Raw genomic sequence first — 44,497 nt, 5'->3', positions numbered from 1 at the left:
GCCTTCGCCCAGTACAGCGTCGTGTCCGCGGCCTGCATCAGCCCGGTGGCGGTGGCGCCGGCATGGCCGGCGACCGACCGCGGCCGACATCGCCCCGCGGATCCCGGGGGAGGTTCTCCGCAGCACCGTGGACCGCCGCGTGACCCGATGCGGTCCGGCCGGTCGGCCTACCCCTTCGGTCCGGCCTCGCCCGCCCTGCCCGCCGCCACCGCCACGGCCGCGCCCAGGGCCAGCAGGGCGATGCCGATGTAGATCTCGTAGCCGTCGACGTAGACGTGCCGCATGAACCCCATCACCGGGATCCAGGTGCCGGAGAACTCGTGGACGAGGCCCTGCACGCCGCCGGCGACGAGCACGAAGCTGAGGAAACCGAGGAAACCCTTCATGGCCCCAGTCTGGGAGCGCGGCCCGGACGGGGGCGTCGGGCGTCGGTATCGGACACGGGCCGCGGAGTCGTCCGAAAGTACCGGTCCGGGGACGGGCGCCGCCCTGACCGGCCGGGCCGCCCGTACATTCGATGCCATGCGTACCCGCCGCGACCTGTCCGTGGACATCGCCTGCTTCCTGTTCGCCGTGGTCTTCTCCGTGGTCACGGCCGACGCCGCCTACCGGGGCGACGTGTCCGCCGGCGTGCCGGTGGCCGAACAGGTGGCGGGGGCGGCCGGCTGCGCCGCGGTCTTCCTGCGGCGGCGGTGGCCGGTGCCGCTGGCGGTGCTGCTGATGCTCGCCGGTACCCAGTTCCACTTCCTCACCGGGGCGATCCTGGTGGCCCTGTTCACCGTCGCCGTGCACCGTCCGCGCCGGGTCACGGCCTGGCTCGGTGGTCTCACGCTGGCGCAGTTCGCGGTGTTCCTGCTGCGGGACCTGGACCGCGGCGAGGAGGTCGTCGGGTCGGCCCTCACCTATTTCACCCTGGTGGCCTGCGCGCTCGGCTGGGGGCTCTACATCCGCTCGCGGCGGGCGCTGATCGCGTCCCTCGCGGAGGGGGCCGTGCGCGCCGCGGACGACGCCCGCCGGGAGGTGCGGGAGGAGATGGCCCGGGAGATGCACGACGTCCTCGCCCACCGGCTGTCCCTGCTGAGCGTCCAGGCCGGGGCGCTGGAGTACAACCCGGGGGCCTCGCCGGAGGACCTGCGCCGCGCCGCCGGGGTGATCCGCGACAGCGCGCACCAGGCGCTGGAGGACCTGCGCGAGGTGATCGGCGTGCTGCGCGGCTCGGGCGGCGCGCGGGCGGAGGAGGCGCCGGGCCCGCGGCCCGGTCTCGCCGAGGTCGACCGGCTGCTGGACGAGTCCCGGGCCGCCGGTATGCGCGTCACCTACCGTCTCGACGCCGCAGCCGTCGAGACGCTGCCCGCCACCGTGGGCCGCACCGCCTCCCGGGTGGTGCAGGAGGCGGTGACCAACGCGCGCAAGCACGCCGGGGGCGTCGAGGTGACCGTGACCGTCACGGGCCGCCCGGGCGCCGGACTCGTCGTCGAGGTGGGCAACCCGGTGCGGACCAGGAGCCCGGCCGCGGTCGGCGCCCGCGTCGCCCCGCCCGTCCCCGGCGCCGGGCAGGGGCTGATCGGCATGGCGGAACGGGTCGCACTGGCCGGAGGCCGGCTGGAGCACGGCGTGCGCGACGGCCGCTTCACGGTGCGGGCGGACCTCCCGTGGCCCGGGGCGGACGGGCGTGCCGGCGCGGAGGGAGCAGCGGCATGAGCGACACCGTCCGCGTCCTCCTGGTCGACGACGACCCGCTGGTGCGGTCCGCGCTCCGGCTGATGCTGGGCGGCGCCCCCGACCTGGAGGTCGTCGCGGAGGCCGCCGACGGGGCGGAGGCGTCGGCCCGGGCGGCGCGGCACCGTCCCGACGTCGTCCTGATGGACATCCGGATGCCGGGGGTGGACGGCCTGACCGCCACCGCGGCACTGCGCGGCGGCCCCCGGCCGCCCGAGATCCTCGTGCTCACCACCTTCCAGGCGGACGAGCTGGTCCTGCGCGCCCTGCGCGCGGGCGCCGCCGGGTACCTGCTGAAGGACACCCCGCCGCAGGACATCGTCGCCGCGGTCCGGAAGGTGGCCGCGGGTGAGCCGGTGCTGTCGCCGGCCGTGACCCGGCGGCTGATCGCCCAGGTCACCGGCGGGGCGGCCGACCGCGACACCCGCGCGGTCCGGGCCCGGCGGCGCCTCGCCCTGCTGGCCGACCGCGAGCGCGAGGTCGCCCTGGCGGTCGGCCGGGGCCGCAGCAACGGGGAGATCGCCGCGGAGCTGCACCTGGCGCTGCCGACCGTGAAGACGCACGTCTCGCGCATCCTCGCGAAGCTGGAGCTCAACAACCGCGTGCAGATCGCCCTGCTCGTCCACGACGCGGGCGGCGACGGGCAGTGACGTCCGCACGGAGTCACGCGGTCACGCGGTCACGGAGGCGGGGCGGTGCGAGGATGACGCCATGAAGGAGGAAGCCATCCCCGTGCTCCGGGTCGAGGACGCCGCGGCGGCGGTCACGTGGTACGAGCGGCTGGGCTTCGCCCGGCAGTGGGAGCACCGCTTCGAGCCCGGACTGCCCGCGTTCGTCGAGGTCGCCCGCGGCGAGGTCCGGCTGTTCCTCTCGGAGCACCACGGCGACGCGCCCCCCGACACGCTGGTCCACCTCCGCGTCCGGGACGTCGACGCCGTCGCCTCCGCGTTCGGGGTGGAGGTCACCGACCTGCCCTGGGCCCGGGAGATCGAACTCCGCGACCCGGACGGCAACCGCCTGAGGATCGGCACGCCGACGGAGTGACGCCGCGACGCGGACGGGCCCGCGGCGGAGGGCCGCCCCCGGCTCCCGCCGCAGGCGGGGTGGTTCCGGAGGGGCGCGGCGGTGATGTTGTGGCATGTACAGTGCCCTCCTGCGCCGGCCGGGGCGGGGTGATCCGCGCCCGTCCGGCCCGCACGGGGGACTTCGGGGGGTCTGGTGGGGGAACGAGCCGTGCCGCCGGGTGTGTTGCGGTTCATCGGGCTGCGGGCCCGCGGGTACCGCGCGCTGCTGGGGGCCGCGTCGGCGACGGTGCTGCTGACCACGGTGGTGCTGGCCGCGCTCACCGCCTACGCGGGCGCCGTGGGCGACGCCGCGCTCCGGCGGTCGCTGGCGGAGGAACGCACCGCCGCCGAGGCCGCCCTGGTCGTCAAGGCCGACGTGACGGCCGCCGACCGGACGGCGGCCGACCAGGCCGTGCGGGCCCAGGGGCGTGTCGTCTTCGACGGGCTGCCGGTGCGGGTGAGCACGCTGACGCGGTCCGGCCCCTACGCGCTGCCGGCCACCCTGCGGCCGTCCGCCGAACGGGGCGGGAACCCCGACCTGGCGCACTTCGCCGCCCTGGACCCCGCCCAGGTGCGGACGGTCGCCGGACGGCCGCCGCGGGCGGCGGGGACGACCGGGCCGGTGGAGGCGGCCCTGCCGCGCGGCGCCGCCCGGCGGCTCGGGCTCGGGCCCGGCGACCGGCTGACCCTCACCGACCGGATCGGCGGCCCCTCCGTACCCGTGCTGATCACCGGCGTGTACCGGCCCGCCGATCTCCGCTCGCCCTACTGGAAGCTGGACGAACTCGGCGGTCGCGGCGAGCGGACCGAGGGCTTCACCACCTTCGGCCCGCTGCTCACCGCCGCGGACGTGCCGGCGTCGGGCCGGGTGAGCTCCGGCGGGTCGGGCTGGCTGCTGACCGCCGACTACTCCGCGCTGACGACGGACCGGATCGGCCCGCTGCGCGAGGCCGCCCGCACCGGGAGCGAGGGGCTGCGGGAGATGGAGGCGCTCGGCGGCCTGACCGAGGGGACCACCGGGCTGCCCCAGGTGCTCGACCGCGCCGAGCGGTCGCTGCTCGTCACCCGGTCCAGCGTGCTGGTCGTCGCCGCCCAGCTCGCCCTGCTCGCCGCCTGCGCCCTGCTGCTCGTCGCCCGGTCGCTCAGCTCCGAACGCCTCGCGGAGACCCGGCTGCTGCGGGCGCGCGGAGCCACCCGCGGACGGCTCGCGGGCGTGGCCGCGCTGGAGGCGCTGCTGATCTCGCTGCCCGCGCTGGTGGTGGCGCCGTTGCTGGCCGGGCCGCTGGCACGGCTGCTGGCCGGACAGGGCGCCCTGGGCCGGACCGGGGTGCGGGTCGAGGTCCCGGCCGCCGGACGGCCGGAGGTGTGGGCGGTGGCCGCCGCGGTGGCCGTGCTGTGCGCGCTGGCGGTGGCGCTCCCGGCGCTGCGGTCCTCCTCCGTGGGCGTCGCCGCGGCGCGGACGGGCTCGCTGCCCGGCCCGCTGCGCGCCGGGGCGGACCTGGCCCTGCTCGCCGTGGCCGCCGTGGCCTTCCGGCTGCTCGACACCGGACGCACCGGCACCGGCACCGGCACCGGCGCCGCCGACCGCGACGGCGGACCCGGCGTCGACCCGCTGCTCGTCGTGACGCCCGCCCTGGTGCTGCTCGCCGGTACGGTGCTGGCCCTGCGGCTGCTGCCCGTGCTGGCGCGGGCGGCCGAGCGGCTGCTGCTCCGCGGCCGCGGGCTGACCGTGGCCATGGTCGGGTGGCAGTTCAGCCGCCGGCCGACGCGCGGCGCGGGACCGGTGCTGCTCCTGGTCGTCTCCGTCGCGCTGGGCGTGACGGCGATCGGGCAGGGCGCCTCCTGGCAGCGCTCCCAGGACGACCAGGCCGACTTCCGCGCCGGCGCCGAGGTGCGGGTCCTGGGCTCCGGCGACGGGGGCGTGGGCCGCACGGACGTCTACGCGGCCCTGCCGCACGTCGACGCGGTCGTCCCCGCCGTCCGCGGCACCGTGCTGCTCGCCGGGAACCGCACCGCGACCCTGCTGGCCCTCAACACGCGGGAGGCGGACGGCGTGATGCTCGCCCGGCACGACCTGACGGACGGTCCGCCGCTCGCCGGTCTCGCGCCGCCCGGCGAACTCACGGGCGCCCGGGTGCCGGCCGGCACCCGCCGGCTCACGCTCACCGCCACCCTGCACAGTTCCGCGCCCGCACCGGCCGCGGACGTCACCCTCACCGTGCGGGACCGCCACGGCACCTCCTACGCCCTGCCGTCCGGCCGCCTCCCCGCGGACGGCCGCCCGCACCGGCTGACGCCCGAACTGGGCGGAGCACCGGGCCCGTTGACGCTGACCGGGCTCGAGCTGAGCACCCCGCAGCCGACCGGCCGGAGCCACCGGCACCGGCTGGTCCTCGGCGCGCTCACGGCGACCGCGGCCGACGGCGACGAGCGGCGACTGGCCCTGCCCACGACGTGGACGACCGCGATCGACAGCGAGCAGGCCCCCGTCTCCTTCGACGGCGGCGCCCCGCCGACCCGCCCCCGGCTCACCTCGACGGCCCCCGTCACCCTGGCCTTCGGCACCGGCCACCTGCCGGGCGGCGAGGCGTGGCCCGACGTCCCGGTCGACTTCCGGTTCGACGTGGCGCAGCCCCCGCCGCCCGAGGTCACCGCCGTGGCCACCCCCCGGTTCCTCGCCGCGTCCGGCGCGCGGGAGGGGCAGCGGGTGGACGTGCGGTTCGACGGCCGCTCGCTGCCCGTCCGCATCGTGCGCACCGCGAGCGCCCTGCCCACCACGGAGGCCACCGCGCGGGACGGCGGGGCTCTGCTGGTCGACCTGCGGGCCGTGGAGCGGGTGCTGCGGGAGCGCGACGGAACCGGACTGTCGCCCGACGAGTGGTGGCTGGGCACGGACGCGCCGCGCACCGTGGCCGCGGCCGTGCGGGCGCTGCCCGGCGTCGGCGCGGAACAGGTGCTGGTGCGGGACGAGATGGCGGCGGAGCAGCGCGACGACCCGTTCGGCGCGGCCCCCGAGGCGGCACTGGGCGCGGCGGCAGCGGTGACGGCCCTGTTCGTCCCGCTCGGCTTCGCGGTGAGCGCGGCCGCGGCGATGCGGGCCCGCGACGGCGAGTTCGCCGTCCTGCGCGCCCTGGGGACGCCGCGCCGCCGGCTGGCCCGGCTGATCGCCGTGGAACAGGGCGTCCTGGTCACCCTGGCGCTGCTGGTCGGCACCTGCCTGGGCGTGCTGCTCACCCACGTGCTGGTGCCCCTGGTGGTCCTGACCGGGCAGGCCGCCCGGCCGCTGCCCCCGGTCCTGGTCGAACTCCCGCTCCCACGGGTGGCCGTCCTGCTGGCGGCCCTCGCCGCGGGCCCCATCCTGGTGACCGCCGCGCTGATGCTCCGGCGGGCGAAGTCCGTGGCCGCTCTCCGTGAAGAGGTGACGCCGTGACCGCGTGGCGACGAGGTGACGCCGTGACCGCTCGGCCCGGGCCGGCCGACGCGCGGGACGGGCTGCCCGGGCCGGCCGACGCGCGGGACGGGCCGGCGACCCGGCTGAGGGCCTTCGCCGGCACGTCCGTCGCCCTCGCCCTGCTGGTGGCCGTGACGGCCACCCTGGCCGCCGCGTTCCCCCGGGCCGTCGACCGGTACACCGACGCGGGGCTGCGCCGCGCGGTGGCGCAGGCCCTTCCCGACGCGACGACCGTGCAGGTCCAGGCGGCCCTGCCCCGGTACCCGTCCGTCGAGGAGGCGGAGGACGTCCTGCGCCCCGGTCCGCTGGCCGCGGCGCGGGCCGAGGTCCTCGCCGCCGCGCAGGCGCCGCTGACGCCCGACCGGGCCCGGTCCGCGTACGGCGTGCGCACCGCCGAGACAGTGCCGGTGACCGACCCCTGGCTCCCCCGACCCACCGGGACGCTCCCCGAGGTGGTGCTCGCCGCCCAGCAGGACCTCGCCTCCCACACCCGCGTCACCGAGGGACGGCTGCCGCGCACCACCGGCGGGACCGCCACCTCGCGGACCACCCGCATCGAGGCCGCCGTCACCGCGGACACCGCCCGCACCCTACGCATCCGGGTGGGCTCGGTGATCCACGTCCCCACCTCGGCCCGCGGCCCGCTCGCCGTCCGGATCACCGGCATCGTCGTCCCGCGCGACCCCCGCGGCGCCTACTGGTCGGTGGCGCCGGTGCTGCGCACCCCCGCGCTGCACCAGGTGCCGGGCAGCTCCCCGCCGGACCGCTACTGGGTCGGCGGCCTGCTGATCGCCCCCGACGCCGGACCCGCCCTGCTCGGCGTCGCCGGCCTCACCCGGTACTGGAACGTGTCCCCCGACGCCGCCGCCCTGCGCGGCCACGACCTCGACCGGCTGGCCTCCGCGGTCGCCGCCCTGGAGTCGGGACCGGGCGGCCGCCGCCTGCGGGCGACCGTCGACGAGAACGTGGACATCCAGACGCGGCTCGACGAGGTCCTGGCCGGCCAGACCCGGCTCCGGTCGGGCATCGACCCGCTGGTCCTGCTCGCCGCGGTCGGCACCGGCGCCCTCGCCGTGATCGTGCTGGCCATGGCCGCCGGCGTCGCGGCCGACCGGCGGCGCGGCGAGGCGGCCCTGCTGCGGGCCCGCGGCGCCTCACCGACCGGTCTCGCCCTGCGCCTCCTGGCGGAGACGGCCGCGGTGGCGGTCCCCGCCGGCGCCCTCGGGCTGACCGCCGCGCTGCTCCTGCTGCCCGGCGCCCGCACCGCGCCCGCCGTCGCCGCCGCCCTCGCCGTCACCCTGTTCGCGTGCCTCGCCCTCCCGGCGCGCGTCATGGCCGCGCACCGCACGGTACGGACGGACACGGGCCGGGAGGACCTCGTCTCCGCCCGGCCGTCGCGGCGCCGCACCGTCGCCGAACTGGCCGTGCTGGTGATCGCCGCGGGCACGGTCGTGGCACTGCGCCGGCAGGGCTCCGGCGGCGCCGGCCCGGTCGCCGCCGCCCCGGTCCTCACCGGTGTGGTCGCCGCCCTGCTGCTGGTGCGCCTCCAGCCCCTGCCGCTGCGGGCGCTGGGCCGGGCCACCGCACGGGCGCGCGGCGCGGTGGTCCCCCTGTCGGTGGCCCACGCGGCCCGCGCCTCGGGCTTCGCCGTGCTGCCGCTGCTCGCGCTGCTCACCGCCCTCACCACCGCCGCGTTCGGCGGCTCGGTCCTCGCCGGGGTCACGGCCGCCCGCGACCGGGCCGCGCTGCTCGCCGTCGGGGCGGACGGCCGCGTCGAGTCGACCACGGGGGCGCTCCCCGGGACCCTGCCCGACCGGGTGCGCCGGCTGCCCGGCGTCCGCGCCGTCACCGAGGCGGGCGTCGCGTACGAGGCGAAGGCCCGGCTGACCGGCGAGCCGGTGCCGCTGGCCGGTGTCGACCCCGGCGCCTACGCCCGGCTGGCGGAGCACACCGGACTCGGGCCGTTCGACGCCGCGCGCCTCGGACGGAACGACACCTCGGGCGGCGACGCCGGCCGGACGCTGCCCGCGCTGGCCTCGCCGCACACGGCCGAGGTGTACGGCACCGGCCCCTGGGACGTCCTGCTGCCCGACGGCAGCACCGTCACCGTGCGGGTCGTCGACGTCGTGGAGCACACCCCGGCCGTCGTCGGCGACGACTTCCTGGTCGTGGACCGCTCCGGCCTGCCCCGCGAGGCCGCCCGCGCCACCACCCTGCTGCTCACCGGCGACACGCTGGACGGCCGCGCCCTGCGCGCGGCCGCGGGGGGGCCGGGCGGCGACCCGGGCGACCCGGGCGGGTCCGGTGACGGGGCGGGCGGCGGCCCTGGTGGGGCAGGTGACCCCACGACCGGGGACCCCACGACCGGGGACCCCACGGCGGGGACCGCCGCGGCGGCGGACGACGCGGTGGGCGTCCGGCTGCGCGGGGAGGAGCGTGGACGGCACGTCGACTCGCCCCTGCAGTCCGGCGCCGAACGCCTCTACACCGTGGCCGTCGCCGCGGGCGCGGGCTACGCCGCCGTCGCCCTGCTGCTCACCGTCCTGCGCACCGCACCCGAACGCACCGCCCTGCTGGCCCGGTTGCGCACCATGGGCATGACCCGGTCCCAGGGACGCCGGCTGCTGATCCTCACGGCCCTCCCGCAGGCATGCCTGGCCGCGGTCGGCGGAACGCTCACCGGCTGGGCCGCCGTCCACCTGCTGGCACCGGGAGTCGACCTCACGGCGGTCGCCCTGACCTCCCCGCCCACCACCGGCGAGGCGGTCCTGCGCGTCGACCCGCTCTCCCTGGCGGTTCCCGCGCTGACCGTTCTGCTGCTGGCCGTCGGCGTGCCCGCGGTCCACGCCTGGTGGGCCGGCCGGCGCGGCTCGGTACGCGAACTGAGGCTGGGGGACGCCTAGACCGTGAGCAGCGTGCGCAGCGTGAGCAGCACCCGGGAGCGAGCACTCGCCCTTCGGTACCGGCCCGTGTCCCTCCGCGAGTCCAGGAGCAGCCGATGACCAGCAGCCCGACCTTCGACGAGCTCGCCGACCGCGCCCGCGCCGCGCGGGACGCCACCGCCTACGGTCACGACGCCCTGATCACCTGCGACCGCCTGGTGCGGGTGTTCTCCGTCGACGGGGTGGAGGTCCAGGCCCTGCAGGGCCTCGACCTCCTCGTGCGGCAGGGGGAGTTGATGGCTCTGGTCGGCGCCTCCGGCAGCGGCAAGTCGACCCTGATGAACATCCTCGCCGGACTGGACAGACCCACCGCCGGAGCGGCCCGCGTCGCCGGCCACGACCTGCTCACCCTGTCCTCCCGGGAACGCCTCGCCTACCGCCGCAGGACCGTCGGCTTCGTCTGGCAGCAGACCTCCCGCAACCTGCTGCCGTACCTCACCGCCGCGCAGAACGTCGCCCTGCCCCTGCGACTGGCGCGAGCCGGTGGCCGGCGCCGGGCGCAGGCCGAGCGCGCCACGGAACTGCTCGGCCTGCTCGGCGTCGCGGAGTGCCGGGACCGGCGCCCGCACGAGATGTCGGGCGGTCAGCAGCAGCGCGTCGCCCTCGCGGTCGCCCTGGTCAACGACCCCGCCGTCCTCCTCGCCGACGAGCCCACCGGCGAACTCGACTCCGAGACCGCCGAACAGGTCTTCGCCGCGTTCCGCACCGTCAACGAGACGCTGGGGACCACCGTCGTGATCGTCACCCACGACCAGTCCGTCGCCGCCGAGGTCCGCCGCACCGTCGCCATCCGTGACGGGCGGACCGCCACGGAGGTGCTGCGCCGCAGCGAGGTGGACTCCGCCACCGGCCGGGAGAGCCTGGTCGCCCGCGAGTACGCCATGCTCGACCGGGCGGGACGCCTCCAGCTCCCGGCCGAGTACGTCCGCGCCCTGGGGATGCGCGACCGCGTCAGCCTGGAACTGGAACCCGACCACATCGCCGTCCGCCCGGACACCGGCCCCGACGACACCGCGCCACGGGCCTGATCCCCGGAGACGTCCCCGCCGCGCCGTCACGCGGCAACGCGACGTCGGATTCCCGCCGGCACCGGCGCACGTCACCCGGCCGGCATGGGCGCATGACCAGGTACACCGTGCCGCCCGTCGCGCCCACCGCCCCCGGGGAACTGCGGGTCGTCGACGACGCGGGCCGCCCCTGCGCCCCGTACACGGCCGCCGCCTCCGCCGGCTTCGACGCGGCCTTCGACGACGCGTTCGCCGATCCGGAGGTGGTGCTGGTGCACGTCCGGGCGCTGGAGTACGGATGCTTCCACTTCGAGGTGCGACGGCCCTCCGCGGGGGAGCCGGCCGCCGTGCCCGCCGTGTGAACCGGACAGGCCCTGGCACTGCGCCTAGGCCTCGAAGACGGCGCCGTCCCTCAGCTCCAGCACCCGGTCGGCCAGGTCCAGCAGGGTCGTGTCGTGGGTGGCGACCAGAGCGGTGATCCGCTCGCTGCGGACGACCGCGCGCAGCAGTTCCATCACCGAGTGCCCGGTCTCCGCGTCGAGCTGGCCGGTGGGCTCGTCGGCGATCAGGACCGAGGGGCTGTTGGCCAGGGCGCGGGCGATGGCGACCCGCTGGCGCTGCCCGCCCGACAGTTCGCCCGGCCGCTGCGCCGCGTGGTCCGCCAGCCCCACCAGGGACAGCAGCAGTTCGACCCGCTCGCGCCGCTCCCGCGGGTCCGCCCGGCGCAGCCGCAGCGGCACGCCCACGTTCTCGGCGGCGGTGAGGACGGGGATGAGGCCGAACGACTGGAAGACGAAGCCGACGCGTTCCCGCCGCAGGGCCAGGAGGGCGTCCTCGTCCTGTTCCGCCAGGACCAGCCCGTCGAGCGTGACCTGCCCGCGGTCCGGCTCGTCCAGCCCGCCGACGATGTTCAGCAGCGTGGTCTTCCCCGACCCCGATCGTCCTTTGAGCGCGACGAGTTCGCCGCGCGGCACCTCGAAGGACACCCCGCGCAGCGCGTGCACGGCGGTCACCCCCCGCCCGTACGACTTGTGCACGTCCGTCACCCGCAGCATGGCCGCGGTCCCCACCTGGCCCATCACGCCCCCGTCGCCTCCGCCGCCCTGGCGGCGCGCAAGTCTCTCACCCGGCCCCGGAGCCGACAAGCGCCGACGGGGACCCGGCGCCCGCGTGACCGCCCTGCACCGAACCGGACCCGGCCCCGCCGAGGCCGCCGGGCGCCGCCGGACCGGGCGTCGCCGGAGCCGTGCCGTGCCGGAGCCGTGCTGCGTCGGAGCCGTGCCACGCCGGCCCCGCGCGTTGTCAGACCCGTGCGGAAGAGTGTTCGCATGACGACTTCTCCCGCCGTCGAGGCGCTGTCGACCCCTGCCCAGTACGAGGCCGCGATCGCCCGGGTGCGCGCCGCCGCCCGCGCGTACTACGGAGGCGACGGCGACACCGCCGCCGAGAGCGTGCTGGACGACGCCACCTACGACCGGGAACTGCTCGCGATAGCCGCCTACGAGGAGGCCCACCCCGGCGAGACGTCGGCGGACTCCCCGACGCACCAGGTGGCGGCGGGCGCCGCCCCGGCGGGCGACGTCGCCCACACGGTGCCGATGCTGTCGCTGGACAACGTGTTCTCCGCCGAGCAGCTCGCCGCGTGGGGCGAGAGCCTGCAGCGGCGCCTGGGCCGGCCGGTGGAGGGCGGCTTCACGGTCGAGCCCAAGCTGGACGGCGCGGCCGTCGCGGCCCGCTACCGGGACGGACGGCTGGTGCAGGTCGTCACCCGCGGCGACGGCCGGTTCGGCGAGGACGTCAGCCATGTGATCGGCACCGTCGAGGGCCTCCCGGAGCTGCTGGAGACCCCGGTCACCGTCGAGGTGCGGGGCGAGGTGCTGTTCACCCAGGCCCAGTTCGAGCGGGCGAACGAGATGCGGGCGGAGCACGGCGCCAAGGTGTTCTCCAACCCGCGCAACGGTGCGGCGGGCACGCTGCGCGCCAAGGACCGGCCGTACCGGCTGGCCATGACGTTCTGGGCGTACGGCGCCGTCCCCCTCGACGGCGGGTCGTTCCTGCCCGAGGGAGCCCCGCACTCCGAGGTGCTGGCCCTGCTGTCGCGGGCGGGGGTGCGGACCACCCGCGACAACCCGGCCGCGCTGCTGCGCGTGCGGACGGTGGAGGAGGCCCGGGCGCGGGTCGAGGAGATCCAGGCGATGCGACCGAGCCTGCCGTTCGGCATCGACGGTGTGGTCGTGAAGGCCGACGACGCCGCCGAGCAGCGGGCCGCCGGCTTCGGCTCCCGCTTCCCGTACTGGGCGATCGCCTACAAGCTGCCGGCGGTCGAGCGGACCACGCGGCTGCTGGACGTCGAGTGGAACGTGGGCCGGACGGGGGTGCTCGCCCCCCGGGCACGGCTGGAGCCGGTCGAGATCGACGGCAGCGTCGTCGAGTACGCCACGCTGCACAACCCGGCCGACATACGCCGCCGCGACCTGCACATCGGGGACACCGTCACCGTGTACAAGGCCGGCGACATCATCCCCCGCGTCCAGGCCGCCGTGGTGGCACTCCGTCCCGCCGACGCGGTGGCGGTGCCGCTCCCCGAGGCGTGCCCGCACTGCGGCGGCGCCGTCGACAGGAGCCAGGAGCGGTGGCGGTGCGTGAAGGGAGCCGCCTGCCGGCTGCCCGCGCTGATCGCCTACGCCGCGCAGCGCGACTGCCTGGACATCGACGGCCTGGGCGCCACCTACGTCAACGCGCTGGTCGCCTCCGGCGCCGTCGCCGACATCGCCGACCTGTACACCCTCGACCTGGAGACGCTGACCGCGGCCTCCGGGAGCGCCAAGCGGGGCGCGAGCCTGCTGGCGCAGATCGAGGCCGCCCGGGCGAGACCGCTCAGCCGGCAGCTGTGCGCGCTGGGCATCCGCAACACCGGGCGCCGCCTGTCGCAGCGGATCGCCGCCCACTTCCGCACCATGGACGCCGTCCGGGCCGCGGACGCGGAGGCGATGCGGGAGGTCGAGGGCATCGGGCCGGAGAAGGCGCCCGGCATCGTCGCCGCCCTCGCCGAACTCGGCCCGGTGATCGACAAGATGGCCGCCGCCGGGGCCGACCTGACGGAACCGGTGGACCCCGGCGCGGGCGAGGGCCCCCTGGTCGGCGAGGACGGCCGGCCGATGAAGGTGGTGGTCACGGGGAAGATGACCGGGCCGCTCGCCGACCTCGGCCGCACCGGGGTGAAGGACCTGATCGAGCGCGCGGGCGGACGGGCCGGCGACACCGTCACCGCGGAGACCGCGTACCTGGTGGCCGCGCCGGCCGCGGGCGGCAAGCTCAGCAGCAAGGCCGCCAAGGCGCAGAAGCTGGGGGTCACGGTGTTCGGCCCGGAGGAGTTCGCAGAACTCGTCGCCGACCACCTGGCCTGACCTCACCGCGCCGCCCGGCCGCGTGCCCGCGCCGCCTCCGCGGCCCGGGCCAGGCCCGCGCCCCGGCCGGGCGGCGTCCACCGGACAGGCCCGGAGCTGCGCCGAGCGGTCCCGCCGCGCGCACCGGGGGTCCCGCGGCCGCGGCGGACCCCCGCTCGGGTCCGGGAGGCGCCGCGGGTGCATGAACCCGCCGTTCCTGCACACTCGTCCCCCATGCCCAGGTCCAACGACGAGGTGGCCGCCCTCCTCCAGGAGTACGCGGATCTGATCGCGATCACCGGCGGGGACGCGTTCAAGGCGCGGGTCTACGAGAAGGCGGCCCGCGCGATCGGCGGGCACCACGCCGACATCGCCACGCTCGACGCCAAGGGTCTCCAGGAGATCCCCGGCGTCGGGAAGTCGATCGCGGAGAAGGTCACCGAGTACTTCGGCACCGGGGCCGTCGCCGCCGTCGAGAAGCTCCGGGCGAAGATCCCGGCCGGGGTGCGGCGGCTGACGGCCATCCCGGGCCTCGGCCCCCGCAAGGCGTACGTCCTGCACCAGGAGCTCGGCATCTCCTCCGTCGAGGAGCTCGTCGACGCGATCCACGAGGAGCGGCTGCGCGACCTGAAGGGCTTCGGGCCGAAGACCGAGGAGAACATCCTCCACGGCGTGGACCTGCTGAAGTCCTCCGGCGACCGGGTCCTGATCCACGAGGCACTGGACCTCGCCGAGGACGTCGTCGCCCGCCTCTCGGAGATCGACGGCTGCCTGCGGTGCGAGTACGCCGGGTCGCTGCGGCGGGGCCGGGAGACCATCGGGGACGTCGACGTCCTGGTCGCGGCCGAGGACTCCGAACCGTTCATGCGGGCCTTCGCCGAGCTTCCGTACGTCTCCGAGGTGACCGCGCGCGGGCCCGCCAAGACCTCGGTGCGCACCACCAGGGGCCTCGCCGTCGACCTGCGGGTCGTCCCGCCCGACGCCTGGGGCGCGGCCATGATCTACTTCACCGGCTCCAAGGCGCACAACATCCGCATCCGGGAGACCGCCGTCCACCGCCGGCTCAAGCTCTCCGAGTACGGGCTGTTCGACGCCGAGAGCGGCGAGCGGATCGTCTCGGAGACCGAGGAGGAGGTCTACGCCCGGCTGGACCTGCCCTGGATCGCGCCGCAGCTGAGGGAGGACCGGGGCGAGATCGAGGCCGGGCGGGACGGCGAACTGCCCGCGCTGATCGAGGAGTCCGACCTCCGCGGCGACCTCCACACCCACACCGACCTCACCGACGGGCTCGCCCCGCTGGAGCAGATGGTGGCCAGCGCCGCCGGGCGCGGCCACGCCTACTACGCGGTCACCGACCATGCGCCCAACCTCTCCATGCAGCAGATGACCGACGAGCGGATCCTGGCCCAGCGCGAGGAGGTCAGGGCCCTCGACGGCGTCTTCGGCCGGCGCGGAAGGACCGCCCGCGGCGGCGGCATGCGGCTGCTGCACGGCGTGGAGCTGAACATCGACCCCGACGGCGAGGTGGACTGGCCGGGGGAGTTCCTGGCCGGTTTCGACCTGTGCGTCGCCTCCGTCCACTCGCACTTCGGGCAGAGCCGCGAGGAACTCACCCGCCGGCTCGTCCGCGCCTGCGAGAACCCGCACGTCAACATCATCGGCCACCCCACCACCCGCATCCTCGGCAAGCGGCCGGGCATCGAGTTCGACGCCGACGAGGTGTTCGCCGCGTGCGCGCGCACCGGCACCGCCATGGAGATCAACGCCCACCCCAACCGCCTGGACCTGCGCGACGAGGACATCCTGCGGGCCCGGCGGCACGGCGTGAGGTTCGCGATCGACAGCGACTCGCACTCCGTGCCCGACCTCGCCCACCTGCGGTTCGGCGTCGCCACCGCCCGGCGGGGGTGGCTCACCCCGGACGACGTGATCAACACCTGGCCGCTGTCCCGGCTGCGGCGCTTCCTGCGCAAGGGCCGCCGCGACTGACGGGCGCGGCCCGCCTGGCCCTCACGCCGCCACCGCGACGCCCACGCCGATCGCGATGAACAGCCAGCCGGTGGTCACCTCCCACCGGTGCCGCACCTTCGGGCGTGTGAGCAGCGTGCGCAGCGGGGCCGCGACGGCGACCAGGGCGAACCAGAAGACGACGCCGATCACGACGTCCAGGACGCCGAGGAACAGGATCTGCCGGACCGGCGAGCCGTCGCCGTCGCCGTCGCCGACGAACTGCGGCAGGACGCTCAGGAAGAACAACGCCGCCTTCGGATTGAGGACGTTGGTGAGGAACCCCTCCGCGAAGCCGGAACGCCCGCCGCGGGGTCCGGGCCGGCCGCGGGCCGGTTCCGGCCCGCCGGACCGGCTCCCCCGGCGGGCGGCGAGCAGCGCCCGGACGCCCAGGTGGACGAGGTAGGCCGCGCCCAGCAGCCGCACCGCGTCGAAGACCGCCGGATGGCGCACCGCCACCAGTGACAGGCCGGCCGCGGCGGCGACCAGGTGCACGCACAGCCCGGTCTGGGCCCCCAGGGCCGCCGCCCGGCCCCGCGCCGGGTGCTCGGTCGCCGACCGGACCACGACCAGGAAGTCCGGGCCGGGCACCAGATAGGCGATCAGCACCACACCGACGAACCCCAGCAGGTCGACCGGCATCCGCTCTCCCTCCCGAGGCGACGGGAGCGCCGGGTACCCCGGCCCGCGGCACCCGCACGGGATTTCCCGCGGCGCCCGCACGGGATTTCCCGCGGATCCCGCACGGGATGTCCGCGGAGCCCGCACGGCATTTCCCGCGGAGCCCGCGATGAGGTAGCAAGGGGCCATGACCAAGGACTACTTCGCCGGCGACCCCCGGACCAACCTGGAGCGGATGCTCGCAGGCGACCTCTACATCGCCGACGACCCGGAGATCGCCCGCCGGCAGCAGCACGCCATGCGCACGGCCGCGCGCTACCAGGCCGCCTACGTGGAGGACGCCGCGCAGGCCCGGCCCCTCCTGGCCGAACTGCTCGGCTCGGTGGGGGAGGAGGTGGAACTCCGGCCGCCGCTGTACGTGGACTACGGCAGCAACATCCACATCGGCGCCCGCACGTTCGTCAACTACAACCTGACCGCGCTGGACGTCGCCCGGATCACCGTCGGCGAGGACTGCCAGATCGGACCCAACGTCCAACTGCTCACCCCCACGCACCCCGTGGAGCCCGAGCCGCGGCGCGACAAGCTGGAGGCGGCGCTGCCGATCACCATCGGGAACAACGTCTGGCTCGGCGGCGGGGTCATCGTCTGCCCCGGAGTGACCATCGGCGACAACTCGGTCGTCGGCGCGGGCTCGGTGGTCACCAAGGACATCCCCGCCGGCGTCGTCGCGGTGGGCAACCCCGCCCGACCGGTCCGGCAGCTGTAGGGCACGGGCCCGGTCGCCGACTCCCCGGAAGCCTGTGCGATCTTTTTCCCACGGTCGAGGCCGCCGCGGGGAGCGGTGGCCGGGGGAGGGAACAGCGTGGTGGGACGGTTCGGCCGCCGGAGACGTCAGGACGCCGAGGGCGCGCACCCCGCCGGCCCCCCGGGCCTGGACGGCCCTGTCGTGGTCGGCGAGGCGCCCGAGCTCGCGCCCGCCCCGCAGCACCGGGCCGCCGCGTGGGAGGCGGCCGGGAAGGCGGCCGGCGCCTGCCTGGTCGTCACCGGCCCGGCCGGCGTCGGCAAGACCCAGTTCGCGGCCGCGCTCGCCCTGGACCTGTGGCAGGACGGCCTCGACCTGCTGATCTGGGCCGACGGCGGGGACCCGACGGAGGTCGTCGAGGTCTACGCGGAGACGGCCCGCCTCCTCGGCCTGCCCGGCGCGCCGCCCGGGAACCCGCGGGCCGCCGCGGAGGTGCTGCCGAAGTGGCTGGCCGTCACCCACCGCCGCTGGCTGCTCGTCCTCGACGGCGTCGGCGACCCGGCGGACGTCACCCCCTGGCTGCCCCGGAGCCACGGCGCGGCGGGCCGGGTCGTGATCACCACCCGCGGCGAGGACACCGCGCCGCCCGCCGACGACCGGCTGCTGCTCCGCCTGGGACCGTTCACCGAGGAGGAGGCGACGGCCTACCTGCGCGAACGCCTCACCGAAGCTGGTCCGGGCGAGCTCCACGAGCCGGCGGCGGCCGCGGAACTCGCGCACGCCCTGGACCGGTCGCCGGCGGCCCTCGCCCTGGCCGCGGCCCACCTGATCGAGGAGCGCCGCGGGCTCCGCGAGTACCTCGCCCTCCTGCGCGGCACCGGCCCCGGCCCCCTGCCCGGGCAGGACGAGGCGGGCCGTGCGACGGCCGCCGCCACCCTGCTGGCCCTGCGCGCCGTCGAGCGGGCGGACCGGACCGGTTTCGCCCTCCCCCTCGCGCGCTTCGCCGCCCACCTCGCGCCCCAGGGCCACCCGTCGGAGCTGTGGGCGACGACGTCCCTCTCCGAGCACCTGCACGCCCGCACGGGCCGCCGCGACGCGCTGGTGCGCAAGCTCCGCCCCGTACTGTCACCCCGGCGGATCGCCGACACGCGGTACCTGCTCCGCGCCTACGGCCTGGTCGGCCTCGACGAGGTGCCCGGGCCGCGCGAGGTGCGGACGCAGGCCGCGGTGAACGCCGTGGTCCGCGCCACCGTCCCGGAGGAGGAGTCGGCGGAGCTGGTGCGCCTGGCCGCCGACGTCCTGGACGAGGCGTGGGACGTCTGGGCCGGGGACGAGGACCGGCACCCCCTGTTCCGGGCGGCGCTGCGCGCCAACGCGCGGACGGTCGCCGCGCACGGCGGCCCGCGCCTGTGGACCCCGGAGGCGCACCCCTGCCTCGAACTGGTCGGTCACAGCCTGCTCGAGGACTGTCTGCCCGCCGAGGCCGTCGAGGAGTCCGAGGGCCACCTGCGGCGGGCGACGGCGTACCTGGGGGAGCGGCACCCCCAGGCCCTCGCGGCGCGCGCCGTGCTGGCCGCCGCGTACGAGAGCGCCGGCCGCGCGGCCGAGGCGCTGGAGACGCTGCGCGGGCTCCCGGAGGAGCAGGCGCGTCTGCACGGCCCCGACGCGCCGGAGGTCTGGGCCGCCCGGTACGCGCTCGGCCGGATCTGCTGCGCGCTCGAGCGGGGCGAGGAGGCCGTCCGGCACCTGACCGAGGCCGCCGGCCGGGCCACCACGCTGTTCGGCGCGGACCACCCGGACACGCTGGCCGCCCGCCACACCCTCGCCCTCGCACACCGGGTGTCCGGCCGGCCCCGGCTGGCGATCCGGCTCTGCCAGGAGGTCGTGACCGACAAGGAACGCCTCCTGGGCGCCGACCACCCGGACACCCTCGCCGCCCGCCACGACCTGGCGCTGCTGCACCACGCGGCGGGCCTCACCGGGCAGGGCGTGCGGCTGATCGAGCAGGTCCTCGCGCACGCGGCCCGTGTCCTCGGACCGGACGACACCGTCACCCTGATCGCCCTCGCCTCCGCCTGCGGCCTGCACCGGGCGGCGGGCGACGTCCGGCGGGCGCTGCGGTACGGGGAGCGGAGCCTCGCCGGGCTGGAACGCGTCGTCGGTCCCGGCCACCCGCTGACCGCCGTCCCCCGCAGCGAACTCGCCTTCGCCCGGCACGCGTCGGGCGAGCGCGAGGAGGCGCTCCGGCTGCGGGAGCAGGTGCTCGCCCAGTACGAGCGCGGCCTCGGGCCGGACCACCCGGACACCCTGACCGCCCGGCACGAACTGGCCTGCTCGCACAGCGGGGAAGGACGGCACGAGGAGGCGCTCCGGCTGCACGAGCGGGTCCTCGCCGACCGCGGGCGGACCCTGGGGCCCGCCCACCCGGACACGCTGCTCTCCCGGTGCGAGGTGGCCGCCGCCCACCACGCCGCCGGCCGCGTCGAGGAGGCCGTGCGGCTCGCCGGCCCCCTCCTCGCCGCCCAGGAACGGCTCCTGGAGGCGGACCACCCGGACACCGCACGGACCCGGCGGCTCCTGGACACCTGGCGCACCGCCGGATGAGCCGACGCCGCGCCCCCGGAGCGCGGCCGGGGCGCCCGTCCCGCGGTCCGCGGGAGCCGCGGGACCGCGGGACGGGGGCCGGTCAGCAGACCGACTGGCTGCTGTTGACCAGCGTGTTGTTGCGGAAGGTGGTGTTGGTGCCGCAGGGGCTCTCACGGATCGCCGAGTTGGTGACCGTGAGGTTCTGGATCCAGATGTCGGAGTTGTTCGGGAACTCCGAGCGGGCCGCCAGGCGGATCTCGCCGCCGCCGCTCACCGTGCCGCTCTGCGCGGCGAGGGTCACGTTGTAGCAGTTCTCGATCAGCACCGCGTTGTTGCCGGTGTTGGTGAGACTCACCCGGTCGATGACCGCGCCGCCGCTCTCCGAGACGCAGAAGACGCCGCGCCCGCCGCCGCGGGCGATCACCTCGCCCACCCGGACGTTGGTGGGGTACGAACTGCCCACCCGGCCGTTGCGGTTGGCCATCCGGAAGGCCGCGTAGCCGGTGCCGGTGCCCGCGTTCTCCGCGTCGACCCGGCCGATCGTGGCGTTGACCGTCTGGTTGAGGAGCAGGCCGGACTCGCCGACGTCGCGGGCGGTGACCGTGCCGACGGTCAGGCCGTCGACGCCGTAGGTCTCGACGGCGTGGCTGGACGCGCCGGACACGTAGACGTCGTCGATGCGGACGTTGCGGGTCCACTGGCTGGTGTCGCCGCGGTTGTCGATGCGGACCCCGAGGCCGGAGGAGAGCCGCATGTCGATCCGGCCGAGGACGACGTTCTGCACGTTGCGCAGGAAGACGCCGTACAGCGGGGCGCCGGTGACGTTGAGGTGCTGGACCTCGATGTCGCGGGTGCCGCGCGAGTACACCGGGGCCTGGTCGCCGGTGCCGCTGCCGGTGACGTTGATGGTGCCGCACACGTCGAGGACGGTGTAACTGGGCAGGGAGATGCGGGAGCCCGCCGACATGGAGCCGGAACCGCGCACCACCACGCGCTCCTTGGCGGTGCGGCCCGGAGTGAGGCTGTTGACGGCCGCCTGCACGGCGGCGCGCAGGTCGGTGCCGGTGTACACCGTCGAGGAGCCGCGCCGCGCGGTCCAGGTGCTGCCGTTCAGGACGGCCTCCGCCTGGTAGGCACCGTCGCCGCACGCCGCCGCCGCGACGGGGGCCTGGGCGGCCGGGGCCGGGGCGGCCGGGGCGGTGGGCGACGCGGCCTGCGGCGGGACTGCCGCGACGGCGCCCAGGGCCAGCGCGGCCGCGGCGAGGGCGCCGGTCCGGCGGCGCCTCGGCGCGCGACCGCCGGACAGCGGCCGGGCTAACGGGAGTTCGGAACGACGTGCCATGGATGACCTCCGCTCGGGGCGAACCGGTCAGGGGGGAGCCGGCTCGGCACTGGTGGGGATCGTGAGTCTGGTGAGGACCGGGCGCGGCGTCAACGACGAGTTGAGCCAGATCGGCGCCGCGCGCGCCGGTCCGGGGCGCCGCGCTCCCCTGCCCGCGTCCTGGCGGCGCTCAGAGCAGCGAACCCAGCGGTCCCAGGTCGAGGTTGAGGTCGTCGCGGGACAGACCGTGCTGGGCGCACAGGTCGTCCATGCGGCTGTCCAGCAGCATCAGGGCGGTGCCGAGCCGGTCCTCCTGCTCGGCGGTGAGGTCGCCCTCCTCGAAGCGGCGGACCGCCTGCTTCTCCATGAGCTGGCGCAGCAGTTCGACGACGGTGAGGACGAGCTGCGCCAGACCGTCGCCGACGCGTTCCGGGTCGAGGTCGAGGGTCGGACGGCGGGGAACGGGCGCGGGTGCTGGGTCCATGGGGTCCTCACAGGGGGCCGCTGTCGGCCCAGGGAGACGGCGTGCGGGCGGAGACCGAGGAGAGCAGCGCGTGCAGGGAGACCCGCACCAGCGGAACGTCGGCGATGGCGATGACCAGGTCGCCGCTGACCACCACACCCGTGCTGAGCACCCGGTCGAGGAGGTCGACCAGGGGCAGGCCGATCGGCGCGTACGGCTCCTCCTCGTCCCACGGCACGGTGCGCGGGAGGCCGTCCTCCCGGGCGTCCGGCAGGATCACCGGGCCCCCTCTCCGGCCGCCGCCGCGAGGGCGGTGGGCACCGGCTCGTCCAGGCGGGCGAAGGAGTACGGCACCCACGGCCCGGACCAGGTGACGTCCACCCCGGCCAGGCGGTCGTCGGCCCGCAGCCGGCGCAGCTCGGCGAGGAACCCGGCGCGGCGGTCGTCGTCGACCAGATAGGCCGCGTTCAGCAGCTGCGGCGCCTTGCGTCCGGTGAGCTGCTCGCTCTGCGGGCGGTGCGACGTGGCGTCGGCGGCGTGCGCCCGCAGCGCCCGGTCGACCGTGCGGGCCACGGCACGGGCCGTCTCGTGCCGGTCGCGTTCCCGGCGCTGCCGGGCGCTGGCGCGGCTGAGGTAGCTCCGGCCGCCGCCGGGACCGCCCTCCCCGGAGGAGGCGGGCGGCCCGGCAGCCGTCTCCGGGGCGGCGGCGTGCACCTTGACCGCCCACTCGGTCCGGCCGGTCAGCCGCGCGAAGACGTCCAGCACGGTCCGCTCCTGGGAGGCCACGGCCGCCACCGCGTTCCCGTCGTTCAGGTAGACCGTGGCCAGCGGCAGCGGCACCACCGGCCCGTAGGGTGCCGCCGCCGCCACGCCCCGGTGGTGGGCCAGGGCGCAGCGCTCCAGTTCCTCGGGCCGGTTGAGCCGGTCGGTCAGGGCCTCCCGGGCGAACGCGGCGGCGGGGACGTCCTGCACCACGAGGTGCACCCGCCCGGCGCGCAGGGTGCGCAGGGGCCCGCCGCCGGGGTGCCCGGCGACGGGGGAGAGCGCCTCCTCGGGCGGGCGGGCGGCGCTCAGGGCGAAGAGGTAGGTGACGGTTCCGGTCTCGCTGCTGCTCATCGGGCGGGGCTCTCCGTGGTGCTCGTGCGCTCCGTGCGGGTGCCGGTGACCCGGTCGTCGAGGCGGTCCTCCAGGGCCGCGAGACGTTCGCGGAGCATCTCGTTCTCCTGGGTGAGGGCGTCCCGGGCGGCGCGGGAGGACATCGCGGGATCGGTCTCCCACCAGTCGATGCCCGCCTTCTTCGCGGTCTCCACGGAGGCGATGAACAGGCGCAGACGGATGGTGAGGAGTTCGATGTCCAGCAGGTCGATCTTGATGTCGCCCGCGATGACGATGCCCTTGTCGAGGATGCGTTCCAGCAGGTCGGCGAGGGTGCTGTTGTTGGGGCCGGGGATGTGGACCGTGCCGTCCGCCGGGTCGGCCCACGCGGTCACGTCCGTCACGACGCTCCTTGCCTCCGGCGCCGGCGGCGGGGAGGCGCCTCGTCCTCGGGCTCGTCCTCCTCCTCGTCCTCCTCGTCCTCCTCGTCCTCCTCGTCCTCCCCGAGGTCGTCGTCGACGTCGTCCTCGTCCGCGTACTCGTCGTCGTAGCCGTTCCCGCCGCCCTCGCCGTAGGGCTCGTCGTCCTCGTCCTCGTCCTCTTCCCTGTCCTCGTCCTCGGCGGCCTGCTCGTCCTCCAGCGCCTCCTCGTGGCTGCGGACGACCTCGCCGTCGCGGATCTCGCCGCGCCACCCCTCCAGCTCCTCGTCGCCGTGCAGCGTGACGTGCCGGGCGAAGTGCTTCAGGTCCAGGCGCAGACGGCGTCCCTGGGCACGCCACAGGTTGCCGGTCTTCTCGAAGAAGCCCGCCGGGTAGTACTCGACGACCACCACGATCCGGGTGAGCCGCGGGGCGAGCTCGTGGAAGGTGACCGCGCCGCGGGTGCTGCCCTTGGCGCCCTCGGAGGTCCACACGATCCGGTCGTCCGGGATCTGCTCCTGGACGGTGGCCTTCCAACTGCGGCTGGAGGGGCCGACCTTGAGGTTCCAGTCGGAGGTGATCTCGTCCTTCTGGCTCACCCCGCGGACGCCCTTGGTGAAGCCGCTGAACTCCTCGAACTGCGTCCACTGGTCGTAGGCGGTGCGCAGCGGGACGGCCACGTCGAGGACCTCGACGATGTTGGTGGCCTTGACGCCGCCCCCGCCGCCCTTCCCCCCGCCTCCGCCGCCGCCCCCGCCGGTCAGCTTGTCCTTGACGGAGTCCTTCACGCCCTTGACCTTCTCGGACACCATGGCCTTCGCCGGGGAGTCGCCCTGGGCGACCCGCCCCGCGATCCGGCCGAGGCCGCCCGCCTTGCCGCCCATGCCCTCCGCGGAGTCCAGAAGGCGGTCGGTGACGCCACCGAGCCGGTCACCGGCCTTGGCCACCAGGCTGCTGCCGATGGCCCCCACCAGATCGCCCAGCGCGTCCTTCAGTTCGTCGAAGGGCAGCCCTTCGTCCTGCCGGCCGCGGCCGCCGCGTTCCTGCTGTCCGTTCGCCATGTCGCTCACTTCCCTCGCCGGGCGCCGGAGCCCGAGGTGGTCGCCGACCTCTTCTTCACCGCGGCGTTGGCCGTCGCGGGACCGGTCGCCGCCGCACGGCGGACCGTGGCCCGGCGGGCGGTGCCCCGGCCCGACGCCGAGGACCGCAGCCCCGCCGAGCCCGCCGAGGTCCGCCTCGGCGAGCCGGAGCCCGCCGCCGGGCGGTCGTCGACCTCGTCCTCCGGCGCGTCCTCGTCGCCGTCGGAGGTGTCGGCGGCGTCGGTGTCGTCGCCGTCGTCGTACGCGTCGGCCGGTTCCTCGTCGTCGTAGTCGTCGTCGTAGCCGTCGCCGTCCTCGTTCCCGCGGCGGGAGGCCGCGTCGGACAGGCGCTCGCTCTGGTCGCGCAGGGAGTCGCTGAGGTCGAGGAGCTTGCGGCGGGCGGCCGCGGTGACGGCCGTGCGCCCGGCGTTCAGCAGTTCGTGCCGCACCTGGTCGGTGAGGTCCTGGAACTGCGGAGTCTCCTTGAGCCTGCCGAGTCCCTCGGCCGCGAGCCGGCCGGGGGACAGGCTGAAGCGCCGCCCGGCGATGTAGGTGCCGACGGCCAGCGCCAGCTTGGCCTTCTTGGTGCGGCCCAGGAGATAGCCACCGGCGACGGCGGCGGCCATCGCCGCCTTGCAGTTCTGGTTCATCGAAGTCCCTCGGGAGTACGGGTGACGGCGGGAGCGGTGGGTGGGCGGCCGCCCACCCGGCGGACCGGGTCTTCCAGCAGCCTCAGGAGGCGGTCCTCCTCCTTCTCGAAGGTCGCCTCGTCGATCGCGCCCTCGTCCAGGGCACGGTGCAGCGCGGCCAGCCGCGCCTGCGCCCGACGCGGGTCACGGGCCTGCCGCTCGGCCTCACGGGCCACCTGGTCGGCGATCCACAAGGTGCCCCGGACCGGGGCGAACGGCAGCAGCAGGATCTCGGTGAACAGCCCCACGGGCGCTACCTCCCCGCCGGGCCGGGAGCGGCGGTCGTGGGCGCGTCCACGAAGCTGTAGCAGGGGAGCGGCCCCGTCACGCTGAGCCGGATCCGGGCCCCGTGCCGCCGGGCCTGCTCCTCGACGGCCCGGCGGAAGTCCTGTTCCGCGTCCTCGGGCACCAGGAAGGAGCCGCTCAGCACGACGGTGTCGTCGACGTCGCCCCGGGCCGTCCGGCGGGCCAGCGGCGTGAGCCCGGCCAGCACCTCGCGCGCCGCGCGGCGGCCCTCCCGGGTGACCGCGCGGGCCAGCGCCTCGCCCAGCCGGACGTTGGCGTCGTAGTCGGGGCGGCGGCGGGTACGCCGGGCCAGGTCCCGCAGCTTCTCGTCCCGCAGGACCAGGTCCTCGAAGCAGCCGGGGACCGTCTCGCCCTTGACGTTCATCTCGACGCAGCCGCGGATCCGCTCCAACTGCGCCTCGAAGTGGTGGCGTTGCTCGCGCAGGTAGGACGCCAGGGTGTCCTCGTCCTGGGCGAGCACGGCGAACCGCATGGGCAGGACGGGTCCCTGCCGGGCCAGTTCGCCCAGCACGGTCTGGTGCGCCAGCAGGTGCCGGCGGCGGGCACGGATCTCGGCGGGCGCCGCCGAGACCGCGGCGGCCAGCCCGGAGGAGGCCAACAGCCGGACCCGGGCGCCGTCCACGCCCTCGGCGCGGGGCGCCCGGACACCGGCCTCGGTGACGCCGTACACGTAGAGCGAACCGGTGGCGACCGGCCGGCCGGCCGGGGCCGCGCGCGAGCCGGAGGGGGAGGGGGAGCGGGAGGCGGAGGACAGGGCGGAGGGGGCGGTGGTCACGGCGATCACGCCTCCGCGCGGCGACGGGCACGCGGCCGGTCGCGGTCACGCTCACGCCCCCGCTCACGGTCGCGTCCCCGGCCGGGGTCGCGACCGTGAGCACGGTCACGCGCGCGGTCCCGGTCGCGGGCGGTCCCGGCCGGCCGCCGCCGGTCCGGCTCGCTCCTGCGGCTCCGCCGCGGCCGGGGCCGCTCCTCGTACTCCTCGTCGAGCTCGTCCCCGGCGTACCCCTCCGCGCCCCCGAGCTCCTCCTCGCCTTCCGCGGCAGCCACCTCCTCACGGCCGGCGCCGTCGTGCCCGAGGACACCGCGCACCCGGTCGCCGAGGGAACGGCCTGCCTTGCGCGCGCCGGCCTTCACGGCCGTCCTGCCCACCGAGCCGCCGCCGAAGAGCTCCGGCACGGTCTTGCTGCGCGAGGTCCGCTCCAGGTCGAGCCGGTTGCAGGCCTCGGCGAACCGCAGATAGGTGTCGACGCTCGCCACGACGATCCGGGCGTCGATCTTGATGATCTCGATGCCCACCAGCGAGACACGGACGAAGACGTCGATGACCATGCCCCGGTCGAGAATCAGGTCGAGGACGTCGTACAGGGTGCCCGCCCGCGGCACACAGGCGAGCTCGTCGGCGTACGGGGACGGAGTCACGACGGTCATCAGCGTTCCTTCCGGATGGGGTGCGTGCGCCTACTGGTCGGCGCCCCCGCGCCGGTAGCGAGCGGTGCGGCAGTACTGGAGCATCCGGCCCTCGGCGTCCAGTTCCACCTCGTAGGTCGCGAGCAGGCTGGTGGTGTCGGGGATGCGGGCCAGTTCCAGCACGTCGAGGACGACGGTCCAGCCGCCCTCCTCGGTCCTGCCGACCGCCGACACGCCTTCCTGGGGGTGCCGGACGAGCTCCGCCAGCTCCTGCGAGGCGCACCGCGCCGCGTCGGCCGCGGTGCGGACCTCGCGTCCTCGCGGTGCGCGCCGGGTGGCCGTGGCCGTGGCGCGTCGCCGTTCACCGTTGTCTGCCATGGGTCCACCTTTGCCGCATAACCCGTAACGCCGCTTGCGCAGTTGGGCCGACCGGGTCACCGCCTCCACCGGGCGGTTCGGAAGCGACCGGGCGGGAAACCGTGCCCGGACGGTGCGACGCCCTGGAAGCCTCGTCGGCGCCACGGCGCCACGGCGCCACGGCGCCACCCGACGCCCCTTCGACGGAACGGAAAAGACGTATGGCCACGGAAGACGGCCCGCGGGCGCTCACCGCGACGCCCAACAGCCTCCGGCTGCCCGGCATCCTGCTGGGCGCGGGCCTCGGAGGTTTCGTCGACGGCATCCTGCTCCACCAGATCCTGCGCTGGCACCACCTCCTCTCCAGCACCGACCAGGACCGGATCGGGGTGAAGTTCTACGACCCGCGCACCGTCCCCGGGCTGCAGATGAACACCGTCTGGGACGGCTTCTTCCACGCGCTGTGCTGGATCCTCGTCCTCGCGGGCCTGGGCGTCCTGTACGGGCGGGTGACGCACGAGCGGCGGGCGGTATGGACCTCACGGGTGCTCTGGGGATGGGTGCTGTTCGGCTGGGGCGTGTTCAACATCGTCGAGGGACTTCTGAACCATCAGATCCTCGGCATCCACCACGTACGCGCCGGTGACCACCAGGGCTGGTGGGACGCCGCGTTCCTGGCGCTCGGCGTGCTGCTCCTGGTCGCCGGCCACCTGGTGCGGCGCGGCGGACGCTCCGTCGACCCCTCCGCCCCGCGCGGCGCGGAGCGGATCGCCCGGGGCGGCCGCGGCTGATGGAGCACGGCCCTCACCATCACCACGACGGCGGGTCCCCCGGCCTCCCCGGCGTCCCCGGTCTCCCGGACCTGGCCGGGCCCGCCCTGACCCTCCTGGTCCTGGCGGCCCCGGCGTGCGGCTACCTGCTCGCCGCGCGGCGGGCCGGCCGGCGCAACCCGGCACGGCGGTGGAACGCCTGGCGCTCGGCCTCCTTCCTGACCGGGCTGGCGCTGCTCGCCCTGGCCCTGCTCCCGCCGCTCGGCCCGGCCGGGCACACGGACTTCCGGGCGCACATGGCCCAGCACATGCTGATCGGCATGTACGCCCCGCTCGCCCTGGTGCTGGGCGCGCCGGTCACCCTGCTGCTGCGCACCCTGCCCGCCCACCGGGCCCGCCGGGTGACGGCGCTGCTGCACAGCGGGCCCGTGCGGGCCGTGTCGCATCCCACCGTGGCGCTGCTGCTGAGCACCGGCACGCTGGCGCTGCTGTACTTCACGCCGCTGTACGGGGCCGCCACCGCCCACCCGGCCGGGCACTGGCTGCTGCACCTGCACTTCCTCGCCTCGGGCTGCCTCTTCGCCCACGCCGTCGCGGGCCCCGACCCCGCGCCGTCCCGCCCCGGCGTGCCCGTCCGGCTGGTCCACCTCGGCGTCGCGATCGCCGCGCACGCCCTGGTCTCGCAGGCCCTCTACGGCGGCTTCTCCCCGTACGTCCACGCCCCGGCCGCCGAGCTCCGGCAGGGCGCCGAGCTCATGTACTACGGCGGGGACCTCGCCGAGCTCCTGCTGGCGGGTGCCCTGGTGGCGACCTGGCGGCCCGAGCGCCGCACCGCCGCGGCGGCACCGGTACGCGGGCTGCGGCGGCGGGTACCCGGAACGGGATGACGGCCGCCCCCCAGCAGACCCGAGGGAGATGAGCGGACATGGTCTCCGAGGAAGCCGTCGAGATCCCCTCGCAGGGCGTCGCCCTGCACGGCGACCTGGCCGTCCCTCCCGGGGCGCGCGGCGTGGTGCTGTTCGCACACGGCAGCGGAAGCTCCCGCCACAGCCCCCGCAACCGGGCGGTCGCCGCGGGGCTGCGCGACGCGGGGTTCGGCACGCTGCTGATGGACCTGCTGACCCCCGTCGAGGAACGCGAGGACGACGCCACGGCCCGGCTGCGGTTCGACGTCGGACTGCTGGCCGGGCGGCTCGCGGACGCCGTCGACCGGCTGGCGGACCGCCCGGACACCGCGGACCTGCCGCTGGGCCTCTTCGGGGCGAGCACCGGCGCCGCCGCGGCCCTGGTGGCCGCCGCGGGGCGGCCTGCGCGGGTGGCCGCGGTGGTCTCCCGCGGCGGGCGGCCGGACCTGGCGGGCGACGCCCTGCCCCGGGTCGCCGCGCCCGTCCTGCTGATCGTCGGCGGCGCCGACGAACTCGTCCTCGGCCTCAACCAGGAGGCCGCGCGGCTGCTTCCGGGAGTCCCGAGCGTCCACGTCGTCCCGGGCGCCACGCACCTCTTCCCGGAGCCGGGCGCGCTGGAGGAGGTCACCGCCGCCGCCGGGGACTGGTTCCGCGAGCACCTGACCGGCGGGGGCCGCCCCGCCGGGTGAGGAGCCGCCGTTTCGGGCGCCGGGCGGCAGGAACCCGGAGGTTACGGGAGCCGGCCGACGCCAGCCACCGGCCACCCGCCACCGGGCCACCCGCCACCCGCCACGGGCCATCGAGGGAGAGGCACACCAGGTCATGCGATTCCACAACCGCCGGGAAGCCGGACAGGAACTCGGCCTCCGCTTCATGGAGTGGGCCTCCGACGGAGAGCTCTTCGAGCCCGTGGTGCTGGCGCTGCCCCGCGGCGGCGTGCCGGTCGGCGCGGAGGTCGCCCGGGCCCTGGGCGTGCCGCTGGACGTGCTGGTGGTGCGCAAGATCGGCATCCCGGGCCACCGGGAGACGGGCATCGGCGCCGTCGTGGGGGACGACCCGCCCCTGTTCGACCGGAGGTCGCTGACGGTGCTCGGGCTGACCGAGGAGCGCCTCGCCGAGGACGTGGCCCGCGAGCGGGAGGAACTGCGGCGGCGCTCCCTGCGCTACCGCGGCGACCGTCCCGCGCCGGACGTCGGCCGACGCGCCGTGATCCTGGTCGACGACGGCCTGGCCACCGGCGCCACGGCCCGCGCCGCCCTGCGCCACCTGCGCCGCCAGGACCCCTCCCGGCTGATCCTCGCCGTGCCGGTCGGCGCGCCCGAGGCCGTCTCCGCGCTGCGGGAAGTTGCCGACGACGTGGTCTGCCTGCGGCAGCCGCGGGACTTCCAGGCGGTCGGCCTCTGGTACGACGACTTCGAGCAGGTGACCGACGAGGAGGTCGTCGCCACCCTGGCCACCCACCGCCGCTGACCCACCGCCACCGCCGCCGACCCACGGCCACTGCCGCCGACCCACCGCCACCGCCGCCGACCCACGGCCACCGCCACCGCCACCGGCGACGGAGAGGAGATGACGTCATGGACAGGAAGAACACCGGTCGCCGTGACGAGGAGCCGGTCACCCGCAGGAACTCGGGGACCATCGGACGCCGCAGTCCCCGCACCGGCACCGAACCGGTCACCGCCCGCAGCGCCCTGGGGCTGCGGCTGCTGCTGTCCGCGGTCTTCCTGCCGGTCTTCGTCGCCCTGACCGTCTTCTTCGCCCTCTGGGCGGCGGACGCCGGACCGGGGGAGAGCCCCTCGCGCGGCACGCTCGTCGGCACCACCGTCGTCTGCGCGGTGGTCGCCCTGCTCGCCGCGCTCGACCTGCTGGTGGTGCTGCGGCGGCGCCGTCGTGAACGGGGCGGCGGCCGAGGAGGCCGGCGGGGCGGCTGACGTCACCGGCGAGGATCGGCCCGGTCGGCGGATCAGCCGAGCCGGGCGGCCAGGAGGGCGATGTCGTCGGTCTTCTCCCGGCCGAACCGCTCCAGCAGCAGGTCGCACAGGTCGTCGATCGGGCCCGGCGCGTCGGTGAGGGCGACCGCCAGTTCGTCCAGGCTGTCGCCCAGGTCGGTGCCCGGTACCTCGATCAGCCCGTCGGTGACCAGCAGCAGGGTGGAGCCCTCGGGCACCTCGTGGGTCACCCCGGGTGGATGCCGCACGTTGAGCCCGAGCAGCGGGCCGTGCTCGGTCAGGTAGCGGGTGGAGCCGTCCGGGTGCCGCAGCAGGGGCGGGATGTGCCCGGCGTTGGCGACCTGGACGCACCGGGCGCCGGGCTCCACCAGCACCAGGCAGACGGTGACCGTCGTCGACGGCCGCAGCCGGGTCAGCAGGGCGTCCAGGCGGTCCAGCAGGGTTCTGGGGTCGTGGCCCTCGATGGCGTAGGCGCGCAGCGCGTGCCGCACCTCGCCCATGACCATCGCCGCCTCCAGGGAGTGCCCCGCCACGTCACCGATGGCGAGCAGCAGCCCGGCGGGCGTCTCGATGACCTCGTAGAAGTCGCCGCCGATCTCCGAGTCGTCGGCGGCCGGCGCGTAGCGCACCGCGAGGTCCACGCCGGGCACCTCGGGGAGGCGGTCCGGCAGGAAGGTGCGCTGGAGGGTGAGCACCAGGGCGTGCTCCTCGCTGCGGGAGCGCAGCGCCTCCAGCGCCAGCGCGCAGGCCTGGGCGAGCTGGGAGAGCAGCTCCCGGTCGTCCACCCCGGCGACCGCCTCGCCGCTCACCGCCAGCGCCACCGGCGGCCGCCCCTTCTTGGTGCGGGCCAGGACCAGGGCCACCTCGCCGGCGAACACGTCGGCCTCGGCGCCGTCCTCCCGGCAGACCAGCGCCCGCCACTCCGCCCCCGGCAGGACCGCCGTGGCGGTTCCGGTGCCCTCCCCGAGCATCCGGCCCGCCAGCAGGTCGAGCAGCCGCGGCTCGGCCTCCGACATCTTCACCGGCGCGACGTCCCCCGCGACCGGGTCGGCGCCCGGGGCCGGCGCCCGGTCGACGGCGGCGACGTGCAGGGTCCGGTTGTCCGGGCTCAGGGCGACCGCCACCGCCGGCGACAGCATCAGCGCGGCCGCGCCCGCGGCGGCCGCCTCGGTGAACGCGCGGCCGTCCCGCGCCCCGTACACCGCCAGCGTGCTGCTGTTGAGGGCCGACACCCGGGCGGCGAGCCGCTCCGCGCGGCGGCGGGCGCGGGCGTAGCGCAGCGCGGCGGTGACCGTGGCCAGCAGCTCGTCCGGAGCGATCGGGTCGGTGAGGTAGGCGTCCGCGCCCCGGTGCAGGCCCTGGGTGCGGTCGCTGACCTCGATGGCCGTGGCCGAGATGTGGATCACCGGCAGCGAGGCGGTCCGAGGGTCGGCCTTGATCTGCTCGCAGACCTCGAAGCCGCTCATGTCGGGCAGCCGGACGTCGACCACGGCCAGCTCCGGCAGCTGCCCGTCCGGGGCCCCGGCGAGCAGGGCCAGGCCCTCCCCGCCGTCGGCGGCCTCCACCACCGTGTGGCCGGCCCGGCGCAGCCAGCTGCCGATGATGTACCGCTTGGTGTCGTCGTCGTCGAGCACCAGCACCGTGGCGACGGCGCTGTCGTTCTGGAAACAAGGGCTCACGGCCGTGGGTCCTTCCTGGTGACCCCCGCTGTCCCGCCCGTCCTCCGTGCCCCCTCCGTCTCCTGTGCCCCCTCCGTCCCCCGCCCGGCGGGCGTCACGTGCTCCGCGAACACCGCCGCCAGCCGGGCCGGCGTCAGCGACGACTTGCCGAGCACCGCCCGGGCGTGCCGGAGCCGGCCGCGGTCCAGGCACTCCCCGGGCGCCGAGGTCACCACGATGACCGGGATGCCGCGGAGCTCGGGGTCGGCGGCGAACCCGTCCAGCACGGCGTAGCCGTCCACGTCGGGCATGTGCAGGTCCAGGAGGACGGCGTCCGGCCGCTCCGCGCGGACCACGTCGCCCGCCCGGCAGCCCAGGCCGACCTCCACCACCCGCCCGGCGAGCCGGTCCAGCAGCGGGCGGACGCTCGCGCGGAACGCCGCGTCGTCGTCCACCGTCACCAGGACCGTGATCAGCGGCTCCGCCGGGCCGTCGTCTCCGGCGGCCGGACGCGCGGGCAGCCGCACGACGACCTCGGTGCCGGTCCCCGCGACACTGGTCAGGGTGAGCGAGCCGCCCAGCAGCTCGGTCAGCCGGCGCGCGTACGGCAGGCCCAGCCCGGTGCCCGAACGGCCCCGCTGGTGCGGGCCGCGCACCTGGTAGAACTCCTCGAAGATCTGCTGCTGCTCCTCCTGCGGGATCCCCACACCGGTGTCGGTCACGGTGAACACGACCTCGTCCGCCTCGGCGGCGACGTCCAGCCGCACCGTGCCCGACTCGGTGAACTTCAGGGCGTTGGAGAGCAGGTTCCGCAGGATCCGGGTGAGCATCACGTCGTCGCTCACGATGTGCAGCTCCGGCTCGGCGACGACCAGTTCGGCGTCGCCGTGCCGGGCGTAGCCGCGCAGGGTGCCCCGCAACTGCCCGAGCAGCGCCCGCAGGTCCACCGGCCCCCAGGTCGGCTCCAGCCGGCCCGACTCGGCCTTGGCGACGTCCAGCAGCTCGTCCACCAGCGCCAGCAGCGTCGCCCCGGAGGCGGAGATCAGCTGCACCTGCCGGTGCTGCTCCTCGTTCAGCCGCTCCACGTCGAACTCCAGCAGCAGCCGCGCCAGTCCCACCACGGCGTTGACCGGGGTGCGCAGCTCATGGCTGACGTTGGCCCAGAACCTGGTCTTGGCCTCGCTGGCCTCCCGCAACTGGTCGGACTTCTCCTCCAGTTCGGCGTACAGGGCGACCACTCCCCGGTTGGTCTCCTCCAGTTCCTCGGAGAGCTCCGAGTAGAGGGCCATCACCCCGCGGTTGGTCTCCTCCAGCTCGGCGTTCAGGCGGCTCAGTTCCTCACGCTGGGCCCGGGACTCCTCCAGTGCCGCTATCAGGTCGGCGGTCTGGGCCCGCGCGTCGTCCAGCGCGGTCGTCCCCCTGTGGGCCCCGAGCGCCTCCCGGGCCCGCTCGACGAGCTCGGGCGGGAGCACGTCCGCGCCCAGCGGCTGTTCGATCACCACGCCCCGCCCCTCGGCCGTGCGGTCCAGCGACACCAGCCGGGAGGCCGCGGTCAGCGCCTCCCCGCCGGGGCCCGGGCCGTCCTTCCAGATCAGGGTGAACCGCAGCGTCGGACGCGCCGCGTGCACCAGGACGCAGCGGACGGTGAGCTCGCGGGTGGCGAGCAGGTCGCGGCCCAGCTCGCTCAGGGCGGTCGCCAGGCGGATCTGGTCCTGCGGCTCCACGCCCAGCGCCTCGGCCACCGTCTTCCCGCTCCGGCGCAGCACGAAGACGTCCTGCTCGGTGGTGAGGGACAGTGACATCAGCGGGTCCGTCGCCGAGGGCCCGGCCGCGTTCACCACGGCCCCTTGGCGACGACCACGCCCGCGTCGTCCCGTCGCACGCCCGCCTCCCGCAGCAACTGCGCGGCCGCCACGAGCGGGGTGTGGTCGAGGAACCCCGGCATGGCGGAGGCCTGCCAGCGTTCGGTGAGGCCGTCCGAGTGCATGACGACCGCGCCGCCCGGCGGCAGGTCCTGGCGGACGGTCCGCAGGGTCGGCATCTGGTGTCCCACGATGCCGGGGGCCGACGGCAGGGAACGCCGGGTGCCGCTCCCGGGGTCGACGACGAAGGTGCTGATGTTGCCGACGCCGCAGAAGTACACGCTGCGGGTGCTCGGCTCGATCCGCACCACCGCGACGGCGCCGCCGCGTCCGCCGCGCAGCGCCCTGTGGAGGTCGGCGAGCATCGCCTCGGGATGTTCCGCCCGGGAGGAGCGGAACGCGCTCACCGCGGCCTGCGCCGCCCGGCCGGCGAGGGGCCCGTGGCCCAGGCCGTCGCAGCACATCACCAGCAGCGCGCCCTCGCCGTCGCGCCCGTCGCCGACGGGACGGGCGGCCGGGCCGCCGGGCGGCAGGCGGACGTCGTCGTGCGCGGGCCGCAGCCCGGTGAGCTGCGCCCAGCCGAGCACGGGGGCGGGGGCGGGCCGTTCGGGACGCGTGCCGCGCCCGCCGGGGGCGGTGCCCTCCCCGGGCACGGTGTCCGGCGCCGGGCCGCTGCCGGACGCGGGCGCGCCGACCCGGCGGGCGGCCCAGGCGTCGCCGCAGACCTCCTCGCCCGTGATCGCCCGCGTCAGGCCCTCCACCAGCGGGCTCACGGCGGCCAGGGCGCGGCGGTCGGCGGCCGTGGTCCAGAAGCGGGCCGTCAGGACGGTGCCCCGGCCCGGCAGGGAGTGCAGGCGGAAGGTGTCGGCGAGGCGGGAGATCGCGCCCAGGCCGATGCCGAGCGTGCCCGCGGTCGAGGTGCCGTCGGTGAGGGACCGCGACACGTCCGCCATGCCGGGGCCGGCGTCGGTCGTCACGAACTCCACCCCGGCGTGCTGCGGGGTCCGCACCACCCGCAGCAGGAGCGCGCCGTCGACCGCGTGCCGGCGCAGATTGGTGGCGGCCTCGCTCACCGCGAGGGCCACCTCGGCGCACCGCTGCTCGTCGAAGCCGATCCGCCGCGCCACCGAGACGGCGGCGATCCTGGCCGCCGCGGGGAAGGACTCCTGGTCACGGAGCCAGACCACGTCCTCCGCGTCCAGGACGGCCGGGATCAGCGCGCCCATTTGGTCACCGCGACCCGGGTGCCGCCACCGACCTCGGTGTCCAGGGTGAACTCGTCGACCAGGCGGCGGGCGCCGCTGAGGCCCAGTCCGAGGCCGCCGCCGGAGGTCCAGCCGTCGGTGAGCGCCTGGTCGATGTCGGCGATGCCGGGGCCGGAGTCGTCGAAGACCGCGCTCACGCCGGTGCGGCCGGCCCGCCGGACCAGGCCGATCCGCAGCACGCCGCCGCCCCCGTAGACCAGGGTGTTGCGCGCGAGCTCGCTCGCGGCGGTCACCAGCTTGGTCTGGTCGACCAGCGACAGCTTGCAGCGCTGGGCGAGGGTGCGCACCAGCTGCCGGGCCCGGACCACGTCGTCGTTGGAGGCGATCGGCATCGTCTCCTGGTCCTCGTCGAGCTCGGGCAGTGGACTGTTCATCGTCGTGCCGGACGGTCGCCGTCCGACCGGGCGAGCATGGCCAGGCCCTTCTCGAGGGAGAGGGCCGTCCGGACGCCGCCGAGCGACAGGCCCAGCTCCACCAGGGTGATCGCCACGGCGGGCCGCATGCCGACCACGACCGTCTCGGCGTCGAGCATCCGGGAGATGGCCGCCGTGGTGGCCAGCATGCGTCCCACGAACGAGTCGACGATCTCCACGGCCGTGATGTCGATCACCACGCCCCGCGCTCCGGATTCCACGATCCGGGCGGCCAGGTCCTCCTGGAGGTCCAGCACGATCTGGTCCTCCAGGTCCACCTGGATGGAGACCAGCAGGACGTCGCCGATCTTGAGGACGGGTACGCGCTCGGTCACGCCCGACCGCCCGAGGTCGTGGTGAGATCGGCGGACCGGCGGGCCAGGGCGTGGCTGAGGGCGTCGGCCAGCGAGGCCTTGGTGACGATGTCCCCGAACTGGATGCCCAGCGCGACGATGGTCTGCGCGATCTGCGGGCGGATGCCGGAGATGATGCACTCGGCGCCCATCAGGCGGGCGGCCACCACGGTCTTCAGCAGGTGCTGGGCGACCTCGGTGTCGACCGCGGGCACCCCCGTGATGTCGATGATCGCCTGGTCGGCGTCGGCGTCCACCAGGGCCTGGAGCAGCTTCTCCATCACGACCTGGGTGCGGGCCGAGTCCAGGGTGCCCACCAGCGGGACGGCGACCACGCCCTCCCACAGCTTCACCACCGGCGTGGACAGCTCCATCAGCTGCTCGGACTGGGCGCTGATGATCTCCTCACGGGTCCGCGCGTATATCTCGAGGGTGAACAGCGCCAGGGCGTCCATCAGCTTGCCGAGCTGCAGGTAGGCGTGGATGTCGTCGGCCGCGGTGTCCACCGTGGGCGCCAGGACGTCCTTGCACGCCAGCACGCTGGTCGCCGTCTCGGTGGGGGTGAAGCCCTGACGGGCGCGGCTGCGGGACAGCTCGGCGAGCAGCGCCCGCAGTTCCGCGTAGGCGTCGCCCTGCCAGTCCAGGCCCCCCTTGCGCAGTCCGTCCACCAGGGCCGTGTACAGCTCGCCGAGCTCGCGCTCGAGTTCCGCCAGCGACATGCGCCCGCGCAGCGTGCGGGAGACCGCCTCCACCCAGCCCGAGGCGAGCCGGTCGTCCTTGTCCGTCAGCAGCTCGACCAGCCTGCTCGACTCTTCGTGCCCTGCCACCCGCTGAACTCCTTCGGTTCGCGCCCTGACGACCGGCGGTGTCCGGGCGGGCCCACGGGCGACCGCGGATCCGTGGGACGGCGGGCCGGAAGGCCGCGCCGAGGAGCGCGGGACCAGAACGACAGAAAAACAACAGGCTCCCGATACCCCCGCGCGGCCCGTGCACACCTGCGAAACTTCCGCGCGGGTGTGGTGTCGGCCACGTCCGCTTCGCGGTGGTCCGGGGGTGGTTCCCTGGCGTCAGCTCCGGCCCGGCCGTACGGTGGACGGAGGGGGCGGGGGTGAGGACGGCCGGAAATCGCGCCTGTCGACCATGGGCGGCGAGCGGCGTTTTCACTTCCTTCACAAGGTGAAGTAGCCTCCCAAGCTGTCGTTCGGGAAGCCCGGATGGCGTAGGCATGAGACGGCGGACCGCGGGTATGCGTCGAGTTCGCCGTGCGGCCTTTCGTCATGGCGCTCCCGCGTCATGACAACGAGCAAGGAAAGAGGTCGGTCGTGGCTGAGGCGGCGGCGGTCGAAGGTACGCGCGGTGCGTCGCGGTCGCGGTCCTCGCGTGGGGGCGGCAAGATCGGCGACGCGGAGCTGAGGCAGCTCCTGGCCGGTCTCACCGCCGTGCGCGACGGCGACTTCGGAACCCGGCTCTCCGCCGAGGAGGACGGTCTCCTCGGCGAGATCGCGACCGTCTTCAACGGCATGGTCGACCAGCTCTCGCTGTTCACCTCCGAGGTGACCCGGGTCGCCCGCGAGGTCGGCACCGAGGGCACGCTGGGCGGTCAGGCCGAGGTGCCCGGCGTCTCCGGCACCTGGGCCGACCTCACCGACTCGGTGAACGCCATGGCCGGTAACCTCACCACCCAGGTCCGCGACATCGCCCAGGTGGCGACCGCGGTGGCCAAGGGCGACCTGTCGCAGAAGGTCGACGTCGACGCCCGGGGCGAGATCCTGGAGCTGAAGAACACCGTCAACACGATGGTCGACCAGCTCTCCAGCTTCGCCGACGAGGTCACCCGCGTCGCCCGCGAGGTCGGCAGCGAGGGCCGCCTCGGCGGCCAGGCCCAGGTCCCCGGCGTCGGCGGCGTCTGGCGCGACCTGACCGACTCCGTCAACTTCATGGCCGGCAACCTGACCGACCAGGTCCGCAACATCGCCCAGGTGACCACCGCGGTCGCCAAGGGCGACCTGTCGCAGAAGATCACCGTCGACGCCCGGGGCGAGATCCTGGAGCTGAAGAACACCATCAACACGATGGTCGACCAGCTCTCCAGCTTCGCCGACGAGGTCACCCGCATGGCGCGGGAGGTGGGCACCGAGGGCATCCTCGGCGGCCAGGCCGACGTCAAGGGCGTCTCCGGGACCTGGCGCGACCTCACCGACTCGGTGAACTCCATGGCCGGCAACCTGACCGCCCAGGTGCGGTCCATCGCCCAGGTCGCCACCGCGGTCGCCAAGGGCGACCTGTCGCAGAAGATCACCGTCACCGCGCGCGGCGAGATCCTGGAGCTGAAGAACACCATCAACACGATGGTCGACCAGCTCTCCGCGTTCTCCTACGAGGTCACCAGGGTGGCCCGCGAGGTGGGCACCGAGGGACGCCTCGGGGGCCAGGCGGACGTCAAGGGCGTCTCCGGCACCTGGAAGGACCTCACCGAATCGGTCAACGTCATGGCCGACAACCTCACCGCGCAGGTGCGGTCCATCGCCGAGGTCACCACCGCGGTCGCCCAGGGCGACCTCACCCAGAAGATCCGGGTGGACGCCCGCGGTGAGATCCTGGAGCTCAAGGAGACCATCAACACGATGGTCGACCAGCTCTCCGCCTTCGCCGACGAGGTCACCCGCGTGGCCCGCGAGGTGGGCACCGAGGGCAACCTGGGCGGGCAGGCGACCGTGCGGGGCGTCTCCGGCACCTGGAAGGACCTCACCGACAACGTCAACGTGATGGCCTCCAACCTGACCGGTCAGGTGCGGTCCATCGCCCAGGTCGCCACCGCGGTCGCCAAGGGCGACCTGTCGCAGAAGATCACCGTCGAGGCCAAGGGCGAGGTCGCCGCGCTGGCCGGCGTGATCAACACCATGGTCGACACCCTCTCCGCCTTCGCCGACGAGGTCACCCGCGTGGCCCGCGAGGTGGGCACCGAGGGCCAGCTCGGCGGCCAGGCCCGCGTCCCCAACGTGGCGGGCACCTGGAAGGACCTGACCGACAACGTCAACTCCATGGCGAACAACCTCACCAACCAGGTGCGCAACATCGCCCTGGTGACCACCGCCGTGGCCCGCGGCGACCTCTCCAAGAAGATCGACGTCGACGCCCGCGGCGAGATCCTGGAGCTCAAGACCACCATCAACACGATGGTCGACCAGCTGTCCTCCTTCGCCGCCGAGGTCACCCGCGTGGCCCGCGAGGTGGGCAGTGAGGGCCGCCTCGGCGGCCAGGCCGAGGTCGAGGGCGTCTCCGGCACCTGGAAGAGGCTCACCGAGAACGTCAACGAGCTGGCCGGCAACCTCACCCGCCAGGTGCGGGCCATCGCCGAGGTCGCCAGCGCCGTCGCCGAGGGCGACCTGACCCGCTCCATCACCGTTGACGCCTCCGGCGAGGTCGCCGAGCTCAAGGACAACATCAACTCGATGGTGGAGTCCCTGCGCGAGACCACCCGCGCCAACCTGGAGCAGGACTGGCTCAAGTCCAACCTGGCGAAGTTCTCGTCCCTGATGCAGGGCCACCGCGACCTCGCCGTCGTCGCCGAACTCGTCATGGACGAGCTCACCCCGCTGGTCTCCGCCCAGTACGGCGCCTTCTACCTCGCCGAGGAGCACGACGGGAACACCGAGCTGAGCCTCGTCGGCTCCTACGGGCGGCCCACCGCCTTCGAGGGCCACGCCCGCTTCCGGCTCGGCGAGTCGCTCGTCGGCCAGGCCGCGCGCAGCCGCCGCACCATCGTCGTCCAGGAGGTGCCGGCCGACTACGTGGCCATCTCCTCCGGGCTCGGCGAGTCCGCCCCGTGCAGCCTGGTGGTGCTGCCGATCGTGGTGGAGGAGCAGGTGCTCGGCGTCATAGAACTGGCCTCCTTCTCGCCGTTCAAGCACGTGCACCAGGCCTTCCTGGAGCAGCTGATGGAGACGCTCGGCGTCAACGTCAACACCATCGTCGCCAACGCCCGCACCGACGAACTGCTCGACGAGTCCCAGCGGCTCACCGCCGAACTCCAGGCCCGCTCCGCCGAACTCCAGGTGCAGCAGGACGAACTCCAGCGCTCCAACGCCGAGCTGGAGGAGAAGGCCGCGCTGCTGGCCGCGCAGAACCGGGACATCGAGACCAAGAACCTGGAGATCGAGCAGGCCCGGCAGGAACTCGAGACCCGCGCCCAGCAGTTGGCGCTGGCCTCGAAGTACAAGTCGGAGTTCCTGGCCAACATGAGCCACGAACTGCGCACCCCGCTCAACTCGCTGCTGATCCTGGCCCAGCTGCTGGCGCAGAACCCGACCCGGAACCTGACGCCCAAGCAGGTCGAGTACGCCGGCATCATCCACTCGGCCGGCTCCGACCTGCTGCAGCTGATCAACGACATCCTCGACCTGTCCAAGGTCGAGGCGGGCAAGATGGACATCAACCCCGAGCAGGTGCCGATGCGCCAGCTCGTGGAGTACGTCGAGGCCACCTTCCGGCCGATGACCACCCAGAAGAACCTCGACTTCACCGTCACCACCGCGCCCGGCGTCCCGCAGGAACTCCTCACCGACGACGCCCGGCTGCGGCAGGTCCTGCGCAACCTGCTCTCCAACGCCGTCAAGTTCACCGAGCACGGCAGCGTGGAGCTGCGCATCGAGACCGCCACGCCCGAGGAGGTGCCGCCCTTCGTGCACCGCGGCGGCCCGGTCCTCGCCTTCCAGGTGAAGGACACCGGCATCGGCATCGCCGAGCAGCACCTGGAGGCCATCTTCGGCGCCTTCCAGCAGGCCGACGGCACCACCAGCCGCAAGTACGGCGGCACCGGCCTCGGCCTGTCCATCAGCCGGGAGATCGCCCACCTGCTCGGCGGCGCGGTCACCGCCCGCTCCGCCGTCGGCGAGGGCAGCACCTTCACCCTCTACCTGCCCGTCGCCCGCGGCGACTGGGAGAACGCCCTCGGGGGCGCCGCTGCGATGCCCGCGCTGCGGGCCGCCGCCGACGGCCCGGCCGCGCCCGCCCCGGAGAACCGTCCGGCCGCCGAACCCCGCCCCCGGCGGCGCCTGCTGGTGGTCGAGGAGCGCAGCCGCGGCCTGCTGTCCCTCGTCGCCGAGAGCGCCGTCGGCGACCTGGCGGGCAGCTCCGCCATCGGCAAGCCCGTCGGCGACATAGAGGTGATCACCGCGGTGGGCGCCCAGGAGGCGGCCGAGAGCCTGGCCGCCGGCCCGTTCCACTGCGTCGTCCTCGAGATCGACATGCCCGAGGAGGAGGCCATCCGCTTCCTCCGCGCGATGGACGGCGACAGCGCGCTCAGCAGCGTGCCGGTGCTGGCGCACAACAGCCGGCGCCTGGAGGTCGCCCAGGAGCAGCAGCTGCAGTTCCTGTCCCGGATGCGGCCGCTGGAGCTGATCTCCAGCCTGGACGAGCTGCGGGAGCGGATCACCCTGCACCTGTCCGCGGAGGAGCCCGGCGACGTGGTGCCCCTGGTGCGCCAGGAGGAGAGCCGCCGGCAGCCCGCGCGGACCGTGGCCGGCAGCCTGGCCGGGCGGACCGTGCTGGTGGTCGACGACGACGCCCGCAACCTGTACGCGCTCAGCGGCATCCTCGAGCTCCAGGGCATCGAGGTGCTGCACGCGGAGAACGGCCGCAAGGGCATCGAGGCGCTGCACGGCCACCCGGAGATCGACCTGATCCTGATGGACGTGATGATGCCGGAGATGGACGGGTACACGGCTACTTCGGCGATCCGGCAGGACCCGCGCTACACGGACCTGCCGATCATCGCGGTCACCGCCAAGGCGATGCCCGGCGACCGGGAGAAGAGCCTGGCCTCCGGGGCCAGCGACTACGTCACCAAGCCGGTGGACGCGAACGACCTGATCGCCTGCATCGAGCGCTGGCTGTCCGCATGACCGGCCGGCGCGGGGCGCCGCGGCGCCCCGCGCCCCGGTCCCGACCGTGACCGGCCCCGACCCGATCCGTGACCGACCCGACAACCGCCGACCGCCGACCGAGGAGCACTGCAGCACCGTGAGCACTCAGGAGAACCCCGTCGATTCCGTGCCGGTGGACGCGTCCGCCGACGCGGAGGGTTCACTGGTGCCCGTTGCCAGGAGCGGACCGGGCGCGGAGGGCGCCGACGCGCAGGACGCGGAGACGGCCGCCGGCATGGGGCGGCTCGCGGCCACCGTGGCGCGGCTGCGCGACGAGATCCGGGCGGCCCAGGCGGCGGCCGACGGGCGGGCGCTGATCGAGCTGGCCAAGGGCGTGCTGATCGAGCGGCTGGGCTGCGGGCCAACCGCGGCGGGCCGCCAGCTCGCCGCGCTCGCCGAGGAGTCCGGCCTCTCCCAGCTCGAGCTCGCGGCCGACATCGTCAACCAGGCCGCCCGCGACCACGTCACCGAGGTAGCCGCCGACTTCGTCCGGCGCGCGACCGGAGCGGCCGGGGACGACGACCACGAGGACGCCGCCGACCAGGACGTCCTGGAGGCCGAGGACGCGGCGACCGTCGCCGTCCGCCTGCGGACCGCCGAGAGCGGCGCGGCCGCCGCCGGGGACACCCAGGCGGTCGCCGAGTCGCTGCTCGAGCACGCCCTGACCCCGCTCGGCGCCACCGCGGTCGCCGTCTGGGCGGCCGGCGCCGACGCGTCGCTCTCCCTGGTCGGGCACGCCGGTTTCGCCGCCGACGAGGCGGGCCGCTGGCGCTACGTGCCGCCGGGCGTGTGCACGCTGGCCCGGCAGGCGCTCACCGACCGGCGCACCTTCCGCGCCGAGACCCAGCCGTCCTCCGCGATGCCGTCCATCGGCTGGTCCCAGAACCCGCGCGGCGGCCGGATCGCCGTCCCGGCCGGGACCGGCGGCCGCATCCACGGCATCCTGGAGATCTGCTGGCCCGGGCCGCTCGAACAGCACCCCCCGCAGATCCTGCGCCAGATCGAGGCGCTCGCCGAGCTGTGCGCCCACACCCTGGAGGGCGGCCCCGGCGCCGCGGTCACCCCGCCGGTGGACACCTGGCGCGTCCCGCAGGACCTGTCCGAGCTGGTCGACCTCGCCGAGGGCCTGTACGACCCGGCGCTGGTCCTCACCCCCCACGTGTGGCCCGACGGCCGGCTCGCCGACTTCCGGATCCACCACGTCAACAGCAGCTTCACCGACCCCGCCGGACGGCCCCGCAACGCCGTCGGCGGGACCCTGCTGCTCGAGTCGTACCCGCTGGCGATGGGGGAGAGCGGCCTCTTCGAGAAGATCGAGCGCGTCTACGCCACCGGCGAGGCCTACCGCTCCCGGGGGATGACCCTGACCACGCTCGTCGACCAGGTGCCGCTGGACACCACCGTCGACATCAGCGTCAGCCGGCACGGCAGCAGCGTGCTGCTCATCTGGCGCGTCGAGGACGACACGGCGCGGCTGGCCAACCTGCTCCAGCACGCGCAGCGCCTCGGCCGGATCGGCGGCTTCGAGGAGAACGTCCTCACCGGCGAGATCGTCTGGAACGACCAGCTCTTCGACCTGTACGGGCTGCCGCACCACACCCGCCCGGTGTCGCTGGAGGAGATGGCGGCGCACGCCCACCCCGACGACGCCGTGTCCATCGGACGCTTCGTCCGCGCCGTCCTGCACCACCGCAGGGCCGCCTCGGCCGCGTTCCGCCTCCAGCGGCCCGACGGCATCACCCGCCACATCCGGGTGGTCGCCGAGCCCGTCCTCGACGAGGACAACCGGCTGCGCTCGGTGCGGGGCGCCTACCAGGACATCTCCGCCCAGCACTGGACCGAGGTGGCGCTGGCCGCCACCCGCGACCAGCTCGCCCACACCGAGCAGCAGGCCGCCGAACGCAACCGGCTCACCCTGCAGCTCCAGCACGCCATCATGCCGCCCAGCCACTCCGGGATGGAGAGCCCCGGGCTGCAGGTCGCGGTGCGCTACCGGCCTGCCGAGTCGGAGTCCATGGTCGGCGGCGACTGGTACGACGTGGTGGTGCTGCCCTCCAAGCAGGTCATGCTCTGCGTCGGCGACGTCGCCGGACACGGCATCGAGGCCGCCACCAGCATGGTCGTGCTCCGCAACGCCATGCGCGGCCTCGCGGTCACCGGCGCCGGCCCCGGCCAGCTGCTGGCCTGGCTCAACATCGTCGCCCACTACCTCACCGAGCACGTCACGGCCACCGCCGTGTGCGGCCTGTACGACCCGGAGACCCGCACCCTGCGCTGGGCCCGGGCCGGACACCTGCCGCCGGTGCTGGTCCGCGGGGAGAAGGCGTCGCCGCTCCAGCCGGCCGGCGGCATCCTGCTGGGCGCCCTCTCCGAGGCGACCTACGAGGAGGCCGAGCTCCAGCTCGACCCGGGCGACACGCTGCTGATGTACACCGACGGCCTGGTCGAGCGCCGCGACGAGTCCGTCCAGGACTCCCTGAGCCGCCTGCTGTCCACCGCCCGCAAGCCGACCGCCGGCCTGGAGCAGCGGCTGGACGGCCTGCTCACCCACAGCAAGTCGGACACCGACGACGACACCTGCCTGATCGGCATCCGGGTGCTCTGACCCCGTCCGCGACACGGCCGTGGGCCCCGGCTGCGACCACGAGCTCCTCGGCGTCGACAACGGCATCACCGAGGAGCCGGCGGTGCGTGCCGAGATCGCCCCGGGCGAGGTCGTCCACTCCGACAC

The 44,497-nt window shown here is 75.4% G+C and carries 38 protein-coding genes; 18 read left to right on the top strand and 20 right to left on the bottom strand.

Annotated features, from left to right (window positions below; all coding sequences use genetic code 11):
- Window positions 1–167: 167 nt before the first annotated feature.
- Window positions 168–386: a hypothetical protein gene (locus ABZ836_RS28700; protein ID WP_361146983.1), complete on the bottom strand. Its 219-nt coding sequence runs from the start codon at window positions 384–386 to the stop codon at window positions 168–170.
- A gap of 136 nt (window positions 387–522) precedes the next feature.
- Between ABZ836_RS28700 and ABZ836_RS28695 the strand changes: the two genes are divergently transcribed.
- From ABZ836_RS28695 to ABZ836_RS28665, 7 genes are all read left to right on the top strand, one after another.
- Entirely contained in the window at window positions 523–1,701 is a 1,179-nt protein-coding gene (locus tag ABZ836_RS28695) for a histidine kinase (RefSeq protein ID WP_361146980.1), read from the top strand.
- A complete protein-coding gene (locus tag ABZ836_RS28690) occupies window positions 1,698–2,369 on the top strand; it encodes a response regulator transcription factor (protein ID WP_361146978.1) in 672 nt (223 codons plus the stop codon). The genes ABZ836_RS28695 and ABZ836_RS28690 overlap by 4 nt, the downstream gene beginning before the upstream one ends.
- A 61-nt stretch (window positions 2,370–2,430) precedes the next feature.
- Window positions 2,431–2,763, top strand: coding sequence for a glyoxalase superfamily protein (locus ABZ836_RS28685; protein ID WP_361146975.1), 333 nt, complete (start codon window positions 2,431–2,433; stop codon window positions 2,761–2,763).
- Window positions 2,764–2,952: 189 nt separating this feature from the next.
- Window positions 2,953–6,213 (top strand): ABC transporter permease, encoded by a 3,261-nt coding sequence (locus ABZ836_RS28680; RefSeq protein WP_361146972.1) that lies wholly within the window; start codon window positions 2,953–2,955, stop codon window positions 6,211–6,213.
- 23 nt (window positions 6,214–6,236) lie between these two features.
- On the top strand, window positions 6,237–9,137 hold the full coding sequence (locus ABZ836_RS28675) for an ABC transporter permease (RefSeq protein WP_361146969.1): 2,901 nt from the start codon (window positions 6,237–6,239) through the stop codon (window positions 9,135–9,137).
- Between the two features lie 95 nt (window positions 9,138–9,232).
- The gene (locus tag ABZ836_RS28670) at window positions 9,233–10,204 is read left to right on the top strand and encodes an ATP-binding cassette domain-containing protein (RefSeq protein WP_361146966.1); all 972 of its coding nucleotides are present in this window, start codon (window positions 9,233–9,235) and stop codon (window positions 10,202–10,204) included.
- A 92-nt stretch (window positions 10,205–10,296) separates the two neighbouring features.
- Window positions 10,297–10,545: a DUF1203 domain-containing protein gene (locus ABZ836_RS28665; RefSeq protein ID WP_361146963.1), complete on the top strand. Its 249-nt coding sequence runs from the start codon at window positions 10,297–10,299 to the stop codon at window positions 10,543–10,545.
- Between the two features lie 24 nt (window positions 10,546–10,569).
- Here ABZ836_RS28665 and ABZ836_RS28660 read toward each other — a convergent pair whose 3' ends face one another.
- On the bottom strand, window positions 10,570–11,262 hold the full coding sequence (locus ABZ836_RS28660) for an ABC transporter ATP-binding protein (protein ID WP_356129765.1): 693 nt from the start codon (window positions 11,260–11,262) through the stop codon (window positions 10,570–10,572).
- A 249-nt stretch (window positions 11,263–11,511) separates the two neighbouring features.
- Between ABZ836_RS28660 and ligA the strand changes: the two genes are divergently transcribed.
- Entirely contained in the window at window positions 11,512–13,590 is a 2,079-nt protein-coding gene (gene ligA, locus ABZ836_RS28655) for an NAD-dependent DNA ligase LigA (RefSeq protein WP_361146960.1), read from the top strand.
- Between the two features lie 213 nt (window positions 13,591–13,803).
- Entirely contained in the window at window positions 13,804–15,558 is a 1,755-nt protein-coding gene (gene polX / locus ABZ836_RS28650) for a DNA polymerase/3'-5' exonuclease PolX (protein ID WP_361146957.1), read from the top strand.
- 21 nt (window positions 15,559–15,579) lie between these two features.
- Here polX and ABZ836_RS28645 read toward each other — a convergent pair whose 3' ends face one another.
- Window positions 15,580–16,218: a LysE family translocator gene (locus ABZ836_RS28645; protein ID WP_361146954.1), complete on the bottom strand. Its 639-nt coding sequence runs from the start codon at window positions 16,216–16,218 to the stop codon at window positions 15,580–15,582.
- Between the two features lie 166 nt (window positions 16,219–16,384).
- On the opposite strand from ABZ836_RS28645, the gene ABZ836_RS28640 reads away from it, so the two are divergent.
- Window positions 16,385–16,966: a sugar O-acetyltransferase gene (locus ABZ836_RS28640; RefSeq protein ID WP_361146951.1), complete on the top strand. Its 582-nt coding sequence runs from the start codon at window positions 16,385–16,387 to the stop codon at window positions 16,964–16,966.
- Window positions 16,967–17,062: 96 nt separating this feature from the next.
- Window positions 17,063–19,546: a tetratricopeptide repeat protein gene (locus ABZ836_RS28635; protein WP_361146948.1), complete on the top strand. Its 2,484-nt coding sequence runs from the start codon at window positions 17,063–17,065 to the stop codon at window positions 19,544–19,546.
- An 82-nt stretch (window positions 19,547–19,628) separates the two neighbouring features.
- Here ABZ836_RS28635 and ABZ836_RS28630 read toward each other — a convergent pair whose 3' ends face one another.
- From ABZ836_RS28630 to ABZ836_RS28580, 11 genes are all read right to left on the bottom strand, one after another.
- Window positions 19,629–20,870, bottom strand: a complete 1,242-nt coding sequence (locus ABZ836_RS28630; protein WP_361146946.1) for a hypothetical protein — start codon at window positions 20,868–20,870, stop codon at window positions 19,629–19,631.
- Window positions 20,871–21,039: 169 nt separating this feature from the next.
- Window positions 21,040–21,333 carry a gas vesicle protein K gene (locus ABZ836_RS28625; RefSeq protein WP_361146943.1) on the bottom strand — a complete coding sequence of 98 codons (294 nt, stop codon included), beginning with the start codon at window positions 21,331–21,333 and terminating at the stop codon, window positions 21,040–21,042.
- Window positions 21,334–21,340: 7 nt separating this feature from the next.
- A complete protein-coding gene (locus ABZ836_RS28620; RefSeq protein ID WP_356129763.1) occupies window positions 21,341–21,550 on the bottom strand; it encodes a gas vesicle protein in 210 nt (69 codons plus the stop codon).
- 38 nt (window positions 21,551–21,588) lie between these two features.
- The gene (locus ABZ836_RS28615; protein WP_361146940.1) at window positions 21,589–22,428 is read right to left on the bottom strand and encodes a GvpL/GvpF family gas vesicle protein; all 840 of its coding nucleotides are present in this window, start codon (window positions 22,426–22,428) and stop codon (window positions 21,589–21,591) included.
- Entirely contained in the window at window positions 22,425–22,802 is a 378-nt protein-coding gene (locus ABZ836_RS28610) for a gas vesicle protein (RefSeq protein ID WP_356129761.1), read from the bottom strand. The genes ABZ836_RS28615 and ABZ836_RS28610 overlap by 4 nt, the downstream gene beginning before the upstream one ends.
- A 5-nt stretch (window positions 22,803–22,807) precedes the next feature.
- Window positions 22,808–23,887, bottom strand: coding sequence for an SRPBCC family protein (locus ABZ836_RS28605; RefSeq protein WP_361146937.1), 1,080 nt, complete (start codon window positions 23,885–23,887; stop codon window positions 22,808–22,810).
- A 5-nt stretch (window positions 23,888–23,892) separates the two neighbouring features.
- Window positions 23,893–24,555 carry a hypothetical protein gene (locus ABZ836_RS28600; RefSeq protein WP_361146934.1) on the bottom strand — a complete coding sequence of 221 codons (663 nt, stop codon included), beginning with the start codon at window positions 24,553–24,555 and terminating at the stop codon, window positions 23,893–23,895.
- Window positions 24,552–24,842 (bottom strand): gas vesicle protein GvpG, encoded by a 291-nt coding sequence (locus tag ABZ836_RS28595; RefSeq protein ID WP_356129705.1) that lies wholly within the window; start codon window positions 24,840–24,842, stop codon window positions 24,552–24,554. Before ABZ836_RS28595 ends, ABZ836_RS28600 begins: the two co-directional genes overlap by 4 nt.
- Window positions 24,843–24,847: 5 nt before the next feature.
- Window positions 24,848–25,675, bottom strand: coding sequence for a GvpL/GvpF family gas vesicle protein (locus ABZ836_RS28590; protein WP_356129703.1), 828 nt, complete (start codon window positions 25,673–25,675; stop codon window positions 24,848–24,850).
- 5 nt (window positions 25,676–25,680) lie between these two features.
- Window positions 25,681–26,328, bottom strand: coding sequence for a gas vesicle protein GvpJ (gene gvpJ, locus ABZ836_RS28585; RefSeq protein WP_356129701.1), 648 nt, complete (start codon window positions 26,326–26,328; stop codon window positions 25,681–25,683).
- Between the two features lie 30 nt (window positions 26,329–26,358).
- Window positions 26,359–26,685: a gas vesicle protein gene (locus ABZ836_RS28580; protein WP_361146930.1), complete on the bottom strand. Its 327-nt coding sequence runs from the start codon at window positions 26,683–26,685 to the stop codon at window positions 26,359–26,361.
- Between the two features lie 200 nt (window positions 26,686–26,885).
- Between ABZ836_RS28580 and ABZ836_RS28575 the strand changes: the two genes are divergently transcribed.
- The 5 genes from ABZ836_RS28575 to ABZ836_RS28555 all read left to right on the top strand — a co-directional run bounded on the left by ABZ836_RS28575 (window position 26,886) and on the right by ABZ836_RS28555 (window position 30,273).
- Window positions 26,886–27,455 carry a DUF2243 domain-containing protein gene (locus tag ABZ836_RS28575; protein ID WP_356129697.1) on the top strand — a complete coding sequence of 190 codons (570 nt, stop codon included), beginning with the start codon at window positions 26,886–26,888 and terminating at the stop codon, window positions 27,453–27,455.
- The gene (locus ABZ836_RS28570; protein ID WP_361146926.1) at window positions 27,455–28,321 is read left to right on the top strand and encodes a cytochrome c oxidase assembly protein; all 867 of its coding nucleotides are present in this window, start codon (window positions 27,455–27,457) and stop codon (window positions 28,319–28,321) included. The genes ABZ836_RS28575 and ABZ836_RS28570 overlap by 1 nt, the downstream gene beginning before the upstream one ends.
- A 38-nt stretch (window positions 28,322–28,359) precedes the next feature.
- Entirely contained in the window at window positions 28,360–29,028 is a 669-nt protein-coding gene (locus tag ABZ836_RS28565; RefSeq protein ID WP_361146923.1) for a dienelactone hydrolase family protein, read from the top strand.
- A gap of 133 nt (window positions 29,029–29,161) precedes the next feature.
- Complete coding sequence (locus tag ABZ836_RS28560) at window positions 29,162–29,809, top strand: phosphoribosyltransferase family protein (protein ID WP_361146920.1); 648 nt, start codon at window positions 29,162–29,164, stop codon at window positions 29,807–29,809.
- Window positions 29,810–29,916: 107 nt separating this feature from the next.
- The gene (locus ABZ836_RS28555) at window positions 29,917–30,273 is read left to right on the top strand and encodes a DUF6343 family protein (RefSeq protein ID WP_361146917.1); all 357 of its coding nucleotides are present in this window, start codon (window positions 29,917–29,919) and stop codon (window positions 30,271–30,273) included.
- 32 nt (window positions 30,274–30,305) lie between these two features.
- Here ABZ836_RS28555 and ABZ836_RS28550 read toward each other — a convergent pair whose 3' ends face one another.
- From ABZ836_RS28550 to ABZ836_RS28525, 6 genes are read right to left on the bottom strand one after another with little or no spacing between them, the layout of a single operon-like run.
- Window positions 30,306–31,970: a fused response regulator/phosphatase gene (locus ABZ836_RS28550; protein WP_361146914.1), complete on the bottom strand. Its 1,665-nt coding sequence runs from the start codon at window positions 31,968–31,970 to the stop codon at window positions 30,306–30,308.
- Complete coding sequence (locus tag ABZ836_RS28545) at window positions 31,967–33,751, bottom strand: ATP-binding protein (protein ID WP_356129685.1); 1,785 nt, start codon at window positions 33,749–33,751, stop codon at window positions 31,967–31,969. The genes ABZ836_RS28550 and ABZ836_RS28545 overlap by 4 nt, the downstream gene beginning before the upstream one ends.
- A gap of 32 nt (window positions 33,752–33,783) precedes the next feature.
- Window positions 33,784–35,037 carry an ATP-binding SpoIIE family protein phosphatase gene (locus tag ABZ836_RS28540; protein ID WP_356129683.1) on the bottom strand — a complete coding sequence of 418 codons (1,254 nt, stop codon included), beginning with the start codon at window positions 35,035–35,037 and terminating at the stop codon, window positions 33,784–33,786.
- On the bottom strand, window positions 35,025–35,450 hold the full coding sequence (locus ABZ836_RS28535; RefSeq protein ID WP_356129681.1) for an anti-sigma regulatory factor: 426 nt from the start codon (window positions 35,448–35,450) through the stop codon (window positions 35,025–35,027). The genes ABZ836_RS28540 and ABZ836_RS28535 overlap by 13 nt, the downstream gene beginning before the upstream one ends.
- Window positions 35,447–35,824, bottom strand: a complete 378-nt coding sequence (locus tag ABZ836_RS28530) for an STAS domain-containing protein (protein ID WP_356129679.1) — start codon at window positions 35,822–35,824, stop codon at window positions 35,447–35,449. Before ABZ836_RS28530 ends, ABZ836_RS28535 begins: the two co-directional genes overlap by 4 nt.
- Window positions 35,821–36,669, bottom strand: coding sequence for an STAS domain-containing protein (locus ABZ836_RS28525; protein ID WP_356129677.1), 849 nt, complete (start codon window positions 36,667–36,669; stop codon window positions 35,821–35,823). Before ABZ836_RS28525 ends, ABZ836_RS28530 begins: the two co-directional genes overlap by 4 nt.
- A 495-nt stretch (window positions 36,670–37,164) precedes the next feature.
- On the opposite strand from ABZ836_RS28525, the gene ABZ836_RS28520 reads away from it, so the two are divergent.
- Entirely contained in the window at window positions 37,165–41,745 is a 4,581-nt protein-coding gene (locus ABZ836_RS28520) for a HAMP domain-containing protein (RefSeq protein ID WP_361146908.1), read from the top strand.
- Window positions 41,746–41,932: 187 nt separating this feature from the next.
- A complete protein-coding gene (locus ABZ836_RS28515; RefSeq protein WP_356129759.1) occupies window positions 41,933–44,371 on the top strand; it encodes a SpoIIE family protein phosphatase in 2,439 nt (812 codons plus the stop codon).
- The last annotated feature ends 126 nt before the right edge of the window (window positions 44,372–44,497 follow it).

The sequence above is a fragment of the Streptomyces sp. NPDC047130 genome (assembly GCF_040643475.1).
Taxonomy (GTDB): Bacteria; Actinomycetota; Actinomycetes; order Streptomycetales; family Streptomycetaceae; genus Streptomyces.
Note: the sequence above shows the minus strand (reverse complement) of the source record. Positions and strands in the feature narration are given on the sequence as shown.

Coding starts and splice junctions, on each gene's coding strand:
- ABZ836_RS28700 (WP_361146983.1), bottom strand. CDS start 386: ATGAAGGGTTTCCTCGGTTTCCTCAGCTTCGTGCTCGTCGCCGGCGGC.
- ABZ836_RS28695 (WP_361146980.1), top strand. CDS start 523: ATGCGTACCCGCCGCGACCTGTCCGTGGACATCGCCTGCTTCCTGTTC.
- ABZ836_RS28690 (WP_361146978.1), top strand. CDS start 1,698: ATGAGCGACACCGTCCGCGTCCTCCTGGTCGACGACGACCCGCTGGTG.
- ABZ836_RS28685 (WP_361146975.1), top strand. CDS start 2,431: ATGAAGGAGGAAGCCATCCCCGTGCTCCGGGTCGAGGACGCCGCGGCG.
- ABZ836_RS28670 (WP_361146966.1), top strand. CDS start 9,233: ATGACCAGCAGCCCGACCTTCGACGAGCTCGCCGACCGCGCCCGCGCC.
- ABZ836_RS28665 (WP_361146963.1), top strand. CDS start 10,297: ATGACCAGGTACACCGTGCCGCCCGTCGCGCCCACCGCCCCCGGGGAA.
- ABZ836_RS28660 (WP_356129765.1), bottom strand. CDS start 11,262: ATGGGCCAGGTGGGGACCGCGGCCATGCTGCGGGTGACGGACGTGCAC.
- ligA (WP_361146960.1), top strand. CDS start 11,512: ATGACGACTTCTCCCGCCGTCGAGGCGCTGTCGACCCCTGCCCAGTAC.
- polX (WP_361146957.1), top strand. CDS start 13,804: ATGCCCAGGTCCAACGACGAGGTGGCCGCCCTCCTCCAGGAGTACGCG.
- ABZ836_RS28645 (WP_361146954.1), bottom strand. CDS start 16,218: ATGCCGGTCGACCTGCTGGGGTTCGTCGGTGTGGTGCTGATCGCCTAT.
- ABZ836_RS28640 (WP_361146951.1), top strand. CDS start 16,385: ATGACCAAGGACTACTTCGCCGGCGACCCCCGGACCAACCTGGAGCGG.
- ABZ836_RS28630 (WP_361146946.1), bottom strand. CDS start 20,870: ATGGCACGTCGTTCCGAACTCCCGTTAGCCCGGCCGCTGTCCGGCGGT.
- ABZ836_RS28625 (WP_361146943.1), bottom strand. CDS start 21,333: ATGGACCCAGCACCCGCGCCCGTTCCCCGCCGTCCGACCCTCGACCTC.
- ABZ836_RS28615 (WP_361146940.1), bottom strand. CDS start 22,428: ATGAGCAGCAGCGAGACCGGAACCGTCACCTACCTCTTCGCCCTGAGC.
- ABZ836_RS28605 (WP_361146937.1), bottom strand. CDS start 23,887: ATGGCGAACGGACAGCAGGAACGCGGCGGCCGCGGCCGGCAGGACGAA.
- ABZ836_RS28600 (WP_361146934.1), bottom strand. CDS start 24,555: ATGAACCAGAACTGCAAGGCGGCGATGGCCGCCGCCGTCGCCGGTGGC.
- gvpJ (WP_356129701.1), bottom strand. CDS start 26,328: ATGACCGTCGTGACTCCGTCCCCGTACGCCGACGAGCTCGCCTGTGTG.
- ABZ836_RS28580 (WP_361146930.1), bottom strand. CDS start 26,685: ATGGCAGACAACGGTGAACGGCGACGCGCCACGGCCACGGCCACCCGG.
- ABZ836_RS28575 (WP_356129697.1), top strand. CDS start 26,886: ATGGCCACGGAAGACGGCCCGCGGGCGCTCACCGCGACGCCCAACAGC.
- ABZ836_RS28570 (WP_361146926.1), top strand. CDS start 27,455: ATGGAGCACGGCCCTCACCATCACCACGACGGCGGGTCCCCCGGCCTC.
- ABZ836_RS28565 (WP_361146923.1), top strand. CDS start 28,360: ATGGTCTCCGAGGAAGCCGTCGAGATCCCCTCGCAGGGCGTCGCCCTG.
- ABZ836_RS28560 (WP_361146920.1), top strand. CDS start 29,162: ATGCGATTCCACAACCGCCGGGAAGCCGGACAGGAACTCGGCCTCCGC.
- ABZ836_RS28555 (WP_361146917.1), top strand. CDS start 29,917: ATGGACAGGAAGAACACCGGTCGCCGTGACGAGGAGCCGGTCACCCGC.
- ABZ836_RS28545 (WP_356129685.1), bottom strand. CDS start 33,751: ATGTCACTGTCCCTCACCACCGAGCAGGACGTCTTCGTGCTGCGCCGG.
- ABZ836_RS28540 (WP_356129683.1), bottom strand. CDS start 35,037: ATGGGCGCGCTGATCCCGGCCGTCCTGGACGCGGAGGACGTGGTCTGG.
- ABZ836_RS28535 (WP_356129681.1), bottom strand. CDS start 35,450: ATGAACAGTCCACTGCCCGAGCTCGACGAGGACCAGGAGACGATGCCG.